This is a genomic window from Clavibacter sp. CT19, assembly GCF_027858075.1.
GTDB lineage: Bacteria > Actinomycetota > Actinomycetes > Actinomycetales > Microbacteriaceae > Clavibacter > Clavibacter tessellarius_A.
In genome coordinates this window covers 1-57,671 of sequence record NZ_JAQHYR010000007.1, presented here as the reverse complement: position 1 = coordinate 57,671, position 57,671 = coordinate 1, and the positions used below count along the sequence as shown (strand labels likewise).

Here is a 57,671-nt window from a genome sequence, read left to right as displayed (position 1 = left end):
CCTCTCGCAGGCCCGCAACATCCCCGGCGTGCACGTCGTCGCCATCGCCGACATCAACACCGAGCGCGCACGGGGCGCCTTCGCCCTCGTCGACTGGCCGGACGAGCTGGTCGCCGCCGACATCCCCGAGGCGCTCGCGAACCGCACCACCACGATCGTCGCGGACGCCGCGGCGCTGTTCGAGAGCGACATCGACGTGATCGTGGAGGCGACGGGCAACCCCATCGTCGGCGTGCACCACGCGCTGCGGGCGATCGCGACCGGCAAGCACATCATCATGGTCACGGTCGAGGCGGACGCCCTCGCCGGCCCCGCGCTGCAGAAGCGGGCCGAGGCCGCGGGCGTCGTGTACTCGATGGCGTACGGCGACCAGCCGGCGCTCATCATGGAGCTCGTCGACTGGGCCCGCACGAGCGGCTTCGACGTCGTGTGCGCCGGCAAGGGCGCCAAGTACCTCGAGCACTACCACCAGATGAATCCCGACAACGTCTGGGAGAACTGGGAGTTCAGCAAGGAGCTCACCGACTCGGGCCAGCTGAACCCGTACATGCACACGTCGTTCCGCGACGGCACGAAGGCCGCCATCGAGATGGCCGCGGTCGCGAACGCGGCCGGCCTCGTGCCCTCGGACTCCGGGCTCACCTTCACTCCCGGCGACGTCGAGCAGATCGCCACCATCGGCCGGCCGCGCGACCTCGGCGGCGCCCTCGCCCACGAGGGCACGGTCGACGTGATGTCGAGCGTCGAGCGCGACGGCTCGCCCATCCCGCACAACACGCAGGAGGGCGTCTACGTCGTGGTCAAGGCCACGAACGACTACGTCGCCACCTGCTTCGACGAGTACCCCTGGCACCCGGACCCCACCGGGCGGTACGCGGCGCTCTACCGGCCGTACCACTACGTCGGCCTGGAGCTCAACGTGTCGATCGCCAACGCCGCCCTCCGCGGGATCTCCACCGGCCACCCCGACGGCTTCTACGGCGACGTCGTCGCGACCGCGAAGAAGGACCTGACGGCGGGCGAGCTCCTCGACGGCGAGGGCGGCTTCACGGTCTACGGCAAGCTCGTCTCCGCCCGCCACTCCGTCGCGACGGGCGCCCTCCCCGTCGCGCTCGCCCACCACGTGGAGCTGACCCGCGACATCGCCCAGGGCGAGACCGTGGGCTGGGCCGACGTGATCATCGACGACTCGCTCTCCGAGGCCATCGAGCTCCGCCGCGAGACCGAGGCGCTGCTCCGGTCCTGACCCCGCATCGCCGCACGGCTCCCGGGCGCGCCGCCCGGGAGCCCTCCCCGCACGACCCACCCGCACCGCTTTTCGATGACGAAAGGTCCACCATGCTCCTCCCCTCCCGGACGACCCGGCTCGCCCTCGCCGGCCTCGCGTCCGTCGCCCTCCTCGCCGGATGCACGGCGACGCCCGACGGCGACGCGCCGGCCGGCGGGTCCTCCGCATCCGGCGGCGTCGCCTCCCTCGTGAGCGCGGACGCGAAGTCCACGGTCGACGAGGTGAAGGCGTCCCTCGGCGAGCCCGCCGCGAAGGACGGCGTCAAGCTCTGCTATGTCACCCGCACCCTCTCGAACGAGTTCTGGGGCTACGAGCGGGACGGCTTCGAGGCCGAGGCGAAGCGCCTCGGCGTGCAGTTCCAGACGTTCGATGTGACCGACGAGTCGTCCATCACGGAGCAGCTCGACAAGGCCAAGAGCGCGCTCAACCAGGGCTGCTCCGCGATCCTCGCCTCCCCCATCTCCGCGACCGGGCTCGACTCGGTGTTCCAGTCGGCGCTCGCGGCGGGCATCCCGGCCATCGTCCTGAACGACGCCAAGAGCAGCCTGCCCGGCGTCGTCTACGTGGGGCCCGACGCGACCACCATCGGCGGCACGGCGGCCGACTACATCGCGGGGAAGCTGCCGGACGGCGGCAAGGTGGCGATGATCGAGGGCGACCCGGGCTCGTCGAACGCCATCAACCGCGGCGACGGCTTCACCGCGGCGCTCACGAACCACCCCGGCCTCGACCTCGTGGCGTCGCAGACGGCCTCGTGGGACCAGACGAAGGCGCAGGAGATCGCGACCACGATGCTCACGGCCAACCCCGACATCGCGGCCTTCTACTCGCAGAACGACGGCATGGCGCTCGGCGTGCAGGCCGCCATCGACGCGAAGGGGCTGACGGGCAAGGTGCTCCTCGTGGGCACCGACGGCATCCCGCAGGCGAAGAAGCAGATCCAGGCGGGCTCGTACACGGCGACCGTGAGCGAGCTGCCGACCACCGAGGGCGCCACGGGCGTCGACGTGGCGCTGTGGCTGCTCGCCGGGAAGCAGGTGCCGGCGTGGGTCGACGTGCCCGCGTTCATCGTCGACGACCAGAACGTGGCCCGGTACGCGACCGGGATGCCGTGACCGGCGTCGTCCGGCCGTCCCCCGTCCTCGAGGGCCGGCCGCCCGCGGGATCGGACCGGCCCCTGCTGGAGGTCCGCGGCATCGCCAAGTCGTTCCCCGGCGTGCGCGCGCTGGAGGACGTGAGCTTCACGCTCGCCCGTGGCGAGATCACGACCCTCGCCGGGGAGAACGGCGCCGGGAAGAGCACCCTGCTCAACATCCTCGGCGGCGCGCTCCGCCCGGACCGCGGCTCCATCACCATCGACGGGGTCCGGCGGATGGAGTACACCTCCCGCCGCGCCCTCGCCGAGGGCGTCCGCATCGCGCACCAGGAGCCGGCGATCGTGCCGCAGCTCACGGTGATGCAGAACCTGCTCCTCGGCCGCACCCGCCGCCAGCGCGCGACCGCGCAGGCGGACGTCGACCGGGCGCTGCAGGACGTGGAGCTCATGGGCTTCCCGATGGAGGCGCGCACGCCGGTGTCGCGCCTCAGCCCCGCCCAGCGGCACGCGCTCACCATCGCCCGCGCGTTCGCGTTCGACGCGCGGATCGTCGCGCTCGACGAGCCGACGACGAGCATGCTCGAGCACAACGTCGCCGGCGTGCTGACCCGCGTCCGCGAGATCGCCCACGGGCGCGGCGTCGGCGTCATCTACGTCTCGCACAAGATGCCCGAGGTGATGAGCGTCTCCGACAACGTCGTCGTCCTCCGCGACGGCCGGCCGGCCTACGACGCGCCCATCGCGGAGACCTCCTCGGAGGACATCGTGCGGCGCATGGTCGGCCGTGAGCTGCTGTCGTTCTCGCGGCAGCACCCCGTGGCGCCCGACGCGCCCGTGCAGTTCGAGGCGACCGGCGTCACGCATCCCTCGGGGGTCGGGCCGCTGTCCGTGGCCGTGCGCCGGGGCGAGGTGGTCGGCGTCGCCGGGCTCGTCGGATCCGGGCGCACGGAGTTCCTGCGGGCGCTGATCCGGGCGGACGCGGGCTCCGCGGGCACCGTGCGCGTGGGCGGACGCGAGGTGCGGATCCGCTCCCCGCGCGACAGCCGCGACGCGGGCATCGCCTTCATCCCGGAGGACCGCAAGCACCAGGGCCTCGTGCTCCAGACGCCGGCATACGCCAACGTGGCGCTCACCTCGGACCGGCAGCTGAACGGCTTCGGTCCGTTCGTGAGCACCCGGAAGCAGATCGCGACCGCGGAGGAGATGGGCCGGCGCATGTCGCTGCGCCCCGCCGACGTGCGCCTCGCCGCCCGCCAGTTCTCGGGCGGCAACCAGCAGAAGATCGTCATCGCGAAGTGGATCTGGCTGGGCGCCGGCGTCTTCCTCTTCGACGAGCCGACCAAAGGCGTGGACGTGGGCGGGAAGGTCGAGATCTACGAGCTCATCGACCAGCTGGCCGCCGACGGGCACGCCGTCATCGTGGTCTCGAGCGACCTGCCCGAGATCATCTCCATCAGCGACCGCGTCCTCACCATGAGGGCGGGCCGGTTCGTCTCCGAGCACGTGGGCGACGACATCAACGAGCAGAGCATCGTGGCGAACGCCATGGGCGTCGCGGAAGGAACATCATGACCTCGCCGGAGACCCGGAGCATCCCCACCCGCCCGAAGCGGGCGCTGAACCTGCAGGCGGTGGGCATCTACCTCGCCGCCGTCGTGCTCTTCGTCGTCCTCGGCGTGCTGAACCCGGCCTTCCTCACCGTGGGCAACCTCCGCGACGTGGCGGTCTCGGCGAGCGTGAACGCCATCATCGGCATCGGCATCACCTTCGTGATCATCACGGGCGGCATCGACCTCGCGGTCGGCGCGATGGCGAGCTTCGTCGGCATCGTCAGCTCGACGCTCATGGTGGGCAGCGGGCTGCCGCCCGTGGCCGCGCTGGTCGCGGGCATCGCGCTCGGCGTCGTCGCCGGCGCCGTCAACGGCCTGCTCGTGACGAAGCTCAGCCTCCCGCCGTTCATCGCGACGCTCGGCACCATGAGCGTGTTCCAGGGCGCCGCGTACGTCGCCACGAACGGCAAGCCCGTGTACGACATCCCGCCGGCGTTCGTCCTGCTGCTCAACAGCTACGTGGGCGGCGTGCCGATCGTCGTGATCGTCGTCGCGGTCGTCGGCGTCGCCGCGTGGCTGCTGCTGCGCAAGACCGTGTTCGGGCAGAACGTGATCGCGGTGGGCGGCAGCGAGGAGACCGCGTGGCTCTCGGGCGTCCGCGTGCACCGCGTGAAGATCGCCGTGTACTGCATCGCCGGCGGGCTCTCCGGGCTCGCGGGGCTCGTGATCGTGGCGCGCATCGACGCCGCGCAGCCCGACGCCGGCAGCCCGTACCAGCTCACGGCCATCGCGGCCGCGGTCATCGGCGGGGCGAACCTCATGGGCGGCGAGGGCCGCATCGCCGGCACGCTCGTGGGCGCGCTGATCCTCGGGGCGCTCACCAACGGCCTCGTGCTCCTCAACGTCCCCAGCTTCTACGAGCAGATCGTGACCGGCCTCGTGGTGCTCATCGCGGTGACGCTCGACCAGGGCGGCAAGGGCTGGCCGATGCTCTCGCGGGCGAAGCGGCGACGGCAGCGCGAGGAGGAGGTCGGCGCACCGGCCACGTCCTCGATGGCGGCGGTCGACCGATGACGCGCGGCGCCCTGCCCGGCCTGTCGGGCGCGCGGGTCCTCGTGACCGGCGGCGCGGGGCTCATCGGGGTCCCGACCGTCCGGGCGCTGCAGGACGCGGGCGCCGTGGTCACGGTCCTCGACCGGACGGGCGCCCGGGAGGGGACGGCCGCGCGCACGGTCGTCGGCGATGTCACCGAACGCGCGGTCGTCGCCGAAGCGGTCGCCGGGCAGGACGCGGTCGTGCACCTCGGCGGCTACGCGGGACTCGGCATGGCGGATCCGGTGGAGACGTACCGGGTCAACGTCGTGGGGACGTTCGCGGTGCTCGAGCGGTCCGCCGCGGCGGGCGTGGCGAAGGTCGTCCTCGCGTCGAGCATCAACGCGAACGGCTACCCGCTCGGCGCCCGTCGCGCCCAGCCGCCCGTGCTCCCGTACGACGAGGACTCCGCGCCCGACCTCTCCGACGAGTACTCGCTCTCCAAGGCGGCGAGCGAGGACGCGGCGCGCATGGCGCACGCCACCTGGGGCCTCGCGGTCACGTGCCTGCGCTTCCCGCTGGTCCGCGACATCACGGCCGACGGCGGGCGCGTGTTCGGCGCGCACGTCCGGGCGGCCGTGGGCGCCGATCCGCGTCGCCAGGCGGCGGAGGGCTGGAGCTACCTCGACGCGTCGGATGCGGCGCGCGCCGTCCTCGCCGCGCTCCTGCACGAGACGCCGCCCGCGCCGGGGATCCTCGTGGCCGCACCCCGCACGTACCTCCGCACCCCGACCGCGACGGCGCTCCGCCTGCACGCCCCCGGCGTCCCGACCCGGCCGATCGCGGGACGCGACGTCGCGCTCGACCTGACCCGCTCCCGCGAGCTGCTCGGCTTCGCCTCCCGCGTGCACCTCGACGATGTCGCGCCCCACGAGCTCCTCGACCTGGAGGCCGGCGCGTGAGCGTGTCGCTCCTCGGGCTCGGGCCCATGGGCGCGCCGATGGCCGAGCGCCTCCTCGCGGCCCGCGGCGAGCTCGTGGTCTGGAACCGCACCGCGTCCCCGGCCGCCGAGCTCGGGGCCCGTGGCGCGACCGTCGCGGCGACCCCGCGGGAGGCGGCCGCGGAGATCACGCTCACGGTCCTGCCCGACCTCCCCCAGGTGGAAGCGCTCCTCGACGGCGACGACGGGCTGCTCGCGGGGTGGCGCGAGGCCGGCATCGCGGATCCGCTGCTCGTCGTCCACGGCACCGTGTCCCCCGTCGGCGTGGCCGCGTTCGCCGCCCGCGTCCGGGCGGAGCACGGCATCCGCGTCGTCGACGCGCCGCTCAGCGGCGGCACCGCGGGTGCGCACGACGGGACCCTCAGCATCATGGTCGGCGGCGAGGCGGAGGACGTGGCGCGCATCGCCCCGCTGCTCGCGCACCTCGGCCGCACGGTGCGGCACCTCGGGCCGAGCGGATCCGGCGCCCTGGCGAAGGCCTGCAACCAGGTCGTGGTCGCCGGCGTCGTGACGGTCGTCTCCGAGGCGATGCTGCTCGCCCGCAGCGCCGGCCTCGACCCGGCCGTCGTCGTCGAGCTGCTGCAGGGCGGGCTGGCGCGCACGGCCGTGCTCGAGCAGCGCGCGGCCAAGTGGATCGACGAGGACTTCGCCTCCAGCGGCAGCGCGCGCAACCAGCTCAAGGACCTGCGCTTCATCGCGGAGGCCGCCGACCGCGCGGGGGTCGCCCTGCCGACCACCGCGACGGTCGCCGACCTGTTCGCGCGCATGGTCGACGACGGGGACGGCGACCTCGACCACACGGGCGTGTACCGGACGATCGCCGCGCTCGGGCGGCCCGCACCCGGGCGCCACGCGCAGCGGGACGGGGACGACCGGCACCCGGCCGACGGCGCCGCGGAGACCGCACGATGACCGGCCGCGCCCGCGGCATCGTCGTGATGGGCGTCTCCGGATGCGGCAAGTCGACGGTGGGCGCGGGCCTCGCGGACGCGCTCGGCGGGCGCTTCGTCGACGCCGACGACCTGCACCCGCCCGCCAACGTCGCGAAGATGGCGGCGGGTGTGCCGCTCGACGACGCCGACCGGGCGCCGTGGCTGGCGCGGGTCGCCGAGGTGCTCGCCCAGGGCACGTCGGCAGACGGCACGCCGCCGGGCGCCGCGCCGGGCATCACGGTCGTCGCCTGCTCGGCGCTGCGTCGCCGGTACCGCGACGCGTTGCGCGACGGATCCGGCGCCCGGCTCGACTTCGTGCACCTGGTCGGCGATCCCGCGCTGCTCGAGCGGCGGATCACCGCCCGGACGGGCCACTTCATGCCGCCCGGCCTCCTCCTCTCGCAGCTCGCCGCGCTGGAGGGGCTCGACCCCGACGAGCGCGGCGTGCTCGTCGACATCGCTCCCCCGCCCGGGTCCGTCGTGCGCGCCGCGCTCGAGGGGCTCGCCGCCCTGCCCCACCGGGAGGACCCGCCCCGTGCCTGAGCTCGAGATCGTCGACGCGCACCACCATCTCACCGACCTCCGCCGGTCGTACCCCTGGCTCGAGGGCCCGCCGACCACGCGCTACCACGGCGACGACCTGCGGCTCCGCCGCGACTACGACGTCGACGACTACCTCGAGGACGCGCGCGACGTCACCCTCCTCGCCTCCGTCCACGTCGAGAACGGCGCCGCGGACGCGCTCGCCGAGACCGCGTGGATCGACGGGCTGTCCCGGGAGCGACGCGTGCCGACCGTGCACGTGGCGCACGTCGACCTGCTGCGGCCCGACGCCGCGCGCCTGTTGGAGGAGCACGCCGCGTTCCCCGTCACGCGCGGGATCCGCGACATCCTCAACTGGCACCCGGACCCCGTCTACACGCACCGCGACCGGGGCGACGTCATGCAGGATCCCGCGTGGCTCGCGGCGTTCGGCAGGCTGGAGGGCCTCGGCCTGTCGTTCGACCTGCAGGTCTTCCCCTCGCAGCTGCACGATGCCGCGGCGCTGGCGGCACGGTTCCCGGGCACCGCGATCGTGCTCGACCACGCCGGCATGCCGATCGGGCGCGACCGCGACGCCGTCGCCGCCTGGCGCGCGGGGATGCGGGCCGTCGCCGCCCAGCCCGGCGTCACCGTGAAGATCAGCGCCCTCGGAACCAACGACCACGCGTGGACGCGCCAGTCGATCCGCCCGTTCGTGCTCGACACCCTCGAGGCGTTCGGCGCCGAGCGCACGATGTTCGGCAGCAACTTCCCGGTGGACGGCCTCTACGGCACGTACTCCGACCTGTACGGGGCCTTCGACGCGCTCACGTCCGAGCTCTCGCCCGCCGAGCGCCGCGCGGTGTTCGCGGGCACGGCGGATCGCTTCTACCGGATCGGCGTGGGCGCCGCGACCGCGTGAGCCGGTCGCGGCGCCAGGTCGCTCACGGCCGCGGGATGTTCCGCAGGTTCGAGCGGGCGAGCTTCGAACTTCCCGAGCCGCCGCTTCCCCACCGCCGCACAATTATTCACCTATTGTGCAAATAAGGACTTCACAACCCGCACCGGGATTCCCCACTATGAGAATAACTATTTGTGAAACAAAACAGTACTGCGGAGTGGGGTGCGGCACAAGACATTGAAGGACATCACTGCAGATTCTTTTTCTCCTGGCAAGCTCTAGCCGCCGGCTCCTCGCGATTGGAGCCACCTAGCGAGAGACAAATCATTGAAGAAGCGAATCAAAATCACCGCCGCGTGCACTGCGAGCTTGGCCTTGCTGCTCGGGCTGAGCATGGGCGCTCCCGCCATGGCGGCCACGGGTGGCACGTCGCCGGATGCTCGTAAGACCGTCGTCTCGCGCTACACCACGACGGACCCCGCGTGCGTCGCCTCCGTCACGGCGGCCATCGCCGCCGGTGACGGTCACGCCTCGCTCGCCGTCTGCACCGGCACCGTCACGCTCAGGCAGTCGACGGCACGACAGGTGACGAAGGCCGACCTCAGGCAGGCGCGGTCGAGCATGAGCACCGAAAGCTTCGACGAGCTCTCGGCCGCCGTGACCGATGGCGTGGTGCGACACAAGAACTACAGCCAGAATTTCAACAACATCACCGACAGCGAGACGCAGGCGGGCGACTTCTACTACAACGGCAGCAACGTGTGGGTGACGGGCCCCTTCCTCGGGCGGGTGGGCAGCCACAACTGCACCGTCGACTACGCCGTGGGATGGACAGTCGCCAGGGAGGAATGCTCGGACATCGGCACGCCGACGCAGCGTGACCTCCGCATGCAGTGGGGCTTCTCCGAGGCGTTCGGGCCCCTCAGCGGGGACAAGATCTACACTATTCACTTCAATTCCTACGGCAGCATCTGGCAGTAGGGGAGACGACTCCATGCTCGAGAACACGAACTACGCGCACCTCGGGGTGCTGCTGCTCGTCATCGTGGCCCTCGTGCCCGCGGTCATCGCCATGGTGGCGACTGTCCGCTCGCGCGATCTGGCGACGGTGGTCAAGCTGCTCTGGCTCCTCCTCCTGACGGTCCCTCTCCTGGGAATCGTCCTGTGGCTCGGGGTCCGGCCCACGCGGTCGACGACCGCCGGAGGGCATGGCGACACGCGCTAGCCAGCGGGAGGTACGGGGATCGAGTCCGCCCGGCTCGGTCCCCGCTGCCAGACGATCGCCGGTGGCTCCTTCCGCTCCGGACACGCGGGACACCTCGCTCGCGACGCCCGAGAGGCGTCGGCTACGGCCGCGGGATGTTCCGCAGGTTCGAGCGGGCGAGCTTCACGGCCTCGCCGACGCCGCCGTTCATCACGATCTTCGACATCGAGAGCGCGAAGCCCTTCACCTGCGCGGCCGAGATCTCCGGCGGGATCGAGAGCGCCATCGGGTCGGTCACGAGGTCGACGAGCGCGGGCCCGTCGTGCGCGAACGCGGCCTCGAGCGCGCCGCGGATGTCGGCCGGGTCCTCGACGCGCTGCGAGTGGATCCCGAGCGCGGCGGCCACCGCGGCGTAGTCGACCATGGGCACGTCCACCCCGAAGTCGGGGATCCCGTCCACGAGCATCTCCACCTTCACCAGCCCGAGCGTCGAGTTGTTGAACACGACGACCTTCACGGGCAGCTGGTACGCCGCGACCGTCACGAGCTCGCCCATCAGCATCGCGAGGCCGCCGTCGCCCGAGACCGACACGACCTGCCGCTCCGGGTACGCGACCTGCGCGCCGATGGCCATGGGGAGCGCGTTGGCCATGGACCCGTGCACGAGCGAGCCGATCATCCGCCGCCGCCCGTTCGGCGTGAGGTAGCGCGCGCTCCACACGTTGCACATGCCGGTGTCGGCCGTGAAGACGGTGTCGTCGCCCGCGACCTCGTCGAGGATGCTGGCCGCGTACTCCGGGTGGATCGGCTTCAGCTTCTCGGCCTTCGACGTGTACGCGCCGACGACCTGCTCGACTTTCTTGTCCTGCTCCTTCAGCAGCTTCTCCAGGAACCTCCGGTTCGTCTTCCGCTCCACGAGCGGCAGCACCGCGCGGATCGTGGAGAGCGCGTCGCCGTGGATCGCGATGTCCACGTCGGTGCGACGGCCGAGGCGCTCGGGCGCGATGTCGATCTGCGCCGTCCGCACCTCCTTGCCGGGCAGGAACTGGTCGTAGGGGAAGTCGGTGCCGATGAGGATCAGCAGGTCGGCGCCCGAGATCCCGGCCGCCGCGGCGCCGTAGCCGATGAGGCCCGTCATGCCGACGTCGAACGGGTTGTCCTGCTGGATCACGTCCTTGCCGCGCAACGAGTGGCCGACGGGAGCCGCGATCTTCTCGGCCAGCTCCATGAGCTCGGCGTGCGCGGATCCGGCGCCGCGGCCCGCGAAGATCGCGACGCTCTTCGCCTCGTCGATGGCCGCGGCGAGCGCGCGCACATCCTCCTCGGCCGGCACGATCGCGGGACGCCTGGGCAGCGAGAACGCGGGCGCCTCGCCCTCCGCCTCGAACTCGGCGACGTCGCCCGGCAGCGTGATGACGCTGACGCCGCCGAGCGCGAGGGAGTGCCGCATCGCCTGGTCGACGACGCGCGGCGCCTGCACGGCGGTGGAGATCATCTCCGTGTAGTGCGAGCACTCGACGAAGAGGCGGTCGGGGTGCGTCTCCTGGAAGTAGCCGGAGCCGATCTGGTTCGTGGTGATGTGGCTCGCGATGGCGAGCACGGGCGCGCCCGAGCGGTGCGCGTCGTAGAGGCCGTTGATGAGGTGCAGGTGGCCGGGGCCGCAGGATCCGGCGCACACGGCGAGCTTTCCCGTCAGCTGGGCCTCGGCGGACGCGGCGAACGCGCCGGCCTCCTCGTGCCGCACGTGGATCCAGTCGATGCCGCCCTTGCGGCTCCCTCCCGTGCGCCGGACCGCGTCCACGATCGGGTTGAGGCTGTCGCCCACGACCCCGTAGATGCGGCTCACCCCCGCCTCGATGAGCTGGGCGATGAGCTGGTCGGCGACCGTGCGTGCCATGGGAGCGTCCTTCCGTCGGTGCATCCAGTCAATACCCGACGGCTCCGCGCCGCCTCCGTGGCGGGCTCGCCGGGCGCGGCGGGAATGCCGCCGGATGCGACGCGCGTTGCCCCGGGGTGACCGACACGCGAGAGACCCCCGCCCGCCCCGCCGCATCCGACGCCGACCCCGCCGACGCTGCGCTGGCCGAGGCTGCGCTGGCTGAATACGAGGCCTGGCACCGCGCCCGCCTCGCCGCCGTGACGAGCCCGTTCGGCAGCCTCGCGCTGATCCAGACGACATGGCTCGAGCCCGGCCAGGAGGTCAGCGACCTCGAGGCGCTCGAGGGCCAGCCCGACACCGTGCAGCTCACCCGCATCGAGCGCATCTCGCTCGACACCGGCGAGCCCGAATACGGCTACCGGCTCTGGGACGCGGCGTCCCCGAAGAACCGCGCCTTCGTGGACATCGAGGTCTACCCGTACGCGCCCGAGTGGATCCTCGAGGGCCGCTTCGAGCGCGTCGACGACGACCGGGTGATCCCGTTCGAGCACATCGCCGACGCGGGCCGCACGCGCGAGCTGCCGGTGCCCGGCGACATCGTCGTGACCATCGAGGGCGAGGAGGTGCGCCTCAGCGCCTTCGCCGACGGCGACCGCCTCCAGCTCGTCTTCGCCGACGCCACCACCGGCCGCGAGAGCTACGCGCCCAGCCGCTTCCTCTTCCTCCCCCGCCCCGACGGCGACGGCCCCGTGACCCTCGACTTCACGCGCGCCGTCGTCCCGCCCTGCGGCTTCTCCGACTGGATGAACTGCCCCCTCCCGCCCGCCGGCAACCGCCTCGCCGCGGCCGTCCGCGCGGGCGAGCGGGGCGTGGTCTACCGCGACGAGGCCTGAGCCGCCGACCCGCGCCGCACTGCACCCGCGCCGCACTGCACCCGCGCCGCACTGCACGTGCGGGGCGGGCGCTCCGCGGCGGAGCGCGCGTCCTAGCCGAGCACCTCGGGCCGCACGAACTCCCTCCCGTGCACGTGCTGGTCGAGGAACGCGAGCACCGTGCCGTACCAGACCACCGACTGCTGCGGCTTCAGCACCCAGTGGTTCTCGTCCGGGAAGACGAGGAACCGGTGCGGCGTCGTGCCGTCGTCGGCCGCGTGGTGCTCGGCGAGCTCCGACCACAGGCGGAGGCTCTCGCCGATGGGCACGCGGTAGTCGCGGTCGCCGTGGATCACGAGCATGGGCGTCGAGATGTCGCGCACGGAGTGGTGCGGCGAGTTCCGGTCGAGCCCCTCGGCCGAGAAGATGCTCTGCCAGTACTGCGACGAGTCGGTGGTGGGTCCGAACTGGTCGAGCGACCACAGGCTCGCGTGGCTGACGACCGCGCGGAAGCGGTCGGTGTGGCCCGCGACCCAGTTGGCCATGTAGCCGCCGAACGAGCCGCCCAGCGCGGCCGTGCGGGTCGCGTCGACGTCGTCGCGCGCCTCGACGGCGTCGGTGATCGACATGAGGTCGGTGTACGGCGCCGCGCCCCAGGCGTCCCAGCCGCGCGCGATGAAGTCGAGGCCGTAGCCAGTGCTGAGCGCGGGATCCGGCAGCAGCACCGCGTAGCCGCGGGCCACCATCACCTGCGGCGTCCAGCGCCAGCTCCAGGCGTTCCAGCTGTTGAGCGGGCCGCCGTGGATCCACAGCAGCAGCGGCGCGGGCGCCTCGGCCGACGCGCCCTCCGGCAGCATCAGCCAGCCGCGCACGCGGGCGCCGTCGGAGGCCGTCGTCTCGACCTCGGTCATGGTGCCGGTGGTCGCGGGGATCGGCGCGGGCGTCGCGAGCTCGGTCACGGATCCGTCGGCCGCCGACACGCGCACCGGGTGGGACGGCGCCATCCACGAGGAGCGGAGCGCGAGCACGTCGCCGGTCTCGCGGTCGACCCGCACGTCGGTGTAGGTGTGGTCGTCGGTCGTGAGCTGGGCGACCCGGCCGTCGAGGCCGATGCGGAACACGGGACCGCGGCCGTCCTGGTCGGCCGTGACCACGAGGGCCTCGGAGTCGACGTCGAACTGCAGCGACGACGGCCAGCGGTCCCAGTCGGCGGCGACGCGGCGGGCGTCGGATCCGTCGAGGGCCGAGACCCAGAGCTCCTGCTGCGTGGGCGCGGCCGGCGTCGCCCGGTCGGTGCGCACGTAAGCGAGGAGGGCGCCGTCGGGGCTGATGGCGGGCATCTCGAGGTCGACGCCGGGCACGTCGAGGAGCGTGCTGCGCTCGCCGGTCGCGACGTCGATGGACACGAGCGCCTGCCGGTACCCGCGGCGCTCCTTCACACCGACGGCGACCACGAGCGTGCGGCCGTCGGGGCTGATCGCGGCGGCCGCGTGCTCGAGCGTGCGCCCGGGCCGGGGCGTGAGGTCGCGCGGCCTCGGGAGCGACGCCGGATACGGCTGCGCGGTGGCGCCGGGCGCGGACGCCGCGGAGCCGCCGTCCTCCGCCTCGGCCTCGGCGGCGAGCGCGGCGGCCGCGTCGGCGGTCGTGGGCCGGGCCGGCTCCTCGGCGAGCGCGCCGGCGAGGTCGATCGCGAGGAGGTGCGTCTCGGCGGGTCCGAGGTCGTGGTCCCAGTACCGCACGGGGTAGCTGTCGTGCAGGATCGCGTTCACCTGGAGGTCGGCGCGCTTCCTCCGGGCCACGGCGTCGGCCTCGAGGGAGCCGGATCCGGGCAGCAGCGGCGCCTGCACGACCACGGTGGAGGCGTCGCGCGCGACGGCCGCGATGCCGTCGACACCGCCCGCGAGCCGGGTGATCGCGCGGGCCTCGCCGCCGGCCGCGGGCAGGATCCACAGCTGCGCGGCCTCTCCCCCGTCGGCGTCGTCCGCGTCGGGGCGGGAGGAGACGAAGAGCAGGTCGCCGTCGGCGGTGAAGGCCGCGCCGCCCTCGCTCTTCGCGGAGCGGGTGAGGCGCCGCGGTGCGCCACCGCCCGTCGCGGGGACCACCCAGAGCGCGTGGCGGTAGCCCGTGCGCGCGGGGTCGAGCGTCGTGACGGTGAGCACCGCGCGGCGTCCGTCGGGGGAGAGCACGAGGCCGCCGAGGCGCGGGATGGCGATGAAGTCGTCGAGCTCGGAGAAGGGGATGCGGGAGTCGGGCATCCTCCTACGCTAGCCGCGGCCTCGGCGCGGGACCGGGCACGCGCCGCGCGGAGGGGCGTCGTCGACCGTCGATTTGCGCCCAAAGCATCGGCGGCGGACCGGTAGGATCTGACGCATGGAGCGGCGAGCCGGTCGGATCGGGAGGCCCGCGCGCGTGTCGCGGAGGCTCATCGCGGAGGCGGCCCTCGAGGTCGGCCTGAGCACGCTCACCCTCACCACGCTCGCCCAGCGGCTGGGCGTCGACCACTCGACGCTGTACCGCCACGTCGCCAGCCGCGACGACATCGTGCTCCTCGCCTGCGACACGGCCATCGCCCGGATGGACTGGCCGGACGTGCCCGACGCCCCCGCCGCGGAGCTGCGCGCGCCGGGCGACGCGTCCTGGCGCGCGTACCTGGAGCAGGCCGTCGAGGGCATCTGGGACATGTACGACCGGCACCCCGGCCTCGCGAGCGCCATCCACCACCTGCACGCGGCACCCGACCAGGTCGTGCTGCGCTTCACGAGCGCGATCCGCGACCTCGTCCGGATGGGCTTCGCCGAGGCGGAGGCGGTGCTGGTCCTCGACACCGTGATGGACATCGCCGTCGAGTCGTACGTCGCGTGGGAGCGGGCGCTCGCGCTCGACGCGGCCCCGCCGGCGCGTCCGCCGTCCACCGCCCCCATCGCGGACGCGACGGCGTCGGCGAGCGTCGGCCGCGGGCTCCTCACGCGGGCTTCGGGCCGGATCGCCGCGGACCGCGTGGCCGAGGAGGACGCCGGTCACTCCCCGCACGCGTCCCGTCGCGGCGGACCCGCCCACTCCTCGGGGGCGCCCGATGCCGGGCACGCGCGCGAGGAGGAGGCCCAGCGCGACGCGCTCGGCACGATGGTCCGCGTCACGGCGCGCTTCTCGGGAGAGGTCGAGACCGGCACCGCCACGACGCCGCGGGACTGGTGGCGGCGGAAGCTCGCCGTGATCCTCGCGGGCGTCGCCGACCTGCGGGCCGCGGGCGACGCCTGACCGGCTCCCCGACCGGGCGCCCCATCGGGGCGTCCCGTCAGGGCGTCCCGTCCGCGCCGCCGTGGTGGGAGGCCGCCCGCTCGTAGGTGCATTCCGCCACCCCACGGCCGTCCTCGCTCACGGCGGTGGCGATCAGGGTGAAGCCGAGGCGCTCGCACAGTGCCCGCGACGAGCGGTTCGCCGCGTCCGTGCGGGCGATGATCCGGGGGGATCCGTCGGCGAGGGCCGCCGTCACCACGGCCGAGACGGCCTCGGTGGCGAGCCCCCGTCCGCCGTGGTCCGGGTGGAAGACGTAGCCGACCTCGGCGCCCTGCTCCCGTCGGACGAGGCCCACCTCCCCGACGACGACGCCGGTGGCGAGGAGCTCGACCAGCAGCACCAGCTCGTCGTCGGGCCGGGAGAAGGCGGAGGCGGCGTACAGCGCCAGCTCCGCCGCCGTCTTCTCCCGCGTCCAGGTCCCGGCGCCGAGGTGGCGCGCGACGTCGGGTCGCGACCGGTAGGCGTGCACCGCGTCGACGTCGGCGGCCCGCGGGCGGCGGAGGCGCAGCCGCGGCGTCTCGATCACCATGTCGCCCGCGAGGTCGACCATCGTCCGTCCCCGCTAGACGCCCGGGCTCACGGCGTCGCCGTCGTCGCGACCGTCGCCGCCGCCGCCGTCCAGCACACGGGCCAGCACCTCCCGCACCGCGGCCGCGCCGTCGGGCCCGAGGTGCAGCCGGTCGTCCGTGAACGCCGGGTTGAGCTCGCCGTCGCCGAAGCCGAGCACCGGCCACAGGTCCACGTGCTCCGCGCGCACGACGGGCGCGAACTGCCGCAGGTGGATGTTGACCACGCGGATCCGCTCGGCCATCTCCCGCCCCCGCGGCGGCACGGAGAGCACCACGAGGCGCGCGGCCGGGAGGTCGCGTCGGAGGTGGGCGAGGATCGTCTCGAGCGCGCGCACCGTGAGCTCGGGGCCGCGACGGAGCCGACCCAGGTCGTGCGTGCCGACCGAGAGCACGACGGTCGCGGGATCCGCGGCCACCACCTCCGGCAGGAGCGCGAGCACGTCGTCGGTGGTCTGGCCGGCCCGGCCGAGGTCGGTCGTCGCGTCGTCGTCTCCCGCGTCGCGGGACGGGAGGAGGGCGCTCCAGCCGCCGTCCCCGGTGAGGCTGTCGCCCAGGAGGACGGTGGTCCGCGTGCGGGGTGCCATGGTGTCGCCTCTCGTCGTGCCCATCATGGCCCCCGATCCCGGCGATGTCACCGGACGGCGGGACGCCCTAGCCGCGGTTCCGGCGGAGCGCCCCGCTCCAGCGACGGCGCCGCCGGGGGCCGGCCACGAGCGCGATCACGGTGATGACGAGCGGCACGCTGAGGATCGTCGCGAGCAGCGCGCCGGCCTCGCCCGGTGTGATCCGCATGCCGAGCACGTCGACGGTCACGCGCGTGGCGGCGTGCTGCGTGAGGTCGGTGATGCTGCGGCCGTCCGCGGCCTCCGCGGGCAGCGGCGTCCAGGCCTCGGAGGGCGTGGTGCGCGGCTCGGGTGCGCGCGCGGCGCCCGCCCCCGCGTCGGACGCGCCGAGCGCCGCGAGGTCGGCCTGGGCCTGCACCGGCGCCGAGACGCTCATGGTGACGGCGGTGGCGAGGCCCGCGGACGCGAGCGCGATGCCCGCGAGGGTCAGGAGGATGAGGCCGATGCGCGGCGCCCCGGTCCGCCGGCTCACCGGGCGGCCCCCGCGGGCGCCGACTCCGGCTCGCGGGCGGTCGTGGCCGCGAGCGCCTTCGCCGTGATGCGGTTGGCCATCGACGTGAAGATCACGCCGTGGAACGGCAGGATCGAGAACCAGTAGAGCCGGCCCGCGAGGCCGGACGGGAAGAAGATCGCCCGCTGCCGGTAATCGCTGCCGCCGCCCTCGCGCGGCGTGGCGCTGAGCTCCAGCCAGGCCTCGCCCGGCAGCTTCATCTCGGCGCGGAGCCGGAGGCTCGAACCGCGCTCGATGTGCTCGACGCGCCAGAAGTCGAGCGCGTCCCCCGTCTGCAGGGAGGTGGCGCTGCGCCGGCCGCGGCGGAGGCCGACGCCGCCGACCAGCTTGTCCATGTAGCCGCGCGCCGCCCACGCCACGGGCAGCGAGTACCAGCCGTTGTCCCCGCCGATCGACTCGATGACGGCCCACAGGTCCTCGGGCGCCGCGTCGGTCGAGCGCTCCTTGAGGTCGAGGTAGACGGTGTGGCCGGACCAGTCCGGGTCGCTCGGCAGCAGGTCGCTCGGCGCGCCGACGACGGCCGAGTCCTTCCAGCTCGTCTCGACGACGCCGTCGCGCATCCGGCCGAGCGCGAGGCGCACCGAGCGGCGGTAGCCCGTGAGGCCCCCCTCGGGATCCGGGATGTAGGTGGAGATGTCGTGCTCCCCCATCACGCAGTCGTATTGCAGCGACTCGATGATGGGCACGGCCAGCGTCCGCGGGATGGGCGTGACCACGTTCACCCAGTGGGCGGCGAGGCGCGGCGCGAAGATGGGGATGGAGGCGATGGGCCGCTGCGGCAGGCCCGCCTCGACCGCGTAGCCGTTCATCATCTGGCCGTAGCGCAGGACGTCCGGGCCGCCGATGTCGAAGGTGCGGTTGAGGTCGGCGGGCAGGTCGGCGCTGGCCACCAGGTAGTAGAGGACGTCGCGGATCGCGATGGGCTGGATGAAGTTCCGCACCCAGGCGGGCGCCGGCATGAAGGGCAGCACCTCGGTGAGGTGGCGGATCATCTCGAACGACGTGGAGCCGGATCCGATGACCACGCCCGCCTGGAGCGCGATGGTCGGCACGCCGCTGGCGAGCAGGACGTCGCCCACGGCCTTGCGGCTCGCGAGGTGCTTCGAGAGCTCGTCGGTGTCCGGGTGCAGCCCGCCGAGGTAGACGATGCGTCCCACGCCCGCCGCCTTCGCGGCCTCGGCGACGTTCCGGGCGGACTCGCGCTCGGACGCGGCGAAGTCGCCCTTCGCGCCCATGCCGTGCACGAGGTAGTAGAGGACGTCGACGCCGTCGACCGCCGGCGCGAGCGTGGATGCGTCGGACAGGTCGCCCTGCACGACCTCCACGTCGTCGCGCCAGGGGACGTCCGTGAGCCGGCGCGGGTCGCGGACGAGCACGCGCACCCGGAAGCCGGCCTCGATGAGGCGCGGCACGAGCCGACCGCCGATGTAGCCGGTCGCTCCGGTCACGAGGGCGAGACGGGAGGCGACGCTCGGCGATGTCATTCCCTCACGCTAGGCAATCAGCCTGGCAAGCGGCTCCCAGGAGCCGGGGTGCCGCGTGGGCGACGGCCGGGGATCAGCCTTCGGCGGACTCGAGCTCGGCGAGGTACCGGCGCCAGGTGGCGCCGTGCTCCGCCTCGCACGTGGCCCAGTCGACCGGGACGCCGTGGACCAGGTCCTCCAGCAGGTCGAGGTGCAGGCGCCAGCTCGCCTTGAGGACGTTCGCGATGCCCGAGGGCAGCAGGCCCGAGACCGTCACGAGGAGCTCGGTCTGCCGATCGCGCGGGCCGCCGGGGACGTCCTCCAGGCGCAGGTGGAAGCGCGCCGTGACATCGCCCTCGTGCAGGAACGTGTACTCGATCTGGCGCTCCTCGTCGAACCGGCTGACGAAGCCGCCGGCGGCGGAGGAGAGGCTGCGGTCCGGCACGGTCATCCACTCGAACCAGAAGTCGCCGCCCTCGCGCTGCTCGACGGTGGCCTCCGCGAGCCAGCCCGAGAGCATGTCGCCGTCGGACACCGCGTCCCACACGATGGGCGCGGGCAGGTCGATGAGACGGCGGAAGACGAACTGGTACGGCAGGAAGACGGTGGACGCCTTCGCCTCGTCGAGCAGGGAGCCGGGGAAGGACGGGAAGCGGGCGCGGGTCTCGGTGACCTCGTCCTCGAGGCCGGTTGAGGCGGGCATCCCCTCGTCGAGCTCGCGGGAGGCGAGGCGGGCCTCGGCCGCGTCGGCGAAGTCGAGCGCGGGACCCGAGCCGCGGCGCGCTGGCGCGGCGTTCTCGGCGCGCGGGTCGGAGGGCTCTCTGGGGGCCTGTCCGGGGGCGTGATCGGGATCCACGTGCCGAGCCTAGGCGCGGAGCCGCCGGACGGCCCATGAATTCCACACAGGTGTGAGGGCAGCCGGGTCCGGCGGAGGGCGCAGGACGGGCCGCGCGTCTCCGGTCGAGGCCTCCGCCCGCCCCTATCCTGGACGCCGGTGGACGGGCGGATCCGGGACCGGGACAGGACGAAGATGCCTCGCACGCTCGCGCTCGCCGTCGACTTCGGCGGCACCAAGGTCGACTCCGCGCTCGTGGACGACGCCGGCCGCGTGCTCGAGGGGAGCCGCTTCCGGCGCCCCACGGGACCCGAGCGCTCCGCCGACGAGCTGCTCGACTCCGTCCTCGGCGTGGCCCGGCAGGCGCTCGAAGCGCTGCCCGCCGACGCGGAGCTCGTGGGCACCGGCCTCGCCGCCGCCGGCCCCGTCGACGTGCGCGAGGGCCTCGTCTCCCCGCTCAACGTCCCCGTCTGGCGCGACTACCCGCTCCGCGACCGCATCGCCGAGCTGACGCCCGACGTGCCCGTCACCCTGCAGGTCGACGGCCTCGCGATCACGCTGGCCGAGCACTGGGTCGGCGCGGGGCGCGGTTACGACGACGTGATGGGCATGATCGTGTCCACGGGCGTGGGCGGCGGCCTCGTGCTCTCGGGCCGCACGGCCGCGGGGGCAACGGGCAACGCCGGCCACATCGGGCACGTCGAGGTCGCGGGCTTCGACGACCCGTGCAGCTGCGGCGGGCAGGGGTGCGTCGAGGCCGTCGCGTCCGGGCCTCGGAGCGTCGCGTGGGCGCGCGCCCGCGGGTGGACGGGATCCACCGGCGAGGACCTCGCCGCGTCGTACCGCGACGGCGACGAGACGGCCGTCGCGGCCGTGCGCCGCGCGGGCCTCGCGATCGGCCGGGCCATCGCGTCGGCCAGCTCCCTCGTCGACCTCGACGTGGTCGCGATCGGCGGCGGCTTCAGCCGGGTCACGCCCGACCTCTTCGACATGATCCGCGAGCCCCTCGCGCTCCGCACGCAGTTCGGCTTCGTCATGAAGACGCGCGTCGTGCCGACCGGGCTCTCGGAGGACGGCCCGCTCATCGGCGCGGGCGCGCTCGTGCACCGCAAGGAGATGGTGCCGAGCTTCTGACCGGGATCCCGGTCAGCGGACGCGCGCGGCCTCGTCGCGCGCGGCGCGGTCCCAGGTGTCCTCGAGCATGCGCGGCCTCGCGAGGTAGAAGCCCGAGGCGGAGGCCACGGCGACCATGGCGAACAGCATCAGCAGCGGGACGGTCCACCCGCCGGACAGCTCGTGCAGCACGCCGAACAGCAGCGGCCCGAGGGCGCCGATCGAGTAGCCGATGCCCTGCACGAACCCGCTGAGCGCGACCACTCCCCCGTGCGTGCGGGTGCGCAGGTTGATGAGCACGAAGACGAGCGGGAACAGCAGCGGACCGGATCCCGCGGCGGCCACCCACAGGAGCGGCGCCGCGGCGGGCGCCACCAGGAGGCCCACGTAGCCGACGACGAAGAACAGCACGCCGACCTGGATCAGGATGCCGACGTTCCGCATCCGCGCGGCGAGGATCGGCATGATGATCGCGGCCGGCAGCCCCATGAACCCGAAGACCGCGAGCAGCGCGCCGGACGCGACGGGCGACTGGCCCGCCGTGTCCTGCAGCAGCGCGGGCAGCCAGGCGAACATCGCGTACGCGTTGAACGACGACGCCGCCTGGATCCCGACGAGCGCCCACGCGACCGGCGAGCGGAACACGCGGCCCGTGACGGCGGCCGGCGCCTCCTCCACCCGGTCGAGCCCGGCCGCGGCCGCGCGCTCGCGGCGGGTGTGCCGGTGGTGCTCGACGAGCAGGGCGATCCACGGCGCGAGCGCCACGACCGCGACCCCGGCCCACGCGCCGATCGCGACGCGCCAGCCGGCGCCGTCCGCCAGCGGCGCGGCGACGAGCGACGGCACGCCCGTGCTGATCGACATCATCACGGTGGTGACGGAGGTGAGCGGCCCGATCCGGCCGGGGAAGTACTTCTTCACGAGCGGCGGCAGCAGCACGTTGCCGAGGCCCATGCCCGCGAGCGCGAGGATCGTGCCGATGCCGAAGACGACCACGTGCGACGAGCCGGCGCGCACGAGGTGCCCGGCGATCATGGCGGCGAGGCCCACGACGACCGTGAGCTCGAGGCCCAGGCGGCGCGAGATCGCGGGCGCCAGGAGGCCGAAGAGCGCGAAGCAGACGGGCGGCAGGGCGCCGAGCACGCCGATCGACACGGTGTCGAGCGGCACGTCGCGGCCGATCTCGTCGACGATCGGCGAGAAGACGGCGACGGCGGTGCGGAGGTTCAGGGCCACCAGCACGATGCCGACGAGGGCGAGGAGCGCACCCGCGCGGGGAGCGGCGGGAGGAGTCGTCACCACCAGATTCTACGGCGGCCGGAATAGGCTCTCGGCCATGAGCGAGATCTCCCGTCACCTGCCCCTCAGCCAGCGCCCCTCCGAGCCCGAGGCGCGCGTGACGGGCGTCTGGAGCGCCGAGATCGCCGACGTCCTCGACCGCACGGCCGACCTCCTCGCCTCCCTCGACGCGGACGGCTGGGAGGCCGCGAGCATGTGCGAGGGCTGGACCGTGCGCGACGTCGCCGGGCACGTCGTCTGGCGGGTGGGCGCGAGCAACGGCGCCATGGTGCGCACGGCCGTGGGATCCATGCGCCGCCGCCCCCACCTCAACCCCATGCACGTGATGGACGACCTCAGCGCCGACGAGGCCCGCCGCGCCCCCGAGGACCTCGTCGCCCGGATCCGCGCCATCGCCGCCGAGAAGCGCGCCGGCAAGGGCCGCAAGCGCCTGCCGGAGCTCCTCGAGGTGGTCGTGCACGCGTTCGACATCGCGCACGCGCTCAAGGTGGACCTGGAGCTCGACCACCGCTCGACGGGCGCCGTCGCGGTGGCCCGCGCGGCGATCGCGCCCGCCGGGATCCGCGGCGTGCTGCGCGCCCGGACGCTCCGCGCCTCCGACGCCGGCTGGAGCGTGGGCCACGGCCCCGCCATCGAGGCCACCGCGTCGACGCTGATCATGTACCTCTTCGGCCGCACGCCCCGCCCCGAGGGCGACGCCGCGGGAGACGCCGCCTAGATCCCGAGCACCGCACGGGTGCGCACGACGTCGTCCGTCATCTGCGCGATCAGCGGCTCGCGGCCCTCGTACGCGACCATGCCGCGGATCCGGCTGACGAACACGACCTCGACCTCGTGGTCGTACAGGTCGAGCGTCTCGTCCAGCACGAACGCCTCGACGACGCGGGGCCGGACGCCTGCGAATGTGGGGTTCGTGCCGACGGAGATGGCCGACGGGTAGGTGCGGTCGCCGTCGCGCAGCCAGCCGGCGTAGACGCCGTCGGCCGGGATGAGGCCCTCGGCCTCGGGCGAGAGGTTGGCGGTGGGGAAGCCGAGCTCGCGGCCGCGCTTCTCGCCGTGCACGACGACGCCGCGGACGGCGGGGCAGCGGCCGAGGAGCTCCGCCGCGGCCGTCACGTCGCCGCGGTCCATGAGGTCGCGGATCCACGTGGAGGAGACCTTGCGGCTGCCGTCCGGCATGACGTCGCCGACCACCACCGTGCGGAAGCCGTGGCGCTCGCCGAGGCGCGTGAGGGTGGCGGCGTCGCCCGCACCCTGCGCGCCGAAGCGGAAGTCCTCGCCCACGAGCACGACCCGGGCGCCGAGGGCGTCGACCAGCACCGTGCGGACGAACTCCTCGGGGCTCAGCCGCTGCAGGCGCTCGTCGAACGGGAGCATGAGGGTCGCGTCGACGCCGAGCTCAGCGAGCAGCTCGATCTTCTGCCGGTTGCTCACGAGGCTCTGCGGGCGCGCGGCGGGCGCGAGCAGGGCGGCCGGGTGCCGGTCGAACGTGACGACGGCCGAGGCCAGGCCCTCGTCGGCGGCGATGCCCAGGAGGCCCTGGATGACCGCGCGGTGCCCGGCGTGCACGCCGTCGAACTTGCCGATGGTGACGGCGCTCGGCCCGAATCCTCCCGGCACCCCGGCCGGGTCGTGGACGACGATCACGTCAGCGGTCCCCGCGCACAGGGCGCTCGTCCACCGCGCTCACCCGCGAGCGTCCGCCGCGGCGCAGCCACCACAGCCCGAGCACGGGCAGCACCAGGGGGATGAAGCCGTAGCCGTTGCCGTAGACCGACCACACGCTGTCGTGCGGGAAGAGCTGGGCGTCGACGAGGCTCAGCGTGCCGACCACCAGCACGCCGACGAGCTCGAACGCGATGGTGGCGAACGCGATGCGGTACCAGCGGCGCGCGGAGTCCGGGCTCTTGGCGGGCGCGACCAGGGCGACCGTGGCGACGATGTAGACGACCGCGGCGAGCGCCGAGAGCGCGTACGCGACGGGGGCCTCGTCGAACTTGGTGAGGATCTGCGTGACGGACCGCCCGGTCGCGGCGAGGGCGAGCAGCCCGTAGAAGAAGACCAGGACCCGTCCGAGGCCGGTCATGCGCGAGTTCCGGGAGTCAGTCATGGCACCAGCGATTATCCCCTACCGGGGGAACGCCGCGATCACGCGGACTGCACGTTCCAGATGACGTCCATCCGGTAGACCATGATCGCGATGGCCAGGCACGAGGCGCCGAGGATGATCGTGCTCCAGCGCGTGCGCTCGACCAGGGCCCAGAAGATCGCGAGCGGCGGGATCACGAGGCCGCTCAGCAGGTACGCGTAGTACTCGACGAGGTTGCCCGACGGCGGGTTCCCCACGGCGGGGGCCGCGATCGCGACGACGAGCTGCACGACGAGCAGCACCTCGACGAGGGCGGTCGGCAGCACGGTGAGGTCGCTCGGCTTCCGTCCGATCGCCCCCACCACGAGGCAGAGCACGCCGGCCACGACGGCCACCGCGATCTGCGCGACCGTGAGCCAGCCGATCACGAGGCGCCCGGGTCGTCGGCCGGGAAGTTGACGAGGGACGTGCCGGTGCGGCCGCGGAAGCCGACCAGCCCCACGAGCCGGCCGTCGGGCGCGACCGCGGCGAGCGGATCCTCGGTGGGCGCCTCATCCGGAGTCGTCAGCTTCTTCCCGTGGCCGAGGTCGACGGCCTCCTGCGCGGTGAGGTGCAGCACGTCGAAGAGGCGGGCGGCCGCCTCGGCCGGCGGGATGAGGCGGTCGGCGACGACCATGTCATCGATCGCCACGGCGTCGTCCACGTGGAAGGGCCCGACGCGCGTGCGACGGAGGGCCGTGAGGTGCCCGCCGACGCCGAGCTCCCGGCCGAGGTCGCGCGCGAGCGCCCGCACGTACGTGCCGGACGAGCAGGTGATGCGCACGTCGAGGTCGAGCTGCGCGCCGTCCTCCTCGCCCTCCTCCGCGTCGACCGCGGAGAAGCGGAGCACGTCGAACGCGGAGACGGTGACCTCGCGCGCGGCGAGCTCGACGTCCTCGCCGGCGCGGACCCGGGCGTAGGCGCGCTTGCCGTCGACCTTGATGGCGCTCACCGCGCTCGGGACCTGCGAGATGGCGCCGCGGAGGCCCGAGATCGCGCGCTCCACGTCGGCGACGGCGAGGTCGCGGATGCGGCCGGGCTCGGCGCGCGACACGACCTCGCCCTCCCGGTCGTCGGTGCTGGTGGCGCGGCCCAGGCGGATCGTGGCCAGGTACTCCTTGTCGAGGCCGACGAGGTACGTGAGCAGGCGCGTGGAGCTGTTGACGCCGAGGATCATGAGGCCCGTCGCCATGGGGTCGAGCGTGCCGGCGTGCCCGACCTTGCGCGTGCCGGCGAGGCGGCGGGTGCGGGCGACGAGGTCGTGGCTGGTCCACTCCCCGCGCTTGTCGACGAGGAGCAGGCCGCTCGCGGTGGAGGGAGCGGCGCGGGGGGTCGGGGATTCCATGGCCTGACCATCATGCCGTGCGGGGACGCGTCCCCGGATCCGCGGAGGCGGCCCGGCTTAGGATCGGGTGTCGAGGGAGGGCCTGTGCTGATCGGGGTCGTGGGGGCCGGAGCGGTCGGTGGGACCGTCGCCGCGCTGCTGGAGCGGGCGGGCCACCAGGTGGACGTCACCGCGCGCGGGCCGCACCTGCGCGCCATCCAGGACCGCGGGCTGCGGCTGGCCGGCGGATGGGGCGCGCACGTCGCGCGCGTCGCCGCCGCCGAGCGCCTGGGACGGCCGCCCGAGCTCGCGGTGGTCGCCACGAAGATCGCCGACGCCCGCGATGCGATGCGGGAGAACGCCGGCTGGCTGAGGGGCATCCCCGTGCTCGTCGTGCAGAACGGCCTGTCGGGCCTGCGGATGGGCGCCGAGTGCCTGCCGCGCTCCCAGGTCGTGGGCGGGCTCGCGCTCCTCGCCACCTCGTTGACGGAGCCCGGGCTCGTCACCGTCACGGGACCCGCCGGCATCCACATCGGCTCGGCGGACGGCCCGGACGGCGCCGGGGTCGAGCTCGTGCGCCGCGTCCTCGACCCGGTGATGCCCGTCACCGTCGCCCCCGACTTCCGCGGCGCGCAGTGGACGAAGCTCGTCGTGAACGGCATCAACGCGGTCCCGGCGGTCACGGGCCTCAGCGCGCAGGCGGTGATCGCCGACCCGGTCATGCGGCGGATCGTCACGCGCGCCATGCAGGAGACCGTCCGCACGGGCCTCGCCCGCGGCGTCGTCTTCGGCTCGCTCGCCGGGCTCACGCACCGGCGGCTGAAGGCGTTCGCGTCGATGCCCGTCGGACTCGCCGGCCGGCTGCCCGTGTCGCTCGCGCGCGCCATGGGGAGCGTGCCGAACCCGGGGTCGACCCTGCAGAGCATCCGCCGCGACCGCCCCACGGAGATCGACCACCTCAACGGCGCCGTCGCCGCGCTCGCGCCGGGCGCCGGGCAGGACGCACGCGTGAACGCCGCGCTCGTGCAGCTCGTGCACGGCGTGGAGACGAGCGGACGGCACATCTCCCCCGCCGAGCTCGTGCGGCTCGTCCCGCGCTGATCCGGCCGGCCCCGCGCTCCACGAGCTCGGCCGACGGCGTCAGCAGCTGTCGGCGAAGACGCGCCGCGGGAGCTCGGGGTCGGTGACGTCGACGATCATGGTGGCCGCGCGCCGGGGGTTCACCGCGCGGATGTAGCGCGCGTGCGCCTCCTGCGCGGCGGATCCGGCGTCCCCGCCGGCGGTCGCGAGCGGCTCGCCGGGCAGCAGCAGGTAGACGACCGCGTTCCAGAGGCCGCGCAGCTCGGGGGCCTGGAGGGCATCGCCGGAAACCACCAGCACGGCGTCGTCGGGGGCGTCGGTCACGGGATCGCCGCCCGGACGCAGGGCGAACGGCAGGCCGGGCCGGCGGAAGGGGCGCACGAGGCCGTCGCGCAGCGCGTCCGCACCCGCGGCGTCGTGCTCCGCGGCATCCGCGACGTACGCGGCGTGACCGCCCGCGCGCAGCACGTCCGCGAGGTCACGCGCGAAGCCCGCGGGATCCGCGAGCGGGCCGCCGTCCACCGCCAGGAACGCGCGCCCGCGGCCGTAGTTGTGCAGGAACTCGTCGGCGAGCGAGGACAGGACCTCGGCGCGGGAGGCGCGGTACAGGGGCATGACCCGAGCGTAGGCCGCGCTCTCGTACGCTGGCCGCATGCCCGAGACCGCCCTCGCCCGCGACGTCAACGCCTGGTTCCGGGAGAACGCGCGCGACCTGCCGTGGCGACGCGAGGGGTTCGGATCCTGGGGCATCCTCGTCAGCGAGTTCATGCTGCAGCAGACGCCCGTGGTCCGGGTGATCCCGCGGCTCGAGGAGTGGCTCGTGCGCTGGCCGACGCCCGCCGCGCTCGCCGCGACGCCAGCGAGCGAGGCCGTCCGCGCGTGGGGCCGGCTCGGCTACCCGCGCCGGGCGCTCAACCTGCACGCGTGCGCGGTCGCGATCACGGAGCGGCACGGCGGCGAAGTGCCCGAGGACGTCGACGCCCTGCTCGACCTGCCCGGCGTCGGTCCGTACACGGCGCGCGCCGTCGCCGCCTTCGCGTTCGGGCACCGGCACCCGGTGGTCGACGTCAACGTGCGGAGGGTGATCGCGCGCGCGGTCGCCGGCCAGGGCGATCCGGGTCCCGCGCGCACCGCGGCCGACCTCGCCGCCATGGAGGCGCAGCTGCCGGCCGACGTCGCCGAGGCGCGGGTCTTCAACGCGGGCGCGATGGAGCTGGGCGCGGTCGTCTGCACGGCGCGGTCGCCCCGCTGCGAGGAGTGCCCGATCCGGGGCATCTGCGCGTGGCGCGCGGCCGGCTACCCGGCCTACGACGGCCCGGTGCGCGTGGTGCAGAAGAAGTACGAGGGATCCGACCGCCAGGTGCGCGGGCTGCTGCTCGCCGAGCTGCGGTCGAGCCACTCCCCCGTGAGCGCCGCCGACCTCGCGACCGCATGGCCGGAGCCCGTGCAACGGGACCGCGCGCTCGCCGGGCTCGTGGCCGACGGGCTCGCCGTGGTCCAGCCCGACGGCACGTACGCCCTGCCGAGCTGACGCGCGCGGCGACGCGTCGATCCACCTACGCACGCACGGAGGGGGCGCGCGTCCCTCGACGCGCGCCCCCTCATCGAAGCCGGATCAGCGCTCGACGCCGGATCAGGGCGCCGTGCCGGATCAGTGCGCCGGCGTGAACCCGGGCGCCGTCGGGTCGCCGAGGTCGCCGTCGGCAACCTCGTCGTCCTCGTCGTCCTCGTCGTCCTCGTCCTCGTCGTCCTCCAGGACGCGCGGCTTGACGTACGGGTCCTCGTCGCCCGCGTAGACGCCGGCCTTCGCCTGCGCCTGCACGTCGGCGTCGCGGCGACGCGCCTCCTCGAGGAGGGCGTCGATCGCGGCCGCGTTCTCCGGCACGCCGTCGAGGATGAACTCGAGCGACGGCGTGAGGCGCGCGGTGATGTTCTTGCCGACCTCGCTGCGGAGCATGCCCGTCGCGGACTTCAGGGCCGCGGCCGTGTCGGCGCGCTCCTCGTCGGTGCCGTAGACCGTGTAGAAGATGCTGGCGTGCTGCAGGTCGCCCGTGACGCGGACGTCGGTGACGGTCACGAAGCCGAGGCGCGGGTCCTTGATGCCCCGGTCGAGCTTGCGCGCGACGATCTCCTTGATGCGGTCGGCCATCTTCCGGGCCCTCGCGTGATCGACCATGGTCGACGTCCTTCCGTGACGGATGCGGCCGGGCGAGACCCGGCATCGTGCTGACGCCCCGCGGGTGGCGGGTACGGCCGGACGTGAGCGCCCGGATGGTGCTGGCGCCCCGCGGGTGGCGGGACGGGGAGGGCCCCGCTCCCCTGGTGGGGAGCGGGGCCCGGATCGGCCGGGGTCAGACCCGCGGCTTCTCCTTCATCTCGATCGTCTCGATCTCGTCGCCGATCTGGATGTCGTTGAACTTGCCGAGGCCGATGCCGGCCTCGTAGTCCGTGCGGACCTCGGACACGTCGTCCTTGAACCGACGCAGCGACTCGATCGCCAGGCTGTCGCCCACCACCACGCCGTCGCGGATGACCCGCGCCTTGGCGTTCCTGGTGATGGTGCCCGAGCGGACGATGACACCCGCGATGTTGCCGAACTTCGAGGAGCGGAACACCTCGCGGATCTCGGCGACGCCGGACTGGACCTCCTCGTACTCGGGCTTGAGCATGCCCGTGAGGCTCGACTCGATCTCCTCGAGCGCCGAGTAGATGACGCTGTAGAAGCGGATGTCGACACCCTCGCGCGCCGCGCGGGCGCGGGCCTTCGGGTCGGGGCGGACGTTGAACCCGATGATGATCGCGTTGTCGATCGTCGCCAGGTTGACATCGCTCTCGGTGACCGCTCCGACGCCGCGGTGGATGATCCGCAGCTGCACGGAGTCGTCCACCTCGATCTTCATGAGCGACTCCTCCAGCGCCTCGACGGCACCGGACACGTCGCCCTTGATGATGAGGTTGAGCGACTCGACCTTGCCCTCCTCCAGCGCACGCGTGAAGTCCTCGAGGCTGATGCGCTTGCGGGCCTTCGCCAGCTGGGCGTTGCGCTCGACGGCCTCGCGCTTCTCGGCGATCTGACGGGCGGTGCGGTCCTCCTCGGTGACGAGGAAGGTGTCGCCCGCGCCGGGGACCGACGAGAGGCCCTGGACCTGGACGGGCCGCGAGGGGTAGGCCTCGTGGACCGCGTCGCCGTTCTCGTCCATCATCGCCCGGACGCGGCCGTAGGCCGTGCCCGCCACGATGGCGTCGCCCACGCGGAGCGTGCCCGACTGGATGAGGACGGTCGCGACCGCACCGCGGCCCTTGTCGAGGCGGGCCTCGATGGCCACGCCGCGCGCGTCCTTGTTCGGGTTGCTGCGCAGGTCGAGACCGGCGTCGGCGGTGAGCAGGACGGCCTCGAGGAGGTCATCCACGCCCTTGCCGGTGAGCGCCGAGACGTCGACGAACATGACGTCTCCGCCGTACTCCTCGGCGACCAGGCCGTACTCGGTGAGCTGCTGGCGCACCTTGGCGGGGTTGGCCCCCTCCTTGTCGACCTTGTTGACCGCGACCACGATCGGCACGTTCGCCGCCTGGGCGTGGTTCAGGGCCTCCACCGTCTGCGGCATGATGCCGTCGTCGGCCGCGACCACGAGGATCGCGATGTCGGTGACCTGAGCACCACGGGCGCGCATGGCGGTGAACGCCTCGTGGCCCGGGGTGTCGATGAAGGTGATGGCGCGCTCGTAGCCCTCGTGCGGCGCCCAGACCTGGTACGCGCCGATGTGCTGCGTGATGCCGCCCGCTTCGCCCTCGATGACGTTGGCGTTGCGGATGGCGTCGAGCAGGCGCGTCTTGCCGTGGTCGACGTGGCCCATGACGGTGACGACGGGCGGCCGGATCTCCAGCACGTCGTCGTCCTCGTCCTCGAGCTCCTGGTCGAGGTCGATGTCGAAGCCCTCGAGCAGCTCGCGGTCCTCGTCCTCCGGGGAGACGACCTGGATCTTGTAGCCGAGCTCCGTGCCGAGCACCTCGAAGGTGGCCTCGTCGAGCGACTCGGTCGCCGTCGCCATCTCACCGAGGTGGAACAGCACGGTCACCAGGTTGCCGGGGCTCGCGTCGATCTTGTCGGCGAAGTCGGAGATGGACGCGCCGCGACGCAGGCGGACGACCGTGTTGCCGTCGCCGCGGGGGACGCTGACGCCACCCAGCGACGGGGCCTCGCGCAGCTCGAACTCGGCCCTCTTCGTCCGCTTCGACTTGCGCGACTTGCTCTTGCCGCCGCCGCGCCCGAAGGCACCTGCGGTGCCGCCGCCGGGGCCGCGGCCGCGGCCGCCGCCACCGGGACGACCGGCGAAGCCGCCGGCCGGACGCTGGAAGCCGCCGGCGGCGGGGGCGCCGGGGCGTCCCGCTCCACCGGGTGCGCCGCCGGGACGACCGGCGCCCGCGGGGCGCTGGCCGAAGCCGGCAGGACGCGCGCCCTGGCCGACGCCGCCGGGACGCGGGGCGCCGGGGCGGGGGGATCCGGGACGGGGAGCGGCCGGGCGGGGGCCAGCGGCTCCCGCGGCGGGGCGCTGGCCCATGCCCTGGTTGCTCGCGAACGGGTTGTTGCCCGGGCGGGGCTTGGTGCCCATGCCCTGGTTGCTCGCGAAGGGGTTGTTGCCGGGGCGCGGGGCCGCCGGACGCGGGATCCCGGGTCGCGGGATGCCGTTGGAGGGCGCCGGGGTGCTGCCGGCGTCCGGGCGCGGGGCGCTCGGGGTCGACGCGGCCGGGGCCTCGGAGGTGGTGGACGCGGCCGACTTCTCGGCCTGCGCCTTCTCCTCGGCGGCGGCCTTGCGGGTCGCCTCGGCCTGGGCCTGGCGCTCCGCGACGGTCAGCGGCGCGACCGGAGCCGGCACGTCGGACGCCTCGGGGGCGTCAGCGGCGGGAGCCGTGGGCTGCGGGCCGGGGGTGGGACGACCGCCGGGCTTCGGGGCCGACGAGCGGCTCCCGGGGCGCGGGGCGGACGAGGGAGCCGCTGCGGGCGCCGCGGCCTGGCCGGTGACCCCGGCGGCCTCGAGCGCCGCCTTGAGCTTGCGGGCCACGGGGGGCTCGATGCTCGACGACGGTCCCTTGACGAACTCCCCCATCTCCTTGAGCTTGGCGAGTGCGGTCTTGCTGTCGACGCCGATCTCGGCGGCGATCTCGTGTACGCGTGGTTTTGCCACTGTTCTCCTGTCTGGGGGTCCTCTCCCAGGCAGGAGGGGACCGCTAGTGCTGGACGGATCTCATTTCGAGCCGCTCATTAGTTGTCCATGTGCCGTTCAGCCTGTTCTCTCGGATGCTCGCGCGCTCGGCTGGGCCGCGAGCCGCTCTCGTAGTCCCCCAAGAGCTGCGGGGTCGAGCGCCGCCTCGCTGCGCAGGGCCCGCCCGAAGGCGCGCCTCGCGATTGCTCGGTCGATGCACTCGATGGTCGGATGGATCCACGCGCCCCTGCCGGCCATCACCGCGCGCTCGTCGAGGACGAGGGAGCGGGTGGGGGGATCGGCGACGATCCGCTGGAGAGCGGACCTCGGGGCACGCCGACGACAGCCGACGCACGTTCTTACCGGATCCATACTACCCCCTGCGTCCGGCGGCGGGGAGGCCGCGTCCCGCCGGGCGGCGCTCAGTCGTCGCCCTCGAGGATCGAGTCGGGCTGGATGTCGATCTTCGCGCCCGTGAGCTTGGCGGCGAGGCGGGCGTTCTGGCCCTCCTTGCCGATGGCGAGCGACAGCTGGTAGTCCGGCACGAGCGCGCGGACGGCCTTGGTCGCCTGGTCGATCACGAACGAGCTCGTGACCTTGGCGGGCGAGAGCGCGTTGCCGACGAACACGGGCAGCGACTCGGAGTAGTCGACGATGTCGATCTTCTCGTCGTTGAGCTCGGCCGTGACGGCACGCACGCGCTGCCCCAGCTCGCCGATGCAGGCGCCCTTGGCGTTGATGCCGGGCTCGGTCGCGCGCACCGCGATCTTGGTGCGGTGGCCGGCCTCGCGGGCGAGCGACACGATCTCGACCAGGCCCTGCGCGATCTCCGGCACCTCGAGCGCGAACAGCTTGCGGACGAGCGACGGGTGCGTGCGCGACACCGTGATCTGCGGGCCCTTCGCGCCGCGGGAGACGCTCGTGACGTAGACGCGCAGGCGCGAGCCGTGCGCGTACTTCTCGCCGGGCACCTGCTCCTCGGGCGGCAGGATCGCCTCGATGGTGCCGAGGTCGACGTGGATCATGCGCGGGTTCGGGCCCTGCTGCACGACGCCGGCGACGATGTCGCCCTCGCGGCCCTTGAACTCGCCGAGGATGCGGTCGTCGCCGATGTCGCGCAGGCGCTGGTTGATGACCTGCTTGGCGGCGAAGGCGGCGATGCGGCCGAAGTCGCTCGGGCTGTCCTCGGCCTCGCCGATCACGAGGCCGTCCTCGTCGAGCTCGGGGACGTGCACGGACACGTGGCCGGACTTGCGGTCGAGGTGCACGCGGGCCGGGGGCACGCCGTCGGCGACGGGCTTGGCGTCGGCCTGGTCGGTGTGCTTGAGGTAGGCGGTGAGGATGGCCTGCTCGATGATCGAGACGAGCTCCTCGAACGGGATCTCGCGCTCGCGCTCCATCATGCGCAAGACGCTCAGGTCGATGTCCATGGGCCACTCCTCTATTCGGTTGGAAGGATACGAGGCTACCCGACCGCCGGGGGTCGGGCAGCCCCCGCGGGGGTACGCGCGGGATCAGCCGGCGGTGAGCGCGCCCACGACGTCGGCGAGCGCGACCGGGGTGCGCTCGTTCGTGCGGCGGTCCCAGAGCTCGGCCATGCCGTCGGCGGCGCCGCGGCCGACGATGACGATGGTCGGCACGCCGATGAGCTCGGCGTCGCCGAACTTCACGCCGGGCGAGACCTTGGGGCGGTCGTCGAAGAGCACGTCGAGGCCGGCCGCGTCGAGCGCGTCGACGAGCTCCTCGGACGCGGAGGCGATCTCGTCGCCCTTGCCGGTCATCACCACGTGCACGTCGAACGGGCTGATGGACGCGGGCCAGAGGAGGCCGCGGCCGTCCTGCGTGGCCTCGGCGACCAGCGCGAGGTTCCGCGTGATGCCGATGCCGTACGAGCCCATCGTGACCGTGACGAGCTTGCCGTTCTCGTCGAGCACCTTGAGGCCGAGCGCCTCCGCGTACATGCGGCCGAGCTCGAAGACGTGGCCGATCTCGGTGCCGCGTGCGGTGCTGATGGGGCCGGATCCGTCGGGAGCGGGGTCGCCGTCGCGCACGTCGGCCGCCTCCACCACGCCGTCGGGCGTGAAGTCGCGGCCGGCGACGAGCGAGAGCACGTGCGTCCCGGCGACGTTGGCGCCCGTGATCCACGAGCTGCCGTCGACGACGCGGGGGTCGACCAGGTAGCGCACCTTCGTGCTCGACGTGGATCCGAGGACGGGGCCCTCGGCCGACCACGGGCCGATGTACCCCTTCACGAGACCGGGCTGCTTCGCGAGGTCACCCTCGGTGGCGGGCTCGACCTCGGCGGGGAAGAAGGCCACCTCGGCGCGCTTGAGGTCGATGTCGCGGTCGCCGGGGATCCCGACGACGACGAGCTCGCGCGTGCCGTCGAGGTGGGTGAGCGCGAGGACGATGTTCTTCAGCGTGTCGGCGGCGGTCCAGGCGCGGCCGTCCTCGCGGGGCTCCCGCGCGTTCGCGAGGTCGACGAGGGTGGCGATGGTGGGGGTGTCGGGCGAGTCGAAGACGCGCGCGGCGGGCTGGCCCTCGATCGGGATCGACTCGGGGACGAGCGTCGTGAAGGCCTCGACGTTGGCCGCGTAGCCGCCGGGCGAGCGCACGAACGTGTCCTCGCCGATGGGCGTGGGGTGCAGGAACTCCTCGCTCTTGGAGCCGCCCATGGCGCCCGCGTCGGCGGCGACGATGACGTACTCGAGGCCGAGGCGCTGGAAGATCCGCTCGTATGCGTCGCGCTGGGCCTGGTAGCTGACGGCGAGGCCGGCGTCGGTGTGGTCGAAGGAGTAGGCGTCCTTCATCGTGAACTCGCGGCCGCGGAGGATGCCGGCGCGGGGGCGGGCCTCGTCGCGGTACTTGTCCTGGATCTGGTAGATCGACAGGGGCAGGTCCTTGTAGCTCGAGTAGAGGTCCTTCACGAGCAGCGCGAAGAACTCCTCGTGCGTGGGCGCGAGCACCATGGGCGCGCGCTTGCGGTCCTCGAGGCGGAACATCCCGGGGCCGTACTCGTCGTAGCGGCCGGTGGCCTGGTACGGCTCGGCGGGGAGCAGCGCGGGGAAGTGCACCTCCTGGGCGCCGATGCGCTCCATCTCCTCGCGGACGATGGCCTCGACCTTGTTCTTGACCCGGAGGCCGAGCGGCAGCCAGGCGAAGATGCCGGGGGCCTGGCGGCGGATGTAGCCGGCGCGCACGAGGAGGCGGTGGCTGGCCACCTCGGCGTCGACGGGGTCTTCCCGGAGGGTGCGGACGAAGAGCTTCGAGAGGCGTGTGGACACCGACACAGCCTAGCGATCCGGGCGCGTCGGTCCGGTCCGGTCGGCGGGCGCCGGCGGGCTCCGGCGTCGGTCAGCGCCCGGCGGATCCGCCCGCGGCGTAGGACAGACGGAGGCGCTCGAAGCCCTCGTCGAGCGAGACGGCAGGCGCCCAGGCGAGCGCCCGGCGGGTCTCGCGCTGGTCGAACCAGTGGGCGGTGGACAGTTGCTCGGCGAGGAAGCGGGTCATGGGCGGCTCGTCGGATCCGGGGCGCACCGCCCAGACGCGCTCGACCGCTCCCCCGGCCGCGCGGGCGAGGGCGGCGGGCACGCGGATCCGCGGCGGGGCCACCCCGGCGGCGCGGCACATGCCGGCGAGCAGCTCGGCGACCGGACGGGGCTCGCCGTTGGTGACGACGTAGGCCCGGCCGTGCGCCGTGTCGGCCGCGGCGAGCGCGGCGACGATCGCGTCGGCGGCGTTGTCGCGGTAGACGGTGTCGATGAGGGCGGCGCCGTGGCCGAGGAGCGGGATGCGGCCGCGGGCCGCGCGGTCGACGATGCGCGCGACGAGCTGCGTGTCGCCCGGACCCCAGACGAGATGCGGGCGGACGGCGAGGACGCGCATCGCGGGGTCGTCGGCGGCCAGCGCGACGAGCTCGCCCTCGGCCTTGGTGCGGGCGTAGTCGCCGCGGGCGCGCACGGGATCCGCGGGTCCGGCGCCGTCGCCCACGATGGAGAGGCCCGTGTGCGCGACCGACGGCGAGGAGACGTGCACGAACCGGGCGACCCCGGCCGCGCGCGCCGCCGCGAGGAGTCCGCGCGTGCCCTCGACGTTGACGGCGCGGAAGTCGGCCGGATCGCCCGCGAGCGAGACCTTGGCGGCCAGGTGGACCACGGCGTCGACGCCATCGAGCGCGCGGGCGACGGCGTCCGGGTCGGTGACGCTGCCGCGGAGGTCGACGACGGTTCCCGGCACCGGCTCCGCGCCGCTCGCCGCGAGCCCGGACGGCTGGCGCTGGAAGGTGCGGACGGCGTGCCCGGCGGCGGCGAGGCGCTCGGCGACGGCACGGCCGAGCATGCCGCTCGCGCCCGTGACGAGCACGGTCACGGGGCGCTCACCCGGCCGCCCGCGAGGATCCCGGCAGCCCAGCGACCGAGGCGCGCGCGGTCGACCTTGGAGTTGTGGCGGACGTCGGTCGGCAGCACCGGGACCACGATCACCGCGGCGACGGGCACGTCGACCGCGGCGCGCACGGCGGCCGCGAGGTCGGGGTCCGCGAGGCCCACGCGGCGCGCGGCGGGCACGGTCTCCACCACGAGCACGAGCTGCTGGACGCCGACGGGCCCGACTCCCACGGCGGCCGTGCGGCCCACCCCCGCCGCGGACGCCGCCCGCAGCTCGGGGCCGACGGGCGTGAGCACGCCGTCCGCGGTCGTGATGACGTGCGGGAGGCGGCCCTCGATCCAGAGCGCGCCCATGGCGTCGAGGTGGCCGACGTCGCCGGTGCGGTGGCGGCGGATCCCGTCGGCCGAGTCGCGCCGCGCGGCCCGGTCGGTGACGTGCAGGCGGTCGTAGCGCTCGTGGACGTGCGGCGCCTGCGCGACGATCTCGCCCGTAACGCCGGGCTCGGACGTGAGGGCGCCGGTGGCGGCGCCCGCGGCGTCGAGCGGGCTGATGCGGATGTCGACCGGGTCGACGGGCGTCCCGACGCACACGCCGGCGTCGCCGCGGCGGGCGGCGTCGCGGATCCCGTCGAGCGTGACGTCGGTGAGCAGCAGCCCCTCCGTCATGCCGTAGGGCGTGTGCACCTCGGCCGCCGGTACGAGGGCGGCGGCGCGCGTGAGCAGCGCCTCCGAGAGCGGGGCGCCCGCGGAGAGCAGGGACCGGACCCGGCCGAGCGCCGCGCGGTCGTCGGCGGTGAGCGCGTCCGCGGTGGCGACGACGTTGGCGAGCGCGGCGGGCGAGGCGAAGACGACGGTCGCGTCGGCGGCGTGGGCCGCGGCGGCCAACGCGGACGCGGTGAGGTCGCGCGGGCGGGTCACGTCCATGTCGGGCGTGACGCTCGTGGCGCCGAGCGCGGGTCCGAGCAGCGCGAACGGCGCGAAGCCCGCGACCAGGCCGGTGCCGACGCCCACGTCGAAGCGGGAGCCGAGGGTGTCCCGGAGGGACGCGAGCTGGCGGTGCGTGTAGACGACGCCCTTGGCCGGGCCCGTGGATCCCGAGGTGAAGAGGATCGCGGCGTCGTCGTCGGCCGCGGGCTCCGCCGGCAGGACCTGCGCGCGGCCGTCGCGGGCGATCTCCGGGAGGCTCGCGGCGACGCCGAGCGCGCGGGCGACGGGCGGCGCGAGCGTGGTGACGGAGATCCGCTCCCCCGGCCAGCCGAGGGCGCGCGCGAGGGCGAGTCCCGCGGGGATGCCGACGACCATGTCCGGGCGGGATCCGGCGACCGCGCGCCCGAGGCCCTTCACGCCGAGGCCCGCGTCGGCGACCACGACGATCGCGCCGATGCGCAGGCACGCGTAGAGCAGGGCCGTGAGGTCGGCGCCGGGCGGCACGAGGAGCGAGACGCGGTCGCCGGCGCGGAGCCCGCGCGCGTGCAGACCGGCCGCGATCTCGCGGACGCGACGCGAGAGCAGACGCCAGGAGACGGTGCGCGGACCGGTGCCGCCGCGGGGAGCCATCTCCACGAGCACGGGGTCGTCGCTGTCGCGCAGCTCCTCGAGGAGGGCGCCGAGCGGGCGGACGGGCGCGGGCGTCCGGGTCGCGTGCGCGGCCGGAGCCGTCCCCGGCGCGACCCGGTCGGCCAGCCAGTCGAGCGCGGCGGAGGCGTAGTCGTGGTCCTCCGCGACGAGGTGGCCGGCGCCCTCGACGCGGTGCACGTCGGCGTGCGGCAGGCGCTCGAGGAGGTCGGAGAGGTACACGTCGCTGAAGATCGGGTCGCGCGGACCCCAGATGAACAGGGCCGGGAGGTCGAGGTCGCGCAGCCCGTCGGCGATGGAGGTGAGCGTCGCGTGGCTGGGGTGCGCGGGGCCGACGGGGATGTCGGCGACGAAGCCGCGGATCCCGGCGCGGCGGTCGGCGCCCCGGTACGGTGCGGCGAACGCCCGGCGCACGGCCGGATCGAGCGGCGGGTGCGCGAGCGCGAGCGTGGTGGCGAGGAAGCCCGGCGTGCCGCGGGTCGCGGCGTCGTGGATCCCCGTGGCGAGCGCGAGCCGCAGCGGCCACGGGATGGGCACGCCCTCCTCCTGGTGGATCGCGGTGTTGAGCGCCATGACCCCGGCGAGCACGTCCCGGTTGCGGAGCGCCCAGCCGAGGCTGACGACGCCGCCCCAGTCGTGGCCGAGCGTGACGACGGGGCCGGTCGCGCCGGATCCGGACAGCCCCAGCTCGTCGGTCAGCGCCTGCAGGTCGTCGAGCCGCGTCGGCAGCGTGCGCGCGACGCCCGTGCGCTCGGAGAAGCCCATGTCGAGCTGGTCGACGGCGACCACGCGCCAGGCCGGTGCCGACGGATCCCGTTCGGCGCGCGCGAGCGACTCCGCCGCGATGCGCCGCCAGAGGTACGACCAGGTCGGGTTGCCGTGCACGCAGAGGATGGTGCCGGCGACCGGCGCGCCCGTCGCCGCGAGCCGCTCCCCCGTGTCGAGCAGGTGCCAGCCGTGGCCGCCCGCCTCCACGACGCGCGACCACGCGGGATCGAGGCCCGGCAGCGGCTGCCCGTCGTCGCCGGGCACAGGGACGGTCGCCGCGTTCCCGCGGGCCTCGCGCGTCACGGCGCGGCTACCAGAGGATCTCGGTCATGGCCGTGTTGAGGCCGGAGCCCACGCCCATGCAGAGCACGCGGTCGCCGCGGCTGAGGCTGTCGGCCTGGTCGGCGAGCGTGATCGGGATGCTCGCGGGACCGACGTTGCCGTACCGCGGGTACGTGAGCGGCACGCGCGACTTGTCGAGCTTCGCGGCCTTGACGATGGCGTTGGTGTGCACGTCGGAGACCTGGTGGAGGATGTAGCGGTCCATGTCCGACCACTGCCAGTCGTCCCCGGCCGCCTCCTTCCACGCGTCGACGACGAGCTCCATGCCGCCGCGCAGGAGCTCCTTCGTGTCGGTGAACATGCCGTCGACGTCGCCGATGCAGAGCTCGTGGTGCTGGGTGGCCGCGCGCGTGACGCCGCCGAGGATCCGGTGCCCCTCGGGGTGGTCGCTCGTGCGCCCGAGGACGGCCGCCGCGGCGCCCGCGCCCAGCGTGAGGCTCGGGAACTCGCTGAGGAAGTCGGCGCGCGTGGTCTCGGGACGGAGGAGGCGCGCGACCGTGTTGTGGCGGATCTCGCCGGCGTCCTCGCCGTCGACGATCATCGCGTACTCGATCTGGCCGGAGTCGATGAGGTGCCCGGCCAGCGTCATCGCGTTCACGAAGCCGAGGCACGCGTTGGCGATGTCGAAGTTGAGCGCCGACGACGGCAGGCCGAGGCCGTTGTGGATCCCGACCGCGACGCTCGGCTCGAGGTGCGCGCGCGTGACGGACGTGTTGATCAGGAGCCCGATCTGCGAGGGCTCGACGCCGGCCTGCGCGAGCGCCTTGCGGCCCGCCTCGGTGGCGGCCGCGTCGAAGGACATCGACGTGTCCCAGTTGCGGCGCTCGAGCACGCCGGCGACGCGCTGCAGCAGACCCGTGGGGAGGCGGAGCCGGGAGAGCACGGGCTTCAGGCGGTCGTCGATCTCGACGGAGGTGACCGTGTGCGGGGCGAGGACGCTGGCGAGCCCCAGCAGGGAGGTGTTCCGATGCCGGAAAGTGGCGTTACCGTTCAACAGCATCCTCAGTTCGTGGGCGGTCCGCCGGGCGGACGACTAGCAGAGCCTACGCGCAGGCGGCGCGCGCGGACGCGCCGCCGCCTCGCGGGCGGGTGGGGAGGGTGGGACTAGACGAGGATCTCGGGGCTGCCGATGGATCCGGCGGGCATCTCCGCGGCGAGGCGGTTCGCCTCCTCGATGAGGGTCTGCACGATCTCCGCCTCGGGGACGGTCTTGATGACCTCGCCCTTGACGAAGATCTGCCCGCGGCCGTTGCCGGAGGCGACGCCGAGCTCGGCCTCGCGCGCCTCGCCGGGTCCGTTCACGACGCAGCCCATGACCGCGACGCGCAGCGGCACGTTCACGTGCTTGAGGCCCTCCGTGACCTGCTCGGCGAGCGAGTACACGTCGACCTGCGCGCGGCCGCAGCTCGGGCAGGAGACGATCTCGAGCTTGCGCTCGCGGAGGTTGAGCGACTGCAGGATCTGCAGGCCCACCTTCACCTCCTCGGCCGGCGGCGCGGAGAGGGAGACGCGGATGGTGTCGCCGATGCCCTCGGACAGCAGGATGCCGAACGCGGTCGCGCTCTTGATCGTGCCTTGGAAGGCGGGGCCGGCCTCGGTGACGCCGAGGTGGAGGGGCCAGTCGCCGCGCTCGGCGAGCAGGCGGTAGGCCTTCACCATGATGACCGGGTCGTTGTGCTTGACCGAGATCTTGAAGTCGTGGAAGTCGTGCTCCTCGAAGAGGCTGGCCTCCCAGACGGCGGACTCGACGAGCGCCTCGGGCGTGGCCTTGCCGTACTTCTGCAGGAGGCTCGGGTGCAGGGATCCGGCGTTGACGCCGATGCGGATGGAGGTGCCCGCGGCCTTGGCGGCCTTCGCGATGGCGCCCACCTGGTCGTCGAACTTGCGGATGTTGCCGGGGTTCACGCGCACGGCGCCGACGCCGGCGTCGATTGCGGTGAAGACGTAGCGCGGCTGGAAGTGGATGTCCGCGATGATCGGGATCTGGCTCTTCTTCGCCAGGATGTGCAGCACGTCCGCGTCGTCCTGGTGGGGCACCGCGACGCGCACGATGTCGCAGCCGGTGGCCGTGAGCTCGGCGATCTGCTGGAGCGTGGCGTTGATGTTGGTCGTCTGCGTGGTCGTCATCGACTGGACGCTGACCTGGGCGTCGCCGCCCACCTTCACCTTGCCGACGCTGATCTGACGGGTCTTGCGGCGGGGCGCGAGGACCTCAGGGACCTTCGGCATTCCGAGATTGACTGCTGGCACGGGGAAGAGCCTACGTCCGATTCCTGCGCGCCTGGTGCGTCGGGGGCGCGGGCCGGCCGCCCGCCGCCGATCAGGTCAGGCGCACGGGGTTCACGAGGTCGGCGAAGATCAGCAGCGCGCTCATGGCGCCGAAGAGGATCACGACCACGAACGTCAACGGCATGAGCTTCGCGACGTCGACCGGCCCCGGGTCGCGCCGGCCGAACGCCTTGGCGAGGAAGCGGCGGACGCCCTCCACGATCGCGCCGAGCACGTGGCCGCCGTCGAGCGGGAGGAGCGGGAGCAGGTTGATCATGCCGAGCGCCACGTTGAGCGAGGCCACGAGGCCGATCATGGCGGAGGCGCGCGAGGCGACCGGGGTCTCGTCGAGGCTCGCGATCTCGCCCGCCACGCGGCCGACGCCGACGACGCTCATGGGGCCGTTCGGGTCGCGCTCGCCGCCGCCGAACGCGGCCCGGCCGACGTCGACCAGGCGCTGCGGGAGGTTCAGGATGAGGTTGCCGACCGCGGCCATGTTCTCGCCCGTGGTCGTGAACGCGGCCGAGAGCGGCTGCCGCTGCACGGCCTGCGTGGGCGTGAACCCGATGAGGCCGACCTCCTGCGTGACCGGCTTCCCCTGCTCGTCGACCTCGGGCGCGCCGCGGGATCCGATGACGGCCTGCTCGGAGAGGACGGGCGTGATGGCGAGGGTCTGCTGCGCGCCGTCGCGCTCGACGACGACGTCGAGCTCGCGGCCGGCGGACGCGCGGACCGTGGTCGTGACCTGGTCCCAGGCGGTGACGGGAGCGCCGTCGATGCTGACGATCGTGTCGCCGGGCTGGAGGCCGGCGGCCGCGCCGGGAGCGGCGGGAGCGCCCGCGGGGCACGTGGCGGGATCGGCCGAGGCGCTGGATCCGGCGGGCACGATGCACGCGTTGACCTGGCCGACCGTGGTGGTGGGCTGGGTGACGCCGAAGCCGCAGAGCACGACGGCGAAGAGCACGATCGCGAGGAGGAAGTTCATGGCCGGGCCGCCCAGCATGATGACCATGCGCTTGGGCACCGGCAGCTTGTAGAAGGCGCGGTCCTCCTCGTCGCCGACGCTCTCGGCGCTCGCCTGCCGCGCGTCCTGCACGAGGGTGTCGAAGAAGCCGCGGCCCGCGCGGTCGTCGGCGGGCGGGGATCCGGCGTCGGCGGCCGGCTCCGCGCGGCCGTCGCGACGCGGGTCGGAGCCGACGAGCTGCGCCAGCCCCGTGCTGCTCTCGCCGGCGCGCGAGCTCTGCGGCGGGAACATGCCGATCATGGAGATGTAGCCGCCGAGCGGGACGGCCTTCACGCCGTACTCGGTCTCGCCCTTGCGGCGGCTGAAGATCGTGGGTCCGAAGCCGATCATGTACTGCGTGACGCGGACGCCGAACAGCTTGGCGGGCACCAGGTGCCCGACCTCGTGGAGGCCGATGGACACGGCGACGCCGACCACGATGATGAGCACCCCGAGGATGTAGAGGAAGACGCCGTCCATGGTGGGAGAGGCTACCTCCCGCACCCTGGGCGGATGCCCGCGGCGACGCGGATCCGCGGGGTCGTGTCCGGTGCGCGTCCGTCGGGCCGCGGCCGAGCGCTCCCCCACAGGCCGGCCGGGCGTGGACGGCGGTCTCCCGGGAGCCCCCGGCTAGTCTGGGAGCCCGCGCGACGAGAGGTGCCCCCATGCCCGGAGAACGGACCGACGGCCTCGCCGGAGCCCTGCTCGGCGGCCGGTACCGCATCAGCGGACTGCTCGGCCGCGGCGGCATGGCCACCGTGCACCGCGCCGTGGACGAGACGCTCGGCCGCGAGGTCGCCGTCAAGGTGTTCGCCACCGACTCCGCCGACCCGAACGAGGTCGAGCGCCAGGAGGGCGAGGTGCGGATGCTCGCGGGCCTCAGCCACCCCGGCCTCGTGACGCTGTTCGACGTGGGCGACGACGTGGTCGGCGACCGCGCGCTCGCGTTCATCGTGATGGAGATCGTCGACGGCACCACGCTCGCCGACCGGATGAAGGAGGGGGCGCTCCCCGGGCCCGAGGTCGCGCGCATCGGCGGGATCCTCGCGGACGCGCTCGGCTACATCCACCGCCGCGGCGTCGTGCACCGCGACGTGAAGCCCGCCAACGTGCTCCTCGCCCGGCCCGAGGCCGACGACGAGCCGGCCGCCGCGAAGCTCACCGACTTCGGGATCGCGCGGCTCGTGGACGGCACGCGCCTCACCTCCACCGGGTCCATCGTCGGCACCGTCAGCTACCTGAGCCCCGAGCAGGCGCTCGGCCAGGAGGTGGGTGCCGCGACGGACGTCTACGCGCTCGGCCTGGTGCTCCTCGAGTGCCTCACCGGCCGCCGCACCTTCCCGGGGACGGCCGCCGAGTCGACCATGGCGCGCGTCGTGCGCGACCCGGAGATCCCCGCGCGGCTCGGGCCGTCGTGGGTCGACCTCATCGGCCGCATGACCCGGCGCGATCCGGCCACCCGGCCCACCGCGCGCGAGGTCGCGGCGGAGCTGCGGACCGGACGGGCGCCCGCGTCCGCCGTGGACGACCCGACCGCGACGTCGACGCGGGTGATGCCCGGCGCCACGGCCGCCGCGGCCGGCCTCGGTGCCGGCGCGACGCAGGCGGGCGCCGATGCGCGCACGGAGCGGTTCGGGGCGTCCGCGGATGCGGACGCGCGCACCGAGCGGTTCGCTCCCCCGCTCGCCGACCGCGTCGACCCGACCGGGACCGGCCTCCGGGCAGCCGACCGCGACCCCGCGAAGCGCCGCGGCACACGGGCCCTCAGCATCGCGGTCGTCTCGGCGCTCATCGCGGCGGCCGCCGTGGTCGGCGTGGTCACCATCACGTCGTTCCAGGACCGCGACACCTCGTACCCGTCCGTCCCCGGCCCCCTCGGCGCCAGCCTCGAGGAGCTGCAGAAGAGCGTGGAGGACGCCCCGTGATCCGCACATCCGCCCGACCCGAGGGCACCTGCCCCGAGGGCATCCGTCCCGAGGTCACCCGCGCCCCGGCATCCGCCCGCACCCGGCGGCGTCGCGCCGCGGTGGGACTCGCCACCGTGACGACCGCCGTCCTCCTCCTCGCGGGCTGCGCCGGATCGTCGACCCCCGAGGGCCGCGCGCTCGACGACCTCCAGCAGCGCACCCTCGCGGTCACGCAGTCGTCCGCGGACGGCGACTACGCGAAGGCGCTCGCCCAGCTCGAGGAGCTGCGCGCGGCCGTCGAGGCGGACCTCGCGGCCGGGACCGTCGACCAGGCACGGCACGACGAGGTCGTCGCCCGCATCGACGCCGTGCGCGCCCAGCTCGGGGCCGCGCAGGAGGCGGCGAAGTCGACGCCGACGCCGACGCCGTCTTCGAGCCCGTCGCCCTCGCCGTCCGCGACGCCCCCGCTCGCTCCGAGCCCGTCGCCCACGCCCAGCCCGACCGCCACGACCCCACCCGCGCCGTCGCCCAGCCCCTCGCCGGGCGGCGGGAACGGCGGCGGCAACGGCGGCGGGAACGGTGGATCCGGCAACGGCGGCGGGTCCGGCAACGGCGGGTCCGGCACCGGGAACGGCACCGGGAACGGCGGCTCGAACACCGGCAGCGGCGGCACTGGCGGCGGCGGCAACGGCGGCTCGAACGACGGCTGAGCCGTAGCGGTCGGCGGGTGAGCCGCGGCGGTCGACGACTCAGCCGCGGAGGCCGACCGCCGACCCACGCAGCCCCGCCCCGCGGCGGCACGTCCCAGGCGCCGCGGCGTCACCAGTGACGGCGGGCATCGGACCTGCGCAGGGCGGACGACGTGCCGTCCGGGGAGGTCAGCGGACGCGGGGCGGCCGGCTCGACGGCGAAGCGCCCGGTCAGACCCCCAGCACGCGGTCGGCCTCGGCGCGCGCCCAGCGCTCGGCCTCGGCGAGCGACTCGCGCGTGAGCGCGTCGGACGCCGGCTCGTGGGCGTCGACGACGCGGCGGATGGTGTCGACGATGTCGAGGAAGCCCGCGCGACCGGCGTGGAACGCGTGGACGGCCTGCTCGTTGGCCGCGTTGTAGACCGCGGGGTACGTGGATCCGGCCCGGCCGACCTCCTTCGCGAGGAGCACGGCGGGGAACGCCTCGTCGTCGAGGGGCTCGAAGGTCCAGGTGGCGGCGCGGGTCCAGTCGATGGGGACGCCCACGTCGGTCATGCGGTGCGGCCAGTTGAGGCCCAGCGCGATGGGGAGCCGCATGTCGGGCGGGGAGGCCTGCGCGAGCGTGGAGCCGTCGATGAACTCGACCATGGAGTGCACGAGCGACTGCGGGTGCACCACCACGTCGATGCGGTCGTAGGGCACGTCGAACAGGAGATGCGCCTCGATGACCTCGAGGCCCTTGTTGACGAGGGTCGAGGAGTTGGTGGTGATGACGAGGCCCATGTCCCAGGTGGGGTGCGCGAGGGCCTCGCGCGGGGTGACATCCGCGAGCTCCGCGCGCGTGCGGCCGCGGAACGGGCCGCCCGATGCGGTGACGACGAGACGCCGCACCTCCTCGGCCGTGCCGCCGCGCAGCGCCTGGGCGATGGCGGAGTGCTCGCTGTCGACGGGGACGAGCTGGCCCGGCCGGGCGATGGACCGCACCAGCTCGCCGCCGACGATGAGCGACTCCTTGTTGGCGAGCGCGAGCGTGCGGCCCTCCTCCAGCGCGGCGAGCGTCGGGCCGAGCCCCACGGATCCGGTGATGCCGTTCAGCACCACGTCGGCGTCGACCGACCGGATGAGCTGCTCGGCCTCGTCCGCTCCGAGCGCCGTGTGCTCGACGCCCGCGACGCGCGCCTGCTCCGCGAGCGCCTCGCGCTTGCTGCCGGCGCCGAGCCCGACCACCTCGAAGAGCTCCGGGTGGCGCGCGACGACCTCGAGGGCCTGCACGCCGATCGAGCCCGTGGATCCGAGGATGATGACGCGGCGCACGACGACGACCCCTACTGGCCCGCGGGGGCGGCCTGCGTGCCGAGGATGTCGACGACGAACACGATGGTGTCGGTGCCGCCGATGTCGTCGCCCTGGCCCTTGTCGCCGTAGCCGTCGGCCGGCGGGATGATCGCGATGACCTGCGAGCCCACCTTCTGGCCGACCAGCGCCTTGGTGAAGCCGGGGATGACGCCGCTCGTCTGGAACGAGACGGGCTTGCCGCCCTTGTCCCAGCTGGAGTCGAAGACCTTCTTGGTGGTCCAGTTGATGCCCGTGTACTGCACCGTGACGTTCGCGCCGTCGGTGACCGTCTCGCCCGTGCCCACCTTCAGGTTCGCGATCTTCGTCTCCGTCGGCGGCGCGGCGTCGGGGATCGTGATGGTGGGGGCGCCGTCGTCGCCGAGCACGACCGTGGGGAAGCCCTCGGGCGCGGGCTGGTCGGCGCCGTCGGCGCGCGTCGGGACCTGGCTCAGGACGTCGACCACGATGACGATCGGGTCGTCGGCGCCGAGGCCCAGCTGCGAGGCCTGCTCGGCGGCGAAGCCGTCGGCGGCCGGGACCACGGCGACGATGCGGGATCCGACCTTGGTGCACTCGACCGCACGGACCACGCCGGGGACGAGGGCGCTGTCGTCGAGGTTCGCGGGCAGCGGCGCGTCGCCGTTGTACGCGAGCTGCGGGAGCGCGGCTCCCGTCGTGCCGTTGTAGCCGGCGAGCGCGATGTTCGCGGTGGAGCCGGCACCGACCTCGGCGCCGTCGCCCTGCGTGACGACCGTGCGCTCGGTCGTGTCGACCTTGAGCGGCCCGTCGACCGTGACCTCGGGGGCGGACCCGAAGTCGCCCGACACCTTCACGGACTTCGACGCGTCGCCCGACTGCGTGTCGATGCACGAGGCGCCGGCCGTGCGCGCGCCCGCCGTGGGGCTGGCGGACGGATCGGCCGAGGGCGCGCCGCTGCCGGAGCAGGCGGACAGGGCCAGGACGGCGGCCGCGGCCAGGGTGAGGGGGATGCGTCGCTTCACGGGAGTCGCTTTCATCGGCGCGCCGGACGCGCCAGGTTTGTGGGAGGGACGCGCACAGTCTGCCCGATGCGGCCGGGCGGCGCCTGACAGGGACGACAGGGCGAGCACTGGTATCCGACGGGTCAGACGGGTGCGACCACCGTGCGCGGCTCGTGATGCACGGGGAAGGCGACGCTCGCCGCGATGAAGCAGCGCTCCGATGCGCCCCGGTGCAGGGAGGTCGCCAGCTCGACCTGGGCCGGGTCCCGCACGGTGACGACGGGCCGCAGCGTGACCTCGACGAAGTGCCCGCCCCCGTCCGTGGTCTGGCGCATCGTGCCCGTGGGCTCGTCCGTGTACCCGACGACGACGACCCCGGCCGCGGTGGCCGCCTGCAGGTAGCTGAGCAGGTGGCACTGCGCGAGCGCGGAGAGGAGGGCGTCCTCGGGGTTCCAGCGGGCGGCGTCGCCGCGGAACGGACGGTCGGCGGATCCCAGGAGGTCGGGCTTGCCGTCGATGCGCACCACGTGGTCGCGGCCGTAGGAGCGGGGGTCGGACGTGCCGGATCCGCGGTCGCCCGTCCACTCGAGGGACAGGGCGTAGCGGTGCTCGAAGTGCATGCGATCACGCTACCGGCCCGGCTGCGGGGCCTCTCGGATCCGGGCTCCCGCGCGGGTAGGCTCGCCGGATCATGACAGACACCCTGGACTCCGCCCTCGTCGGCACGCCTGCCGGCTCCGCCTCCGACTCCCCCGCCGCGACCGCGGCTGCCGCCCGTCCGCAGGTGCCGCAGGAGCGACGCATCGTGACGGAGATCCCGGGACCGCTCTCCCGCGAGCTGCACGAGCGCCGGAAGCGCGTCGTGCCGCCGGGCGTCTCGTCGCTGCTGCCCGTTTACGTCGCGCGTGCGCACGGCGCGATCGTCGAGGACGTGGACGGCAACCGCTTCATCGACCTGGGCGCCGGCATCGGCGTGACCACCGTCGGCCACACGCGCCAGGAGGTCGTGGACGCCGCGACCGCGCAGCTCGGCGACGTGATCCACACCCTCTTCACCGTGACCCCGTACGAGGAGTACGTGCGCGTGGCGGAGCTGCTCGCGGAGCACACGCCCGGCACGCACGAGAAGCGCACCGTGCTCGTGAACTCGGGCGCGGAGGCCGTGGAGAACGGCGTGAAGATCGCCCGCAAGCACACGGGCCGCCGCGCCGTCGCGGTGCTGGACCACGGCTACCACGGCCGCACGAACCTCACGATGGCCATGAACTACAAGGCCGCGCCCTACGGCACCGGCTTCGGCCCCTTCGCCGGCGACGTCTACCACGCGCCGAGCTCGTACCCGTATCACGACGGGCTCTCCGGCGCCGAGGCGGCGGCCCGCACGATCTCGTACCTCGAGAAGCGCATCGGCGCGAGCGACCTCGCGTGCGTCGTGGCCGAGCCCATCCAGGGCGAGGGCGGGTTCATGGTGCCGGCCGACGGCTTCCTCCCCGCGCTGCAGGAGTGGTGCACGGCGAACGGCGTGGTCTTCATCGCCGACGAGATCCAGTCGGGGCTCGCGCGCACCGGCCGCTTCTTCGCGAGCGAGCACCTCGGCCTCGTGCCGGACCTCGTGCTCACGGCGAAGGGCATCGCGGGCGGCCTGCCGCTCGCGGGCGTGACCGGCCGCGCCGAGATCATGGACTCCGCTCTCCCCGGCGGGCTCGGCGGCACGTTCGGCGGCAACCCCGTCGCGGCAGCGGCCGCCGTGGCCGTGTTCGAGGCGATCGAGGCGCACGGTCTGCTCGCCGAGGCGACGCGCATCGGCGAGCACCTGCACCGCGCGCTCACGGCGCTGCAGGCGGAGCACGACATCATCGGCGACGTGCGCGGCATCGGCGCGATGATCGCGATCGAGCTCGTGCAGCCCGGCACCGGATCCACCACGAAGGAGCCGAACGCCGAGGCCGTGGCGGCCATCGCGGCGCACTGCCACGCGCACGGCGTGATCATCCTCACCGCCGGCACGTACGGGAACGTGCTGCGCTTCCTGCCGAGCCTCGCCATCTCCGAGGAGCTTCTCGACGACGCGCTCGCCGTGCTGGCCGACGCGTTCCGGGCGCTCTGATGGGGACGACCGTCGAGACGATCCCCGTGCAGGGCGCCGTGGAGCTCGCGGTGCTCGACCGCAGCGGCTTCGTGGAGTCGCGCCATGTGGGCGCGGCCGTGGTGCTGTCGGGCGAGGGCGACGTGCTGCGCGAGGTCGGGGACGTGTCGACGCCCGTCTTCCCGCGCTCGAGCATGAAGCCGTTCCAAGCCCTCGCGGTGCTCGCGAGCGGCGCGGAGCTGACCGAGGGGGAGCACGTGCTCGCCACGGCGAGCCACGCGGCGACCGCACGGCACGTGGAGGTGGTGCGCGGGATCCTCGCCAAGGCCGGGCTCGACGAGTCCCCCCTCCGCTGCCCCGCGGACTGGCCGCTCGACCGGGCCGCGCGCGACGAGCTCGTGCGCGCCGGGATCCCCGCCTCCCCCGTCTACATGAACTGCTCCGGCAAGCACGCCGCGATGCTGCTCGCGTGCGCCACCAACGGCTGGTCGACCGACGACTACCTGCACCCGGACCACCCCCTGCAGGTGCGGATCCGCGACGTGGTCGAGCGATTCACGGGCGAGCGCATCGCGACGACGGGGATCGACGGCTGCGGCGCTCCCGTGCACGCGATGTCGCTCACGGCGCTCGCGCGCGGGATCCACCGCATCGCGACCTCCGCCGCGGGCTCCCCGTTCGCGCTGTACCGCCACGCGGCGGCCCTCACGGCGGCCGTCCGCGCGCAGGGCTGGGCCATCGATGGCCCGGGCCGCGCGAACACCGTGGTCATCGAGCAGCTGGGGCTGTTCGCGAAGGGCGGGGCCGAGGGCATCATGATCATGACCGCCCCCGACGGCACGACCGTCGCCTCGAAGACGCTCGACGGCAGCCTGCGGGCGTCGACCATCGTGGCGCTGGAGCTGCTCGCCGAGGCGGGTGCGATCACCCGGGACGACGTGGAGCGCGTGCGCCCCGACCTCGACCTCGTGGTGCTCGGCGGCGGCGTGCCCGTCGGCGCGATCCGGGTCTCGCCGACGCTCATCGGCTGAGCGCCGGGTCGGCGGCAGCGGCAGCGGGCGCGGGCTCGGGCTCCCGCGGCCCGACGGTCTCGGGCGCGCGCAGCCAGGATCGGCGCTCGACGGCGCCGTCCGGCGCGACCCGCCACACCCGCCCCGGGACGGGCGCGAGCGGCGGCGGCACCTGGCGGATGCGCAGGAGCGTGCGGACGTCCCGCGGCGCGCACCCCTCGAGCACGACGCTGCCCGCCCGGCGGATCTCCGCGAGCAGGGCGCCGCGGACGAGCCAGGCGTCGGGATCGCCGACGACGACATGCGGCATGCCGTCGCGATCGCGCGCGCCGGGGGCCACATGACCCGGATCCGGCGACCAGCCGAGCGGCAGGTCGAGCACCTCCACGGCCTCGTGGCCCTCCGCGCGGAGACGCGCCGCCGCCTCGGCGGGAGCCGACGCGACGAGCGCGTGCACCGGACCGTCCTCGAGCACCAGGGGCGGGGCCGGGTCCGCGAGTGCGGGTGCGAGTGTGGGTGCGGGTGCGGGGAGCGCGTGAGCATCCGGGCCGGCTCCCGCCGCCCGGTCCGCGGGCGGCAGCGCCACCTGGATCCGCGCCCCGCGCCACTCCCCCGCGCCCGGCCCGGCGGCCGGGTCGAACAGCGACGGCTTCCCGCCGGCGAGCACGTGCTCCTGGCGCGTCGGCAGCGCCAGGAGCACGGGCGGACCCGCCGCGGCGCCGACGGCCTGCAGCGCGCCCCCCGGCCGCCTCGCCGATGCCGCGAGCGCGACGCCCGCGTGGGGCCCCTCGCGGACCAGCGCGGCGAGCAGCTCGAGGAGGGCCGCCTGATGGTCGGGGTCGAGGCGGGAGACGGCCACGTCGAGGTCGTCGGCGAGCACGACCAGCGGTGCGGGCCGCGGGCCCGGCCTCCGGATGCGGGCCACGACGGCCGTGAGGGCGTCCCAGCAGCCCTCCGGATCGGCGGGCACCCGGCTGACCCGCACGCCCGCGGCGGCCGCGGAGGCGGCGAGCGCCCCCAGGCACGAGCTGCGCCCGGATCCCGGACCGCCGAGCACGAGGAGGTGCCCGTCCGTCGCGGGACGCCAGAGCGCGGCCGCGCGGCGCTGCTCGGCGGGCAGGTCCACGAGCGCGAACGGCAGGGCCACGTCGTGACCGTCGCCGTCCGGGGACGGGCCTGCGGACGGGGACGCGCGGAGGGGCGGGAGACCCGCGAGCCCGGCGAGCGGGACGACGGCGGGGAGCGGGTCCAGCCACGGACGACGGACCGGCCGCCGGGGCACGCGCTCGGATGCGATGCGCGCGAGGTCGTCGGCCGTGGTGACGGCGACCTGTAAGGGGCGCGCGGATCCGCCGTGCGCGCCCAGCAGGCAGCGGCCTGCCGGGGCGGCGGGCAGGTGCGCGGCGTCGGGGGTGCCGAGGAGCGCCCGGCTGTCGGCCTCGTTGTTGACGCGCAGCGACAGCCGGAGGTCGCAGTTGGCGAGGACGGCGTCGCGGACCACGCCGGCCGGCCGCTGCGTGCACAGGACGAGGTGCATGCCGAGCGACCGCCCGCGGGACGCGATGTCGGCGACCACCTCGTGCAGGCCGTCCTGGTCGGCGAGGAGCGCGGCCAGCTCGTCCACGACGATGACGAGCCGGGGGAGGATGCCGGCGGCGCGCGGGTCGTCGAGGTCGCGGGCACCCGCCTCGCGCAGGGTGCGCTCGCGGTGGCGGATCTCCGCCCGGAGGCTCTCGAGGGCGCGGCGCGCGCCGCGGCCGTCGAGGTCGGTGACGAGCCCGACCGCGTGCGGGAGGACGAGGAGCGGATCGAAGGCGGCGCCGCCCTTGAAGTCGACGAGGAGGACCGTGACCTCCTCGGGCGGATGCGCGGCCGCGAGGGCCGCCATCCAGGTGACGAGGAGCTCGCTCTTGCCGCTGCCCGTCGTGCCCGCGACGACGGCGTGCGGCCCGTCCGCCACGAGATCGACGACGACGGGACCGTCATGCCCCGCGCCGATGGCCGCCGGGAGCCCTCCCGGACGGAGGGTCGGTCGCGGATGCCCGCCCGCGGCACCGGCGCTCGTCGCGACCTCGGCGAGCGGGACGCGCGCGGGCAGGGGCGTCCGTGCCGCAGCGAGGCCGCGGCGGCGCGCGAGGGCCGCGAGCTCGTCGGCGAAGCGCGCGGCCTCCGAGAGGGAGACGAGCTCGGGCCGGACGACGCCGGCGCGGGCGCCGGATGCGGCGTGCGGCTCGCCCTCCTCGAGCGCCCCGGGCGCCTCCCGCGGCGCTCGGACGGCGGGCACGGGCGGGCCGGCGGGCACGGGCGGGCCGGCGGGCGGCGGCGTCTCGGATGGGGCGCCCCCGACGGGATCCACCGCGAGGAGGTGCGCCGAGCCGGGTCCGTGCAGGTCGAGCACCGTGCGGCATGCCGCCGGCAGCGACTCCACGCGCGACGCGGACGCGAGCACGACGGGACGACCGCGGACGAGCAGGTGCACGGCGACGACGTCCTCGTCGGGATCCCGGCGCACGGGCGCGTCGCCGACTCGGGGGCCGTCGGCGGCGCGGGGACCGTCGGCGGTGTGGGGAAGGCGGTCGAGCCACGCCCACTCCGCGCCCGGCGGCCGCGCGTCGATGCGCAGGTCGTCCGGGGAGAGGGCGTGCACGAGCTGCACGACGGCGCCGCGCAGCACGGGGGCGACGAGGGCGGCGGGACCGCGGAGGCCGAGCCCGCCCGCGGAGGACGCGAGCACGGGGGCGTCGGGGATCCAGCGGACGTGCTCCGCCCAGAGCGGCGGATCCGCAGGACCCGTCCGCGCGCCCGTCAGGGTGCACGGACGGGTGCCCCGGCGGCGGCGGCGGGCCGCGAGGCCATCGGCGGCGCGCCCGGGCCGACGAGGAGACGGGGGCGCGGGCAGCACGGCGTCCGCCTCTCCGCGCCAGACGAGGCCGCTCGGCACGGCGCCGCATCCCACGACGAGCGGCGGCGCGGGGCCGTCGGCGCCCGGGGCCGCACGCCACAGCAGGGCGGGGTTCGCCCGCCCGTCGAGGATGTCGCGGGCGGACGGCGCCCGGGAGAGGAGCGCCCGGCGCGCGGCGGAGAGGCGCGTCTCGACGTCCTCGCGCAGCCGCAGGAGGGCGACCGCGCGATCCCGGGCGGCCCGTCGCCGAGCGCGGCGCGCGGCGACGCGCTGGTCGGCCACGCCCGCGACGGCGACCACCGGGCCGAGCGCGGCGAACAGCAGGGCGTAGGGCGACCGGGTGATGGCCCACACCGCGACGCTGACGACGAGGGGGGCCGCCACGCCGAGCACGGGGAACGGGGGCGGCGGGGCGGGCGGCGGCGAGGGCGGCGGGGCGATGTCCACGCGGCCAGGGCACCACGGCGGAGCGACGCCGACGGACGCGGCGGCCGACGCCGTGGAGGGAAGCGCCGCCGCGCGGCTGGGGAGGGCGCGCCGGACGGGTGCCGGTCAGCTCTCCGGGCGCGCCCCTCCCGCACCGCGCGGCCCGCGACGCCCGCGCAGCCCCTGCAGCCCACGAGCCCCGCCCCGACCGGCCCGCCCGATCCGCAGCGACGCCGTCGACGCGAGCGCCCGCAGCCGCTGCCGCCGCGTGCGCCCCGCGTCCATGCGCGCGGCCAGCTCGTCCGCACGGCGCCACGCGGCATCGGCGAGCGGATCCAGCACCTCGCCGGGCGCGAAGACGGACTCGTCCGCGACCTCCGCGAGCCCGCGGGCGCCGCCGACGCCGGCCAGGCCCGCGATCTCGCGGCGCGTCGCCGGCACGCGCGGCACCAGTCCACGGTCGACCGCGCCGTCGCGGAACTCGTCCCAGGCGCCCGCCACCCGGTCGCGCGCGGCCGGCGCGCGCCGCCGACGCCGTCGACGCCCGGCCTTGGCGCCCACGACCGCGAGGAACGGCGAGGCGGCGAGCCCCAGCGCGAGGAGCGACCAGCCCGCGACCCGTACGACGGCGAGCAGGGCCCGGAGCGTCGGATCCGCCTCGGGCCGGTCGTCGCGGCTCGCGTCGGGCGGGGTGCGGTCGTCGGGCTCGGCCTGCTCCTCGACGGGCGGGGGCAGGACGGTCTGCGGGCGGGCGACCTCGGTGGGCTCGTCGGGCAGGGCGTCGGGCACGTCGCGGACGGGCGGGTTCGGGTCCACCGCGACCCAGCCGGAGGACGCCGTGTCGACCTCGATCCAGGCCGTGACGTCTGATCCGGTCACCGCGACGGGCCCGCCCGCCGCGTCCCGCACGGCCGCCTCGCCGGGCGCGAAGCCCATGACGACGCGCACCGGGAAGCCGAGGTCGTCGGCGAGGAGCGCCGCCGCGACCGCGTACTGCTCCGCGTCCCCGAGCATCGGCCGCGCGGTGAGGAGGTCGGCGATGCGCTCCGCGGAGTGGCCCGAGCGGCTGAAGGGCGCGTCGCCCAGGCCGTGGCTCACGTAGCCGTCGGCGCGGAGGGCGGAGATCGCGGCGACGAGCTGCGCGCCCTGCGACGCGGACGTGCCGAGCCCGGCGTCCGCGCCGCCCGCGGTGCCGCCGTCGCGTGCGGCCGTGGAGACGTCGACGCGCGCGGCCACGGCATCCGGGACGCCCGTCGGCCTAGGCGCCACGGCGTCGCCCGGCCGCTCGTCGGCGAGCGCCTCGAGCGGCGGGGTCGCGGGGACGACCGCCTCGATGCGATACGCGTCGCCCTCCGCGAGCCCGCCGACGACGGCGCCCGTCGCGATCGCGTCGTCGTAGTAGAAGGAGTCGGCGAGGCGGCCGGAGCCGGGGCCGTCGAAGCCGATGCGCTCCAGGCGTCCCGCGCCCGGCAGCCAGACGCCGCGGTAGGAGCCGATGACGACGTCGAGCGCGACGTCGTCGCCCGTCGCGCCCCGCTGGTCGAGCCGGTACGGCACGCGCGCGAAGGTGCCGGACGCCCGGCCGGTGCGGGACGCCTCCCCGCCGCGCGCGCCGCCGACCCCGTAGACGACGCCGTCGTACGTGTCGAGCGCGGCCAGCCGGATCCGCCCGCCCGCGGGCAGGCCGGACACCGTGAGCAGGGTCGCGTCGACCGCGGGCTCCTTCCAGTAGGTGCGGAAGGACGAGAGCGGGCTGATCTGGTCGCGCGGGTCGAAGGGCTGCTCGACGGCGGAGCGGAGGCCCGTGCGCGCGACCTCGGGCGGCAGGGCGTGCGCGGCGGCGACGCCCGCGACGAGCGCGACGCCGAGCACGGCGACGGCGGATGCGCCGGCGCGCGCGCCCGAGCGGCGGCGGTCCGCGGCCGACTCGAGGGGCACGCCGGATCCGCGTCCCAGGCGCTGCACCGCGCGGTGCCGACGGCGCCAGCGGCAGCGGGCGATCCAGAGCAGGGCCGTCGCGAGCCAGGCCAGCGCGACGGGGACGAGGAGGCCCGAGGCGTCGGGCGCGTCCGGGCCCTGGCTGCGGTCGGGGCCGAGGGCGGCGCCCACGACGAGGACGACGAGCGACGGGATCACCGCGAGCTCGGGCCGGCGGGAGCGCAGCGCGACGGTGGGGCCGATGACGGCGGCGAGCAGCAGGAGCGCGAAGGCGGGCACGAGGAGCGCCTGGTAGTCGCCGACCGGCAGCGCGATCGTCAGGAGCCGCACGATCCCGAGGGACGCGCCCTCCACGAGGTCCGCGAGCCCGCCGAGCGTGGGACGCCAGCCGTCGACGGCGCGCGTGGGCACCGCGAGCGGGACGCCGAGGAGGAGGAACAGCGCCACGACGATCCCCGCGACCACCGCGCTCCCCCAGCGCCGGCGCGCGCCCGCGACCGCGACGGCCGCGCCGACGGCGATCGTGATCGCGGCCATGCGCGGGAACGACGCGTCCTGGTGCACGGGCCAGAACGCCGCCGCGCCGAGGCCGGCGAGGAGGGCGAGCGCGAGCACGGGGACGAGGGTGCGGCCGGGGTCGCGGGAGCCGGCGGGGACGCGGGGGCGGCGGGATCCGGTGGCGCGCCCGGCGGCGCCGGCGCGCGCTCCGGGTGCGCGTCCTGCCGGGACGGCGGAAGCGGCGGGCCCGGCCCGCCCGCCCGCGTCGCCGAGCCCGGCCCCGCTCACGACCCGCTCCGCTGCAGGGCGCCGCGCAGGTCGTCGAGGTAGCCGACGGTGAGCACCGTGAGGTCGCCGAGGCGCCGGAGGCCGGGCTCGGCCTCGGGATCGCACACGACGGCGACCACCTGCACGCCGGGCGGGAATCCCACGGCGGCGTGCCGGATCGACGCGGAGGACGCACCGGTGCCGCAGACGAGGAAGACGACGGAGACGCCCGCGACCTCGTCGGCCGCGGCGCGCGCGACCTCGACGAGGGACGCGGCGCGGTCGGTCGCGCGGATCTCCGCGAGGTCGTCGAGGAGGCGCGTCGGCGTGACGGTCGCGAGGCGGTGGAGGCGGGGCGGGCGGGACCGGGCCGCTCCCGGGCGTGCGACGCCGCGGAGGGCCCCGGCCGGCGTCGAGACGGCGGGAGCGTGATCCGCCCGCCCGCGCCCGGCCCCGCGGTCCGCGCTCGCGACCACCGACACCGAGCGGGCATCGACGATGGCGCGTGCGCCGAGGGATCCGACGACGCTCACGGCCAGCTCGAACTCCGCGTCGGCGGTGGATCCGGCGAGCGCGCCGCCCGCGCGCCCCGCCGCCGCGGTGGTCCCGCCCGCGGGCCCGGCGGCGACGGGATCCGAGCCGGTGCCCGCAGCCGCGCCCCCCGCATCCGCCGCGGCGGCCTCCCCATCCGGATCCCCGGCCCCGTAGTCCCCCGCCCGCAGCGACAGCGCGACCATGATGTGGCTCCGCCGGGTCTCCTCGAACCGCCGCACCATGTGCACGCCGGTCTTCGCGGTCGACCGCCAGTGGATGTGCCGCATCTCGTCGCCCGGCACGTACTCGCGCAGCGACTGGAACGACACGTCGCTGTCGGCGAGGTCGCGCGTCGCCCGGCCCTCGAGGTCGCGCACGAAGCCCGTGCTGGTGCTCGGCAGGGCCAGCGTGCGCGGGTGCACGAGGAGGCGGGTCGCGCGGGCCTCGGTGGACTCGCGGCGGACGAGCCCGAGCGGGTCGCCGCGGACGATGCGCGCGGGACCGAGGGCGATCACGCCGCGGCGCGTCGTGGGCACGACGAACACGTCGTCGTGCACCTGGCCGTGACCGAGGGAGGGCACGTGGATCTCGGCCAGCCCGGATCCCACGGGCACCTCGACCGTGAGCCCCACCGCCCGCCGGCGCAGCGGGTTCCGCACGGCGACCGTCGCGGGCGCGCGCTCCCCCGCGACGACGCGGTCGCGCGGGAGGCGGAGCGCGACCTCGACGCCCGCGGATCCGACGAGGTGCAGCCCCGCGAGCACCCCGAGCGCGACCGCCGTCCACGCGACCGCGACGAGCTCGCGCCAGCCGAGGGCGTACCCGGCGACGCCCGCGACGACGGCCGCGAGCGCGACGACGCGGCCGAGCGGCGTGACGACGCCGACGAGCCGCCGGAGCGCGTCCCGCGGCGGCGCGGCGGCGGCCTGCGGATCGTCGCCCGCACCGGGAGCCGGGTCGAGACCGTGACGGAGAAGCCCGCCTGCCGGAAGGCCGTGCTCGCACGGCGCGCGATCGTGCCGGCCGACGGGTACTACGA

The 57,671-nt window shown here is 74.9% G+C and carries 49 protein-coding genes (1 of these 49 running past the window's edge); 20 read left to right on the top strand and 29 right to left on the bottom strand.

Going from position 1 to position 57,671, the window contains the following annotated elements:
- From PED38_RS09730 to PED38_RS09685, 10 genes are all read left to right on the top strand, one after another.
- Window positions 1-1,246 carry the 3' portion of an NAD(P)H-dependent oxidoreductase gene (locus PED38_RS09730; RefSeq protein ID WP_063070652.1) on the top strand. 92 nt of this gene lie to the left of the window's left edge, so the window shows 1,246 of its 1,338 coding nt (coding positions 93-1,338); its start codon lies off the left edge, out of view; it ends in the stop codon at window positions 1,244-1,246.
- 92 nt (window positions 1,247-1,338) lie between these two features.
- Complete coding sequence (locus PED38_RS09725) at window positions 1,339-2,403, top strand: sugar ABC transporter substrate-binding protein (protein WP_063070653.1); 1,065 nt, start codon at window positions 1,339-1,341, stop codon at window positions 2,401-2,403.
- Entirely contained in the window at window positions 2,400-3,956 is a 1,557-nt protein-coding gene (locus PED38_RS09720) for a sugar ABC transporter ATP-binding protein (RefSeq protein ID WP_063070654.1), read from the top strand. Before PED38_RS09725 ends, PED38_RS09720 begins: the two co-directional genes overlap by 4 nt.
- Window positions 3,953-5,008, top strand: coding sequence for an ABC transporter permease (locus PED38_RS09715; RefSeq protein WP_063070655.1), 1,056 nt, complete (start codon window positions 3,953-3,955; stop codon window positions 5,006-5,008). Before PED38_RS09720 ends, PED38_RS09715 begins: the two co-directional genes overlap by 4 nt.
- The gene (locus PED38_RS09710; RefSeq protein ID WP_270981020.1) at window positions 5,005-5,928 is read left to right on the top strand and encodes an NAD-dependent epimerase/dehydratase family protein; all 924 of its coding nucleotides are present in this window, start codon (window positions 5,005-5,007) and stop codon (window positions 5,926-5,928) included. Before PED38_RS09715 ends, PED38_RS09710 begins: the two co-directional genes overlap by 4 nt.
- Window positions 5,925-6,878 (top strand): NAD(P)-dependent oxidoreductase, encoded by a 954-nt coding sequence (locus tag PED38_RS09705; protein WP_270981019.1) that lies wholly within the window; start codon window positions 5,925-5,927, stop codon window positions 6,876-6,878. Before PED38_RS09710 ends, PED38_RS09705 begins: the two co-directional genes overlap by 4 nt.
- Window positions 6,875-7,441 carry a gluconokinase gene (locus PED38_RS09700; RefSeq protein ID WP_063070657.1) on the top strand — a complete coding sequence of 189 codons (567 nt, stop codon included), beginning with the start codon at window positions 6,875-6,877 and terminating at the stop codon, window positions 7,439-7,441. The genes PED38_RS09705 and PED38_RS09700 overlap by 4 nt, the downstream gene beginning before the upstream one ends.
- Window positions 7,434-8,342, top strand: a complete 909-nt coding sequence (locus tag PED38_RS09695; protein WP_270981017.1) for an amidohydrolase family protein — start codon at window positions 7,434-7,436, stop codon at window positions 8,340-8,342. The genes PED38_RS09700 and PED38_RS09695 overlap by 8 nt, the downstream gene beginning before the upstream one ends.
- Window positions 8,343-8,648: 306 nt before the next feature.
- Window positions 8,649-9,302 carry a hypothetical protein gene (locus PED38_RS09690; protein ID WP_270981016.1) on the top strand — a complete coding sequence of 218 codons (654 nt, stop codon included), beginning with the start codon at window positions 8,649-8,651 and terminating at the stop codon, window positions 9,300-9,302.
- Window positions 9,303-9,315: 13 nt separating this feature from the next.
- The gene (locus tag PED38_RS09685) at window positions 9,316-9,546 is read left to right on the top strand and encodes a hypothetical protein (RefSeq protein WP_063070660.1); all 231 of its coding nucleotides are present in this window, start codon (window positions 9,316-9,318) and stop codon (window positions 9,544-9,546) included.
- A 121-nt stretch (window positions 9,547-9,667) separates the two neighbouring features.
- Here PED38_RS09685 and PED38_RS09680 read toward each other — a convergent pair whose 3' ends face one another.
- Window positions 9,668-11,422 carry a pyruvate dehydrogenase gene (locus tag PED38_RS09680; protein WP_270981015.1) on the bottom strand — a complete coding sequence of 585 codons (1,755 nt, stop codon included), beginning with the start codon at window positions 11,420-11,422 and terminating at the stop codon, window positions 9,668-9,670.
- 116 nt (window positions 11,423-11,538) lie between these two features.
- Between PED38_RS09680 and PED38_RS09675 the strand changes: the two genes are divergently transcribed.
- Complete coding sequence (locus PED38_RS09675) at window positions 11,539-12,297, top strand: DUF1684 domain-containing protein (RefSeq protein WP_270981014.1); 759 nt, start codon at window positions 11,539-11,541, stop codon at window positions 12,295-12,297.
- A 92-nt stretch (window positions 12,298-12,389) separates the two neighbouring features.
- Here PED38_RS09675 and PED38_RS09670 read toward each other — a convergent pair whose 3' ends face one another.
- On the bottom strand, window positions 12,390-14,531 hold the full coding sequence (locus tag PED38_RS09670) for a S9 family peptidase (protein ID WP_270981013.1): 2,142 nt from the start codon (window positions 14,529-14,531) through the stop codon (window positions 12,390-12,392).
- A 154-nt stretch (window positions 14,532-14,685) separates the two neighbouring features.
- Between PED38_RS09670 and PED38_RS09665 the strand changes: the two genes are divergently transcribed.
- Window positions 14,686-15,534: a TetR/AcrR family transcriptional regulator gene (locus PED38_RS09665; RefSeq protein WP_270981011.1), complete on the top strand. Its 849-nt coding sequence runs from the start codon at window positions 14,686-14,688 to the stop codon at window positions 15,532-15,534.
- A 37-nt stretch (window positions 15,535-15,571) separates the two neighbouring features.
- Here the strand turns inward: PED38_RS09665 and PED38_RS09660 are convergent, their stop codons facing one another.
- The 5 genes from PED38_RS09660 to PED38_RS09640 form a co-directional block, all read right to left on the bottom strand.
- Window positions 15,572-16,123, bottom strand: coding sequence for a GNAT family N-acetyltransferase (locus tag PED38_RS09660; RefSeq protein WP_270981009.1), 552 nt, complete (start codon window positions 16,121-16,123; stop codon window positions 15,572-15,574).
- Window positions 16,124-16,135: 12 nt separating this feature from the next.
- A complete protein-coding gene (locus PED38_RS09655) occupies window positions 16,136-16,726 on the bottom strand; it encodes a GDSL-type esterase/lipase family protein (RefSeq protein ID WP_270981008.1) in 591 nt (196 codons plus the stop codon).
- Between the two features lie 67 nt (window positions 16,727-16,793).
- A complete protein-coding gene (locus tag PED38_RS09650) occupies window positions 16,794-17,237 on the bottom strand; it encodes a hypothetical protein (protein ID WP_063070665.1) in 444 nt (147 codons plus the stop codon).
- On the bottom strand, window positions 17,234-18,760 hold the full coding sequence (locus PED38_RS09645; protein WP_063070666.1) for an SDR family oxidoreductase: 1,527 nt from the start codon (window positions 18,758-18,760) through the stop codon (window positions 17,234-17,236). Before PED38_RS09645 ends, PED38_RS09650 begins: the two co-directional genes overlap by 4 nt.
- A gap of 73 nt (window positions 18,761-18,833) precedes the next feature.
- Window positions 18,834-19,595, bottom strand: a complete 762-nt coding sequence (locus PED38_RS09640; protein WP_270981006.1) for an SRPBCC domain-containing protein — start codon at window positions 19,593-19,595, stop codon at window positions 18,834-18,836.
- 174 nt (window positions 19,596-19,769) lie between these two features.
- Here PED38_RS09640 and PED38_RS09635 point away from each other — a divergent pair, with 174 nt between their 5' ends.
- Window positions 19,770-20,708: an ROK family protein gene (locus PED38_RS09635; RefSeq protein WP_270981004.1), complete on the top strand. Its 939-nt coding sequence runs from the start codon at window positions 19,770-19,772 to the stop codon at window positions 20,706-20,708.
- A 12-nt stretch (window positions 20,709-20,720) separates the two neighbouring features.
- Here PED38_RS09635 and PED38_RS09630 read toward each other — a convergent pair whose 3' ends face one another.
- On the bottom strand, window positions 20,721-21,986 hold the full coding sequence (locus PED38_RS09630) for an MFS transporter (protein ID WP_254654455.1): 1,266 nt from the start codon (window positions 21,984-21,986) through the stop codon (window positions 20,721-20,723).
- A gap of 37 nt (window positions 21,987-22,023) precedes the next feature.
- Here PED38_RS09630 and PED38_RS09625 point away from each other — a divergent pair, with 37 nt between their 5' ends.
- Entirely contained in the window at window positions 22,024-22,704 is a 681-nt protein-coding gene (locus PED38_RS09625; RefSeq protein ID WP_063070670.1) for a maleylpyruvate isomerase family mycothiol-dependent enzyme, read from the top strand.
- Here PED38_RS09625 and PED38_RS09620 read toward each other — a convergent pair.
- The 4 genes from PED38_RS09620 to truB are packed head-to-tail and all read right to left on the bottom strand — an operon-like array spanning window position 22,701 to window position 25,459.
- Window positions 22,701-23,633 (bottom strand): bifunctional riboflavin kinase/FAD synthetase, encoded by a 933-nt coding sequence (locus tag PED38_RS09620; protein WP_063070671.1) that lies wholly within the window; start codon window positions 23,631-23,633, stop codon window positions 22,701-22,703. The genes PED38_RS09625 and PED38_RS09620 overlap by 4 nt on opposite strands.
- Window position 23,634: 1 nt before the next feature.
- Complete coding sequence (locus PED38_RS09615; RefSeq protein WP_063070672.1) at window positions 23,635-24,096, bottom strand: hypothetical protein; 462 nt, start codon at window positions 24,094-24,096, stop codon at window positions 23,635-23,637.
- A 38-nt stretch (window positions 24,097-24,134) separates the two neighbouring features.
- On the bottom strand, window positions 24,135-24,503 hold the full coding sequence (locus PED38_RS09610) for a hypothetical protein (RefSeq protein ID WP_063070673.1): 369 nt from the start codon (window positions 24,501-24,503) through the stop codon (window positions 24,135-24,137).
- Entirely contained in the window at window positions 24,500-25,459 is a 960-nt protein-coding gene (truB, locus tag PED38_RS09605; protein ID WP_270981003.1) for a tRNA pseudouridine(55) synthase TruB, read from the bottom strand. Before truB ends, PED38_RS09610 begins: the two co-directional genes overlap by 4 nt.
- Before the next feature lie 84 nt (window positions 25,460-25,543).
- Between truB and PED38_RS09600 the strand changes: the two genes are divergently transcribed.
- Window positions 25,544-26,539 carry a ketopantoate reductase family protein gene (locus tag PED38_RS09600; RefSeq protein WP_063070675.1) on the top strand — a complete coding sequence of 332 codons (996 nt, stop codon included), beginning with the start codon at window positions 25,544-25,546 and terminating at the stop codon, window positions 26,537-26,539.
- 39 nt (window positions 26,540-26,578) lie between these two features.
- On the opposite strand, the gene PED38_RS09595 is transcribed toward PED38_RS09600, so the two are convergent.
- Window positions 26,579-27,133 carry a hypothetical protein gene (locus PED38_RS09595; RefSeq protein WP_270981002.1) on the bottom strand — a complete coding sequence of 185 codons (555 nt, stop codon included), beginning with the start codon at window positions 27,131-27,133 and terminating at the stop codon, window positions 26,579-26,581.
- A 37-nt stretch (window positions 27,134-27,170) separates the two neighbouring features.
- On the opposite strand from PED38_RS09595, the gene PED38_RS09590 reads away from it, so the two are divergent.
- On the top strand, window positions 27,171-28,049 hold the full coding sequence (locus PED38_RS09590) for an A/G-specific adenine glycosylase (RefSeq protein WP_063070677.1): 879 nt from the start codon (window positions 27,171-27,173) through the stop codon (window positions 28,047-28,049).
- Between the two features lie 120 nt (window positions 28,050-28,169).
- Here PED38_RS09590 and rbfA read toward each other — a convergent pair whose 3' ends face one another.
- The 10 genes from rbfA to PED38_RS09540 all read right to left on the bottom strand — a co-directional run bounded on the left by rbfA (window position 28,170) and on the right by PED38_RS09540 (window position 42,540).
- Window positions 28,170-28,694, bottom strand: a complete 525-nt coding sequence (gene rbfA / locus PED38_RS09585; protein ID WP_270981000.1) for a 30S ribosome-binding factor RbfA — start codon at window positions 28,692-28,694, stop codon at window positions 28,170-28,172.
- Window positions 28,695-28,869: 175 nt separating this feature from the next.
- Window positions 28,870-31,701, bottom strand: coding sequence for a translation initiation factor IF-2 (gene infB / locus PED38_RS09580; RefSeq protein ID WP_063070679.1), 2,832 nt, complete (start codon window positions 31,699-31,701; stop codon window positions 28,870-28,872).
- A gap of 96 nt (window positions 31,702-31,797) precedes the next feature.
- The gene (locus PED38_RS09575; RefSeq protein WP_081234819.1) at window positions 31,798-32,091 is read right to left on the bottom strand and encodes a YlxR family protein; all 294 of its coding nucleotides are present in this window, start codon (window positions 32,089-32,091) and stop codon (window positions 31,798-31,800) included.
- A 50-nt stretch (window positions 32,092-32,141) separates the two neighbouring features.
- A complete protein-coding gene (gene nusA / locus PED38_RS09570) occupies window positions 32,142-33,149 on the bottom strand; it encodes a transcription termination factor NusA (RefSeq protein ID WP_270980999.1) in 1,008 nt (335 codons plus the stop codon).
- Window positions 33,150-33,233: 84 nt separating this feature from the next.
- Window positions 33,234-35,003 (bottom strand): proline--tRNA ligase, encoded by a 1,770-nt coding sequence (locus tag PED38_RS09565; protein ID WP_270980998.1) that lies wholly within the window; start codon window positions 35,001-35,003, stop codon window positions 33,234-33,236.
- A 70-nt stretch (window positions 35,004-35,073) separates the two neighbouring features.
- Window positions 35,074-36,087, bottom strand: coding sequence for an NAD-dependent epimerase/dehydratase family protein (locus PED38_RS09560; protein WP_270980997.1), 1,014 nt, complete (start codon window positions 36,085-36,087; stop codon window positions 35,074-35,076).
- Window positions 36,084-38,750: an alpha/beta fold hydrolase gene (locus PED38_RS09555; protein WP_270980996.1), complete on the bottom strand. Its 2,667-nt coding sequence runs from the start codon at window positions 38,748-38,750 to the stop codon at window positions 36,084-36,086. Before PED38_RS09555 ends, PED38_RS09560 begins: the two co-directional genes overlap by 4 nt.
- A 7-nt stretch (window positions 38,751-38,757) precedes the next feature.
- On the bottom strand, window positions 38,758-39,789 hold the full coding sequence (locus PED38_RS09550) for a 3-oxoacyl-ACP synthase III (protein WP_270980995.1): 1,032 nt from the start codon (window positions 39,787-39,789) through the stop codon (window positions 38,758-38,760).
- Between the two features lie 104 nt (window positions 39,790-39,893).
- Window positions 39,894-41,039, bottom strand: a complete 1,146-nt coding sequence (ispG, locus tag PED38_RS09545; RefSeq protein WP_172403766.1) for a flavodoxin-dependent (E)-4-hydroxy-3-methylbut-2-enyl-diphosphate synthase — start codon at window positions 41,037-41,039, stop codon at window positions 39,894-39,896.
- A 70-nt stretch (window positions 41,040-41,109) separates the two neighbouring features.
- Window positions 41,110-42,540: a M50 family metallopeptidase gene (locus tag PED38_RS09540; protein ID WP_270980993.1), complete on the bottom strand. Its 1,431-nt coding sequence runs from the start codon at window positions 42,538-42,540 to the stop codon at window positions 41,110-41,112.
- Window positions 42,541-42,725: 185 nt separating this feature from the next.
- Between PED38_RS09540 and PED38_RS09535 the strand changes: the two genes are divergently transcribed.
- Window positions 42,726-43,985 (top strand): serine/threonine-protein kinase, encoded by a 1,260-nt coding sequence (locus tag PED38_RS09535; protein WP_270980992.1) that lies wholly within the window; start codon window positions 42,726-42,728, stop codon window positions 43,983-43,985.
- Window positions 43,982-44,677, top strand: coding sequence for a hypothetical protein (locus PED38_RS09530; RefSeq protein ID WP_270980990.1), 696 nt, complete (start codon window positions 43,982-43,984; stop codon window positions 44,675-44,677). The genes PED38_RS09535 and PED38_RS09530 overlap by 4 nt, the downstream gene beginning before the upstream one ends.
- A gap of 210 nt (window positions 44,678-44,887) precedes the next feature.
- Here the strand turns inward: PED38_RS09530 and PED38_RS09525 are convergent, their stop codons facing one another.
- The 3 genes from PED38_RS09525 to PED38_RS09515 all read right to left on the bottom strand — a co-directional run bounded on the left by PED38_RS09525 (window position 44,888) and on the right by PED38_RS09515 (window position 47,591).
- The gene (locus PED38_RS09525) at window positions 44,888-45,970 is read right to left on the bottom strand and encodes a 1-deoxy-D-xylulose-5-phosphate reductoisomerase (protein ID WP_063070686.1); all 1,083 of its coding nucleotides are present in this window, start codon (window positions 45,968-45,970) and stop codon (window positions 44,888-44,890) included.
- Window positions 45,971-45,981: 11 nt separating this feature from the next.
- The gene (locus PED38_RS09520) at window positions 45,982-46,992 is read right to left on the bottom strand and encodes an FKBP-type peptidyl-prolyl cis-trans isomerase (RefSeq protein ID WP_254654458.1); all 1,011 of its coding nucleotides are present in this window, start codon (window positions 46,990-46,992) and stop codon (window positions 45,982-45,984) included.
- A 122-nt stretch (window positions 46,993-47,114) separates the two neighbouring features.
- On the bottom strand, window positions 47,115-47,591 hold the full coding sequence (locus tag PED38_RS09515; protein ID WP_270980987.1) for an OsmC family protein: 477 nt from the start codon (window positions 47,589-47,591) through the stop codon (window positions 47,115-47,117).
- 71 nt (window positions 47,592-47,662) lie between these two features.
- Between PED38_RS09515 and gabT the strand changes: the two genes are divergently transcribed.
- Window positions 47,663-49,078 (top strand): 4-aminobutyrate--2-oxoglutarate transaminase, encoded by a 1,416-nt coding sequence (gabT, locus tag PED38_RS09510; protein ID WP_270980986.1) that lies wholly within the window; start codon window positions 47,663-47,665, stop codon window positions 49,076-49,078.
- Window positions 49,078-50,088, top strand: coding sequence for an asparaginase (locus tag PED38_RS09505; RefSeq protein ID WP_270980985.1), 1,011 nt, complete (start codon window positions 49,078-49,080; stop codon window positions 50,086-50,088). Before gabT ends, PED38_RS09505 begins: the two co-directional genes overlap by 1 nt.
- On the opposite strand, the gene PED38_RS09500 is transcribed toward PED38_RS09505, so the two are convergent.
- The 3 genes from PED38_RS09500 to PED38_RS09490 form a co-directional block, all read right to left on the bottom strand.
- Window positions 50,078-53,416 (bottom strand): FtsK/SpoIIIE domain-containing protein, encoded by a 3,339-nt coding sequence (locus tag PED38_RS09500; RefSeq protein WP_270980984.1) that lies wholly within the window; start codon window positions 53,414-53,416, stop codon window positions 50,078-50,080. The genes PED38_RS09505 and PED38_RS09500 overlap by 11 nt on opposite strands.
- Window positions 53,417-53,521: 105 nt before the next feature.
- The gene (locus PED38_RS09495) at window positions 53,522-56,119 is read right to left on the bottom strand and encodes a transglutaminaseTgpA domain-containing protein (protein WP_270980982.1); all 2,598 of its coding nucleotides are present in this window, start codon (window positions 56,117-56,119) and stop codon (window positions 53,522-53,524) included.
- Window positions 56,116-57,671, bottom strand: a 1,556-nt coding sequence (locus PED38_RS09490) for a DUF58 domain-containing protein (protein WP_270980981.1), incomplete at its 5' end; no start/stop codon positions are given. The genes PED38_RS09490 and PED38_RS09495, both read right to left, overlap by 4 nt.

What these genes read in the sequence shown, in the direction of transcription:
- PED38_RS09575 (WP_081234819.1), bottom strand. Translation starts at nt 32,091, where the DNA reads ATGGATCCGGTAAGAACGTGCGTCGGCTGTCGTCGGCGTGCCCCGAGG.
- PED38_RS09540 (WP_270980993.1), bottom strand. Translation starts at nt 42,540, where the DNA reads ATGGACGGCGTCTTCCTCTACATCCTCGGGGTGCTCATCATCGTGGTC.
- PED38_RS09655 (WP_270981008.1), bottom strand. Translation starts at nt 16,726, where the DNA reads ATGGCACCCCGCACGCGGACCACCGTCCTCCTGGGCGACAGCCTCACC.
- PED38_RS09515 (WP_270980987.1), bottom strand. Translation starts at nt 47,591, where the DNA reads ATGCACTTCGAGCACCGCTACGCCCTGTCCCTCGAGTGGACGGGCGAC.
- PED38_RS09660 (WP_270981009.1), bottom strand. Translation starts at nt 16,123, where the DNA reads ATGGTCGACCTCGCGGGCGACATGGTGATCGAGACGCCGCGGCTGCGC.
- PED38_RS09535 (WP_270980992.1), top strand. Translation starts at nt 42,726, where the DNA reads ATGCCCGGAGAACGGACCGACGGCCTCGCCGGAGCCCTGCTCGGCGGC.
- PED38_RS09700 (WP_063070657.1), top strand. Translation starts at nt 6,875, where the DNA reads ATGACCGGCCGCGCCCGCGGCATCGTCGTGATGGGCGTCTCCGGATGC.
- PED38_RS09710 (WP_270981020.1), top strand. Translation starts at nt 5,005, where the DNA reads ATGACGCGCGGCGCCCTGCCCGGCCTGTCGGGCGCGCGGGTCCTCGTG.
- truB (WP_270981003.1), bottom strand. Translation starts at nt 25,459, where the DNA reads ATGGAATCCCCGACCCCCCGCGCCGCTCCCTCCACCGCGAGCGGCCTG.
- PED38_RS09670 (WP_270981013.1), bottom strand. Translation starts at nt 14,531, where the DNA reads ATGCCCGACTCCCGCATCCCCTTCTCCGAGCTCGACGACTTCATCGCC.
- gabT (WP_270980986.1), top strand. Translation starts at nt 47,663, where the DNA reads ATGACAGACACCCTGGACTCCGCCCTCGTCGGCACGCCTGCCGGCTCC.
- PED38_RS09550 (WP_270980995.1), bottom strand. Translation starts at nt 39,789, where the DNA reads ATGCTGTTGAACGGTAACGCCACTTTCCGGCATCGGAACACCTCCCTG.
- PED38_RS09685 (WP_063070660.1), top strand. Translation starts at nt 9,316, where the DNA reads ATGCTCGAGAACACGAACTACGCGCACCTCGGGGTGCTGCTGCTCGTC.
- rbfA (WP_270981000.1), bottom strand. Translation starts at nt 28,694, where the DNA reads ATGGTCGATCACGCGAGGGCCCGGAAGATGGCCGACCGCATCAAGGAG.
- PED38_RS09645 (WP_063070666.1), bottom strand. Translation starts at nt 18,760, where the DNA reads ATGACATCGCCGAGCGTCGCCTCCCGTCTCGCCCTCGTGACCGGAGCG.
- PED38_RS09595 (WP_270981002.1), bottom strand. Translation starts at nt 27,133, where the DNA reads ATGCCCCTGTACCGCGCCTCCCGCGCCGAGGTCCTGTCCTCGCTCGCC.
- PED38_RS09715 (WP_063070655.1), top strand. Translation starts at nt 3,953, where the DNA reads ATGACCTCGCCGGAGACCCGGAGCATCCCCACCCGCCCGAAGCGGGCG.
- PED38_RS09635 (WP_270981004.1), top strand. Translation starts at nt 19,770, where the DNA reads ATGCCTCGCACGCTCGCGCTCGCCGTCGACTTCGGCGGCACCAAGGTC.
- PED38_RS09725 (WP_063070653.1), top strand. Translation starts at nt 1,339, where the DNA reads ATGCTCCTCCCCTCCCGGACGACCCGGCTCGCCCTCGCCGGCCTCGCG.
- PED38_RS09680 (WP_270981015.1), bottom strand. Translation starts at nt 11,422, where the DNA reads ATGGCACGCACGGTCGCCGACCAGCTCATCGCCCAGCTCATCGAGGCG.
- PED38_RS09615 (WP_063070672.1), bottom strand. Translation starts at nt 24,096, where the DNA reads ATGACTGACTCCCGGAACTCGCGCATGACCGGCCTCGGACGGGTCCTG.
- PED38_RS09505 (WP_270980985.1), top strand. Translation starts at nt 49,078, where the DNA reads ATGGGGACGACCGTCGAGACGATCCCCGTGCAGGGCGCCGTGGAGCTC.
- PED38_RS09625 (WP_063070670.1), top strand. Translation starts at nt 22,024, where the DNA reads ATGAGCGAGATCTCCCGTCACCTGCCCCTCAGCCAGCGCCCCTCCGAG.
- nusA (WP_270980999.1), bottom strand. Translation starts at nt 33,149, where the DNA reads ATGGACATCGACCTGAGCGTCTTGCGCATGATGGAGCGCGAGCGCGAG.
- PED38_RS09590 (WP_063070677.1), top strand. Translation starts at nt 27,171, where the DNA reads ATGCCCGAGACCGCCCTCGCCCGCGACGTCAACGCCTGGTTCCGGGAG.